At 62.9% G+C, this 50,453-nt stretch carries 48 protein-coding genes and 1 tRNA gene; 14 read left to right on the forward strand and 35 right to left on the reverse strand.

The genetic code is table 11. From position 1 onward, the window contains the following. The 4 genes from KHO41_RS33735 to KHO41_RS33750 form a co-directional block, all read left to right on the forward strand. A partial coding sequence (locus KHO41_RS33735) for a hypothetical protein (protein WP_211957573.1) occupies positions 1-192 on the forward strand: 192 nt, incomplete at its 5' end. A 375-nt stretch (positions 193-567) separates the two neighbouring features. Next, on the forward strand, positions 568-1,029 hold the full coding sequence (locus KHO41_RS33740; RefSeq protein ID WP_211957574.1) for a hypothetical protein: 462 nt from the start codon (positions 568-570) through the stop codon (positions 1,027-1,029). A gap of 50 nt (positions 1,030-1,079) precedes the next feature. After that, positions 1,080-1,409, forward strand: coding sequence for a hypothetical protein (locus KHO41_RS33745; protein ID WP_211957575.1), 330 nt, complete (start codon positions 1,080-1,082; stop codon positions 1,407-1,409). A 9-nt stretch (positions 1,410-1,418) separates the two neighbouring features. Continuing rightward, positions 1,419-1,619 carry a phage integrase central domain-containing protein gene (locus KHO41_RS33750; protein ID WP_211957576.1) on the forward strand — a complete coding sequence of 67 codons (201 nt, stop codon included), beginning with the start codon at positions 1,419-1,421 and terminating at the stop codon, positions 1,617-1,619. 279 nt (positions 1,620-1,898) lie between these two features. Here the strand turns inward: KHO41_RS33750 and KHO41_RS41810 are convergent, their stop codons facing one another. The 18 genes from KHO41_RS41810 to pepN all read right to left on the reverse strand — a co-directional run bounded on the left by KHO41_RS41810 (position 1,899) and on the right by pepN (position 20,626). Beyond that, positions 1,899-2,105: an Arm DNA-binding domain-containing protein gene (locus KHO41_RS41810; RefSeq protein WP_342344492.1), complete on the reverse strand. Its 207-nt coding sequence runs from the start codon at positions 2,103-2,105 to the stop codon at positions 1,899-1,901. Between the two features lie 421 nt (positions 2,106-2,526). Next, complete coding sequence (locus tag KHO41_RS33755; protein ID WP_211957577.1) at positions 2,527-3,474, reverse strand: hypothetical protein; 948 nt, start codon at positions 3,472-3,474, stop codon at positions 2,527-2,529. 1,079 nt (positions 3,475-4,553) lie between these two features. Next, positions 4,554-5,657, reverse strand: a complete 1,104-nt coding sequence (locus KHO41_RS33760; protein WP_211957578.1) for an AAA family ATPase — start codon at positions 5,655-5,657, stop codon at positions 4,554-4,556. Continuing rightward, positions 5,654-6,853, reverse strand: coding sequence for a DUF262 domain-containing protein (locus tag KHO41_RS33765; RefSeq protein WP_211957579.1), 1,200 nt, complete (start codon positions 6,851-6,853; stop codon positions 5,654-5,656). The genes KHO41_RS33760 and KHO41_RS33765 overlap by 4 nt, the downstream gene beginning before the upstream one ends. Before the next feature lie 638 nt (positions 6,854-7,491). Further along, on the reverse strand, positions 7,492-10,296 hold the full coding sequence (locus tag KHO41_RS33770) for a toprim domain-containing protein (RefSeq protein ID WP_211957580.1): 2,805 nt from the start codon (positions 10,294-10,296) through the stop codon (positions 7,492-7,494). Between the two features lie 8 nt (positions 10,297-10,304). Further along, on the reverse strand, positions 10,305-10,643 hold the full coding sequence (locus KHO41_RS33775; RefSeq protein ID WP_211957581.1) for a DUF1484 family protein: 339 nt from the start codon (positions 10,641-10,643) through the stop codon (positions 10,305-10,307). Further along, the gene (locus KHO41_RS33780; protein ID WP_211957582.1) at positions 10,636-10,812 is read right to left on the reverse strand and encodes a hypothetical protein; all 177 of its coding nucleotides are present in this window, start codon (positions 10,810-10,812) and stop codon (positions 10,636-10,638) included. The genes KHO41_RS33775 and KHO41_RS33780 overlap by 8 nt, the downstream gene beginning before the upstream one ends. Continuing rightward, complete coding sequence (locus KHO41_RS33785; RefSeq protein ID WP_209778007.1) at positions 10,805-11,023, reverse strand: hypothetical protein; 219 nt, start codon at positions 11,021-11,023, stop codon at positions 10,805-10,807. The genes KHO41_RS33780 and KHO41_RS33785 overlap by 8 nt, the downstream gene beginning before the upstream one ends. A gap of 274 nt (positions 11,024-11,297) precedes the next feature. Next, entirely contained in the window at positions 11,298-11,630 is a 333-nt protein-coding gene (locus KHO41_RS41445; RefSeq protein ID WP_342344491.1) for an ogr/Delta-like zinc finger family protein, read from the reverse strand. 25 nt (positions 11,631-11,655) lie between these two features. Beyond that, a complete protein-coding gene (locus tag KHO41_RS33795; protein WP_211957583.1) occupies positions 11,656-11,859 on the reverse strand; it encodes a hypothetical protein in 204 nt (67 codons plus the stop codon). 24 nt (positions 11,860-11,883) lie between these two features. Next, complete coding sequence (locus KHO41_RS33800; protein ID WP_209778011.1) at positions 11,884-12,615, reverse strand: hypothetical protein; 732 nt, start codon at positions 12,613-12,615, stop codon at positions 11,884-11,886. 13 nt (positions 12,616-12,628) lie between these two features. Continuing rightward, the gene (locus KHO41_RS33805; RefSeq protein WP_244874157.1) at positions 12,629-12,802 is read right to left on the reverse strand and encodes an AlpA family phage regulatory protein; all 174 of its coding nucleotides are present in this window, start codon (positions 12,800-12,802) and stop codon (positions 12,629-12,631) included. 536 nt (positions 12,803-13,338) lie between these two features. Then, complete coding sequence (locus KHO41_RS33810; RefSeq protein ID WP_211957584.1) at positions 13,339-13,719, reverse strand: hypothetical protein; 381 nt, start codon at positions 13,717-13,719, stop codon at positions 13,339-13,341. Between the two features lie 664 nt (positions 13,720-14,383). Beyond that, the gene (locus tag KHO41_RS33815) at positions 14,384-15,151 is read right to left on the reverse strand and encodes a hypothetical protein (protein WP_211957585.1); all 768 of its coding nucleotides are present in this window, start codon (positions 15,149-15,151) and stop codon (positions 14,384-14,386) included. A 51-nt stretch (positions 15,152-15,202) separates the two neighbouring features. Then, complete coding sequence (locus KHO41_RS33820) at positions 15,203-16,441, reverse strand: tyrosine-type recombinase/integrase (protein ID WP_244874158.1); 1,239 nt, start codon at positions 16,439-16,441, stop codon at positions 15,203-15,205. 195 nt (positions 16,442-16,636) lie between these two features. After that, positions 16,637-16,712, reverse strand: a tRNA-Thr gene (locus KHO41_RS33825). A gap of 117 nt (positions 16,713-16,829) precedes the next feature. After that, complete coding sequence (locus tag KHO41_RS33830) at positions 16,830-17,849, reverse strand: class 1 fructose-bisphosphatase (RefSeq protein ID WP_211957586.1); 1,020 nt, start codon at positions 17,847-17,849, stop codon at positions 16,830-16,832. A 77-nt stretch (positions 17,850-17,926) separates the two neighbouring features. Then, positions 17,927-20,626: an aminopeptidase N gene (pepN, locus tag KHO41_RS33835; protein WP_211957587.1), complete on the reverse strand. Its 2,700-nt coding sequence runs from the start codon at positions 20,624-20,626 to the stop codon at positions 17,927-17,929. 236 nt (positions 20,627-20,862) lie between these two features. Here pepN and KHO41_RS33840 point away from each other — a divergent pair, with 236 nt between their 5' ends. Both KHO41_RS33840 and KHO41_RS33845 read left to right on the forward strand, forming a co-directional pair. After that, entirely contained in the window at positions 20,863-21,534 is a 672-nt protein-coding gene (locus KHO41_RS33840) for a DUF4136 domain-containing protein (protein ID WP_211957588.1), read from the forward strand. Positions 21,535-21,802: 268 nt separating this feature from the next. Further along, positions 21,803-24,142, forward strand: a complete 2,340-nt coding sequence (locus tag KHO41_RS33845) for an NADP-dependent malic enzyme (protein WP_211957589.1) — start codon at positions 21,803-21,805, stop codon at positions 24,140-24,142. Positions 24,143-24,235: 93 nt separating this feature from the next. Here KHO41_RS33845 and KHO41_RS33850 read toward each other — a convergent pair whose 3' ends face one another. The 6 genes from KHO41_RS33850 to KHO41_RS33875 form a co-directional block, all read right to left on the reverse strand. Further along, the gene (locus KHO41_RS33850; protein WP_011298591.1) at positions 24,236-24,481 is read right to left on the reverse strand and encodes a hypothetical protein; all 246 of its coding nucleotides are present in this window, start codon (positions 24,479-24,481) and stop codon (positions 24,236-24,238) included. Between the two features lie 246 nt (positions 24,482-24,727). Continuing rightward, positions 24,728-25,807: a porin gene (locus KHO41_RS33855; protein WP_211957590.1), complete on the reverse strand. Its 1,080-nt coding sequence runs from the start codon at positions 25,805-25,807 to the stop codon at positions 24,728-24,730. 198 nt (positions 25,808-26,005) lie between these two features. Continuing rightward, positions 26,006-26,524 carry a 2-oxo-4-hydroxy-4-carboxy-5-ureidoimidazoline decarboxylase gene (gene uraD, locus KHO41_RS33860; RefSeq protein WP_211957591.1) on the reverse strand — a complete coding sequence of 173 codons (519 nt, stop codon included), beginning with the start codon at positions 26,522-26,524 and terminating at the stop codon, positions 26,006-26,008. Then, entirely contained in the window at positions 26,521-27,471 is a 951-nt protein-coding gene (gene puuE, locus KHO41_RS33865; protein WP_211957592.1) for an allantoinase PuuE, read from the reverse strand. Before puuE ends, uraD begins: the two co-directional genes overlap by 4 nt. A gap of 63 nt (positions 27,472-27,534) precedes the next feature. Then, positions 27,535-28,941 (reverse strand): nucleobase:cation symporter-2 family protein, encoded by a 1,407-nt coding sequence (locus KHO41_RS33870; RefSeq protein ID WP_211957593.1) that lies wholly within the window; start codon positions 28,939-28,941, stop codon positions 27,535-27,537. A gap of 146 nt (positions 28,942-29,087) precedes the next feature. Then, positions 29,088-29,846 (reverse strand): GntR family transcriptional regulator, encoded by a 759-nt coding sequence (locus tag KHO41_RS33875; RefSeq protein ID WP_211957594.1) that lies wholly within the window; start codon positions 29,844-29,846, stop codon positions 29,088-29,090. 339 nt (positions 29,847-30,185) lie between these two features. Between KHO41_RS33875 and uraH the strand changes: the two genes are divergently transcribed. Both uraH and KHO41_RS33885 read left to right on the forward strand, forming a co-directional pair. Further along, complete coding sequence (gene uraH, locus KHO41_RS33880; protein WP_211957595.1) at positions 30,186-30,539, forward strand: hydroxyisourate hydrolase; 354 nt, start codon at positions 30,186-30,188, stop codon at positions 30,537-30,539. A 31-nt stretch (positions 30,540-30,570) separates the two neighbouring features. After that, positions 30,571-31,773 carry a urate hydroxylase PuuD gene (locus tag KHO41_RS33885; RefSeq protein ID WP_211957596.1) on the forward strand — a complete coding sequence of 401 codons (1,203 nt, stop codon included), beginning with the start codon at positions 30,571-30,573 and terminating at the stop codon, positions 31,771-31,773. Between the two features lie 916 nt (positions 31,774-32,689). On the opposite strand, the gene KHO41_RS33890 is transcribed toward KHO41_RS33885, so the two are convergent. The 7 genes from KHO41_RS33890 to KHO41_RS33920 all read right to left on the reverse strand — a co-directional run bounded on the left by KHO41_RS33890 (position 32,690) and on the right by KHO41_RS33920 (position 38,346). Continuing rightward, positions 32,690-33,709 (reverse strand): Bug family tripartite tricarboxylate transporter substrate binding protein, encoded by a 1,020-nt coding sequence (locus tag KHO41_RS33890; RefSeq protein ID WP_211957597.1) that lies wholly within the window; start codon positions 33,707-33,709, stop codon positions 32,690-32,692. A gap of 93 nt (positions 33,710-33,802) precedes the next feature. Continuing rightward, positions 33,803-34,405, reverse strand: coding sequence for a malonic semialdehyde reductase (locus tag KHO41_RS33895; protein WP_211957598.1), 603 nt, complete (start codon positions 34,403-34,405; stop codon positions 33,803-33,805). After that, on the reverse strand, positions 34,402-34,854 hold the full coding sequence (locus KHO41_RS33900) for a RidA family protein (protein ID WP_211957599.1): 453 nt from the start codon (positions 34,852-34,854) through the stop codon (positions 34,402-34,404). Before KHO41_RS33900 ends, KHO41_RS33895 begins: the two co-directional genes overlap by 4 nt. Continuing rightward, a complete protein-coding gene (locus KHO41_RS33905; RefSeq protein WP_211957600.1) occupies positions 34,851-35,753 on the reverse strand; it encodes a dihydrodipicolinate synthase family protein in 903 nt (300 codons plus the stop codon). Before KHO41_RS33905 ends, KHO41_RS33900 begins: the two co-directional genes overlap by 4 nt. Before the next feature lie 57 nt (positions 35,754-35,810). Further along, a complete protein-coding gene (locus KHO41_RS33910) occupies positions 35,811-36,758 on the reverse strand; it encodes an alpha/beta hydrolase (protein ID WP_211957601.1) in 948 nt (315 codons plus the stop codon). Beyond that, positions 36,755-37,348 (reverse strand): VOC family protein, encoded by a 594-nt coding sequence (locus KHO41_RS33915; protein WP_211957602.1) that lies wholly within the window; start codon positions 37,346-37,348, stop codon positions 36,755-36,757. The genes KHO41_RS33910 and KHO41_RS33915 overlap by 4 nt, the downstream gene beginning before the upstream one ends. Before the next feature lie 47 nt (positions 37,349-37,395). After that, positions 37,396-38,346 carry a fumarylacetoacetate hydrolase family protein gene (locus KHO41_RS33920; protein WP_211957603.1) on the reverse strand — a complete coding sequence of 317 codons (951 nt, stop codon included), beginning with the start codon at positions 38,344-38,346 and terminating at the stop codon, positions 37,396-37,398. Between the two features lie 185 nt (positions 38,347-38,531). Here KHO41_RS33920 and KHO41_RS33925 point away from each other — a divergent pair, with 185 nt between their 5' ends. Then, a complete protein-coding gene (locus KHO41_RS33925; RefSeq protein WP_211957604.1) occupies positions 38,532-39,473 on the forward strand; it encodes a 2-hydroxyacid dehydrogenase in 942 nt (313 codons plus the stop codon). Positions 39,474-39,618: 145 nt separating this feature from the next. After that, a complete protein-coding gene (locus tag KHO41_RS33930) occupies positions 39,619-40,287 on the forward strand; it encodes a GntR family transcriptional regulator (protein ID WP_211957605.1) in 669 nt (222 codons plus the stop codon). 29 nt (positions 40,288-40,316) lie between these two features. Here the strand turns inward: KHO41_RS33930 and KHO41_RS33935 are convergent, their stop codons facing one another. Then, positions 40,317-42,131 (reverse strand): LVIVD repeat-containing protein, encoded by a 1,815-nt coding sequence (locus KHO41_RS33935; protein WP_211957606.1) that lies wholly within the window; start codon positions 42,129-42,131, stop codon positions 40,317-40,319. A gap of 79 nt (positions 42,132-42,210) precedes the next feature. Next, on the reverse strand, positions 42,211-43,251 hold the full coding sequence (locus KHO41_RS33940; protein ID WP_211957607.1) for a porin: 1,041 nt from the start codon (positions 43,249-43,251) through the stop codon (positions 42,211-42,213). A gap of 369 nt (positions 43,252-43,620) precedes the next feature. Between KHO41_RS33940 and KHO41_RS33945 the strand changes: the two genes are divergently transcribed. The 3 genes from KHO41_RS33945 to KHO41_RS33955 all read left to right on the forward strand — a co-directional run bounded on the left by KHO41_RS33945 (position 43,621) and on the right by KHO41_RS33955 (position 47,508). After that, complete coding sequence (locus KHO41_RS33945; RefSeq protein ID WP_211957608.1) at positions 43,621-44,598, forward strand: LysR substrate-binding domain-containing protein; 978 nt, start codon at positions 43,621-43,623, stop codon at positions 44,596-44,598. Between the two features lie 219 nt (positions 44,599-44,817). After that, entirely contained in the window at positions 44,818-46,047 is a 1,230-nt protein-coding gene (gene kynU / locus KHO41_RS33950) for a kynureninase (protein ID WP_211957614.1), read from the forward strand. A 45-nt stretch (positions 46,048-46,092) separates the two neighbouring features. Next, positions 46,093-47,508, forward strand: coding sequence for an amino acid permease (locus tag KHO41_RS33955; RefSeq protein ID WP_211957609.1), 1,416 nt, complete (start codon positions 46,093-46,095; stop codon positions 47,506-47,508). Between the two features lie 142 nt (positions 47,509-47,650). On the opposite strand, the gene KHO41_RS33960 is transcribed toward KHO41_RS33955, so the two are convergent. After that, positions 47,651-48,124, reverse strand: a complete 474-nt coding sequence (locus KHO41_RS33960) for a VOC family protein (RefSeq protein ID WP_211957610.1) — start codon at positions 48,122-48,124, stop codon at positions 47,651-47,653. A 206-nt stretch (positions 48,125-48,330) separates the two neighbouring features. Between KHO41_RS33960 and KHO41_RS33965 the strand changes: the two genes are divergently transcribed. Further along, complete coding sequence (locus KHO41_RS33965; RefSeq protein WP_211957611.1) at positions 48,331-48,996, forward strand: GntR family transcriptional regulator; 666 nt, start codon at positions 48,331-48,333, stop codon at positions 48,994-48,996. Positions 48,997-49,110: 114 nt separating this feature from the next. Here KHO41_RS33965 and KHO41_RS33970 read toward each other — a convergent pair whose 3' ends face one another. Next, on the reverse strand, positions 49,111-50,226 hold the full coding sequence (locus tag KHO41_RS33970; protein WP_211957612.1) for a porin: 1,116 nt from the start codon (positions 50,224-50,226) through the stop codon (positions 49,111-49,113). Positions 50,227-50,453: the final 227 nt, after the last annotated feature.

Genomic DNA, 50,453 nt, shown 5'->3' on the forward strand with positions numbered 1-50,453 from the left:
CCGGACAGCCGGAAAATCGGTCACGTTCGCCCGGAATCGTCGGTCACGATGAACCGGAATGCTCGGTCACGTTCGTCCGGAATCGTCGGTCACGATGGGCCGGAATACCCAGCGAACGGTGTCGTAGCAGCGCGCGGCAGTCCTGACAAAGAGCAATACCGAGGACAAACGCATTTCGAGCACACGACATAACTCAGTTCGCGCCAGCAAGCACGGCGCGCCTTTCTCTTGGAGCTGACCAGGCGGCTCGAGCGTTATCACACCCGAGATAGGTTCTACGGCGCCTGGCATCGCGCACCATCGATCCCGCGGTACTTACGGTCAGAAGAGGCCGAGGCGCTGACGATGGTCGACCTGGATTTAGTGCTGTTCACCGAGGACGAAGACCGTGGGAAGCTGCCGCTGGCAAGTTGCCCGAGACATCGGCCAGGAGAAGCCGGTCAGCGTGCTCCAAGGCTTGGCGAGGCTTGCTGATGTACCGGTGTATGTCGCGCTCTACACTTCGTCGCGATTTGGCGAATGCGACGCTGCCAACGGCTCGCGCTTCTAAGCAACTGGAGAACTCACATGAGCATAGTTCAAGGAACACTTCCCATCCATGACAGGCGCTGGTTCGGCTTCCCGTTGGAGGCTCGCTATGCGTCCATTTTGGCGAACCAGTCCGGACTTGATGTCTCGCTTGAATTGGTGTCAATCGAATGTCGCGATGAGCCAGAGGAATGCATAGTGTGGCGGGGCAGCGAGGAGGAGTTTCGTGCGTCAGGGTACTTCGACGCGTTGCGCGTCTTTCCGGCACGTCGTCGATGGTGCTATCCCAATGGACTGCGTGGGCACCTTGAAAGAGTAGGATCAAACAGTTTTCGTTTCGTTATCGAATGGGTTTACATCAGAAAGACTCCGAAGATTAGTCGCAGGCAATCCGCGCGCGCATTGAGCAGCCCGGAATATCGCAAGTTTCGCGAGATACTGCTTGCCGGCACAACGATGAGCAATATGGACAAGCCGGCCGGTCCAAAGGCCGCAAAATAGTGGCCGCCGCGCCTAGATCGGCCAATCGAAAACCGGGCAGGCGCTGTGCTGTGGCATTTCTGCTGACCGGGCCGCGCACAGGAACCATTCCAGGGATATTTCGAGCCGGCCGCGCCGCACTTGCAGAGGAACTCGACTGGTCCCCGGAAGCCTGTGACGAAGCCTTCGGGGAAGCCTTTCAGCAAGGCATGGTGAAAGCCGACTGGAAAGGCAAGATTGTGTGGAATCTGAGCGCCATCAAGTGCAACAAGTCGGTGTCCCTGCATGGGGTCAACTCCTGGCCGGTCGAGTGGTCTCCGATCCCCGAATGCACCCTCGCGACGGATCTGTTCCGAAGCAGTAAAAGACCTCCAAGGCAGCCCCTTGACCGAAGAGATTGAGGCCGTTCTATGAACACCTTCGAAGCCATCGCCAAGGACTGGCTCGGCACCAAGCGCAAAGGCTGGAGCGCCGGCCGCAACAAGCGCGTGACGGCCAGCCTCAAGAACGACATCTACCGACAGATCGGGAAGCGCCTCTTCCCCGAGATCAGCGGCCCGCTCATCTTGGCCGTGCTGCGCAAGAGCGAGCAACGAGGGCGCACCACATAGCTCTAAAGGCACTCGATGCCTGCGGGGGTATCTGCAGTCGGGCAAGCGCAATCGGCGCGGCCGACCGCGACGCCAGCGTAGACTGCGCGAACACCCATCCCCGAAGCTGCCAACAAAGAACTATTCGCGCGTCACGGAAGCTGAACTCCCTCACCTCTTTGAGTTGATCGGCGGCTACGAAGGGGCGCCGGAAACGCGCTTGGCCATCAAGCTGATGATCCTGACCTTCTGTGCACCGGCGAATTCCGGTAGGAGCAATGGGAAGAAATCAATTGGAGACTAGCGAATGGCATAACCCGGCGACACCGGTGCTGGTGTTTTCGGCTTACTGCCCGGGCGGTCATAGCCTAGGCGCCAGCGCTTGGAGCTAGAGGGGAGGACTTCTAGGTGCAACCCCCCGCGGTCACGAATCCGGTTTCCAGCCTTCTCGCCGTAGCGCAATTGCTTGCACTCGGCATCAGTCAGGGGAGGGGTTCGCCCAACCATACCGCCAAAAACTGTTGTTGCTTTGGGGCGATGATTGGCAACGCTGGGCAACAAAAAACCCGCAGAGCTTTACGCTGTGCGGGCTTCTGGGCAATGCTGGTCAAACTTTGGAATGCTTGTGGAAGAGAGGAATCGGAAAATCTGTCAAAAGCAGCCTGCGATAAGGCATCTTCATGTATTTGGATTCGTTTATACCCTTTTGCGTACCCCAAAAAATCGAGGCGCACCACAAAAAGGTGCTCGAATCATTCCTCACGACTCGAGCCGCCGCTTAGTTGCCTGCTGGGTCACCCCGCTTCGGTTTGTGGCCGGCGCCAGAGCCCCCCTGTAGCGCCTCTTCGAATCCATGAGCCGGCTTCATCAAAACCAGTGTCCAGGCAGGCCGTCTACTAAACCGGCCTTATAGCGGCTGCCTAGCTGTTTAGACGTCTTGGACCTTCGTAAGGAAGAGCTTCATGATTTCTTCGAGCACGGCTCTATTGCTGATCGGCCGCCCCTTACCGCGCAGTAACCAGCCGGCCGTTCCGTCCTCTAAGAGATCTGGATCGAACTGGAGCGTCGCTAATTTGATAGGCTTCTCAAAGGTCATAGAACCTGGCCACGGTGGATGACCTCGCCACAGGGCGGCTTCTAGGGTGGAGCCCGTAAGCGTGTTCGCATACTGCAAATTCCACGTGACGGACATTGCTGCGGGGTTCGAGAGGAGCAGGATGGCTCCGCTGGGACTTCCGTTGACCTTCGTTTGTAGATTGATGCTTTGCAACGTGCCCTTTAGCTTTTCCGCTGAGTCAAGTAGGTCAGCCTTTAGCGCCTCGTAGGCGCTCCTTTGAGCTATGACACCTTCATATGAGTTCAGATACGCTTTTCGCTTCTCCTTGAGCGCCAGAACACGTGCCGTTTTAGCTGCGACGTCATCGATGGTTTCTTCATGGACATCGCCGCCGAGTTCTGTGAAACGCGCCTCAATGACAGCTGCCGCAGCCTCAATGCCCCAGCGGTGAAGGCCAATGTAGAGCCTATTCTTGGGTAGCCATGCCGGCACCTTTTGCGTTTCTGCTTCATCCATCGGAATGAAGACAGTGAAGTCATAGCCTTCATTAAACGCACGATTCCGAATGGCAGTTTCTTCGAAACGCGTGAAGGGCGTTTTTCCCCACGCCTCGCGGAACAATACCACGACTAGTCTGGCTTTCGCTCCGAACACTTCGTTGAACGTCCTTTCCCCGTCAGTTCCCGCCAATTTTTCTTGTTTTTTTGAGTACAAAAAAACACTAAGGCGCCCCTCGAGAAGGGCGGCCAGCCGATTAGCCATGTCTTCATCCTTCCACCCGAAGGAGATGGCGACGTCGTATTCGAATGTATTATTCATGCGAGACCTCTAGGAAAACCTATCACTTCGATGATATTAGCCTCTTTGAGTTGTATCTCTCAATAATTTTTAGTGTCCGGGTATTGGCAAATGAGCGTCAAATATCGCTATGACGACTTTGTTGTTCGACTCCGGGATGGGGGCATGTATGTGGAGCCTGTTCTGGTGGCGCTCCAGTTTTCCGTGCCACTCACAATAAATAGTTCTTTGGCCTATCGTGATCTGGCGAGCTCTTCTACAGTAGGCGTCCTGGTACACGTTAGGGTTCTCAGGGGCTATGTCCAATGCCATCCCATGAAATCTTCGCTCGACGATCTGGTTGGACGGTTGTGCGGTGGGGTCTACCACAAGCGCGACCTCATCAGGTCTTAGCGCAGGAGGAGGGTGCATGAATGCCCAGCAACCGTGATCGTCTAGAGCTGCGAGGTATGCGCGAAGCCGAAGTCGAACCGCGTTGTAACCACCGGCGAAATTGTGGATCTGCCTCCAGACAGGTGGGTGAAAATGGAGGTCAGGAAACGCATGTGGTGCAAGCCTTTCTAACGTTTCTTCCGTGTCGCGCTCGACGTCTATGGCGTCGCGCCAGAATTCCCTGTGACTTTGCTCTGTTCGCACCCAATGAACTACTGAGTTGCCAAGGTCAGACTGCGTGTTATGTGGCCCATCGCTCCGGATGGACATACAAGCAACAGCTCGAGAAGCGCGAACGTGATGATGCGCCCACGCGACATCGGGGTTGTCTACGTGTGGCGCGTTGCCCACCCTAATGCGGGTGGTTTCAACCATGCCGTCAGGCCAGATATTTTGATCGGCGTAGCGGGGAGCGCTCCCTAGCCACGCAGCGAGCTCGTGTTGAAGCTCTATAGGCAACGTAATAGGGGCGTCAGGAGCGCATAAACTCCAAATGTCCATGTTTGGGAGTACGTGCCTAGATTGCAGATCATCTCCAATCCAGACGACTTCCCCCCGTTCGCGTGCCGACCACACTCGCTCCAAAAGCCCTTCAAGCGCGGTACATACCTCTTGCACCGTCCAGGTATCGAAAGACCACTCTGACCCATCAATGACGAATGCCATCGTCAACCCCGGCGTCGAACTCGACCCAAAGACGCTACGTCGATTTGGTATTGGTCGAAGAATCCCTTAGGCCAATGAGAAATGCCACCAATCGAGGTGAAAGTGAGCTTGTGGATCAACAGATCGTCGCCATCGCTAGAATCAAAGTAGTGCGCCAGCGCAGCATCAGAGGCAAGGTAGTGGTGCTCTCCGATGGCGCGCCGAACACCGTTTAGCACATGATCGGAATGCGTTTCCACAATGACCTGCACACCGCGGCCTGCTAACCAGGCCAAGAACACTCCCATACGAGATTGGCCTGCTGGATGTAGATGGGCCTCCGGATTCTCGACAACTAAGATCCCGCCGCGAATACAAGTAAGACCGGCCAGCACCACAGGGAGAGCGTACGACACTCCGAATCCCATATTGGGAGCGCGAACCCAATCACCTCCGGGTGATCGGAACTGCAGCGCAGTGACCGCAGAGCTTTGGTACCGCGTTGCATCTATTTCGATTGGTCTAGCGATTTCACTAAGCCAACGTTCGACCTCATATTTTAGTAGAGAGGGCCCACTTTCACTTCTATCCGGATGCAAGCGACTCTCGTCTGCTAGTGGCTTGCTGCCTAGCGTTTCAAGAATTTGTGCGCAGTACTCTCCGCGCACGCCAACTTCGAGTTCATCATCAGGGTGAGGGGATGCTCCTAATACGCTGCGTGGGCCTAGGCGTTCGGCGCTCAGATAGCAAAAGGCACGTGGGTGCCCTGCAAAGGCCGCTGGTGTGTGATCCGGTCTCTGCTCTACCGTTAGATACAGAGCATCGTCTGCCGGCAGCCCAAGTCGCCACGTCGATGCGTCGCCCTCATCGGACGTTATCTGCAGTTGCGTTACGTCAGCGGAATGCCAGTTCCTCACGTCCTCGGCGGTGCCGAGTTCCATGCCGAACGGGCCATTAAGGCGAACAGTGTTTGTCAGTTCAGACGAGACCTCCCAAGCAAGCAGCAATGCATGAATCAATGAAGTCTTGCCAACCCCATTTCGGCCCGTGAGAAGTGTTAGTGGGGCGAGATCAAACTGCTTGCTCTCGAAGCGCTTGAAGCCTTGGATCTCAATTCCTGTGATCACTTAAGAATCTCCGCGAGGATCGCTTGAGTTCTGGCCAGTCTCCTTTCCACCGCTTTGGGGTCCCCAGTGCCAACTGTGACGGATCGGGCGTAATCCAGCTCATCGAAAGCACCTCTAAAGGCGGTAACGATTTCCGCCTTTTTGGGCATGAGACGTTCGAGTGGGTAGTCGGCTAATGCGATGGATTGGGACTCAAAAACGGCCCGGTTTATCGGGCCCCTCCTGCTCTGGGTCGGTGGCCAACGTCTGAAGGCCGCCTTCCCTAGTACGTGGTGAGCATTCTCCATTGCACGGTCAAAATCGGCGCTGAGCTGTGCAATTTCATCATCATCAATTGCGACCCCGCTCTCAGAGTTGGAATCAAGACGTCGCGTATATTCAACAAGGAATGCATCTAAGCTGGAGTGCTGGCGGTACTCTTCGTCGGTATAGTTCCGGAACGCACAGAAGCGGAGTGCGAGCTCGCGATTCGTCATGCGCCCACTGTCGCGAATTCTGCCGCCCTTTACATCCGGGTCTCGCCTCCAGTATTGCCAGCCCGTAGCTAGGTCGAAGGAAGGCATTTCCGCCAGGTGTTTGAGGAATTCTCGCGACCTCGCCTTGCTCATTGCGTGTCGAATCTCTTGGGCAGAGAGCGGGCTGCCAAGTGTGTTCACGCGCCCAAAAATGTCGTACTTCACCTCATCGGGAGTTTGTGGCTCGATCACGTGCACGATAATCTGCGCGCTTCTGAATCTACGGAGAGAAGCGGGATCCAGCTGCGAATACTTCAATCCATCCAGATTGGTAAGGTACTCGAGATCGGCCTTTTCTAAGATGTGGCCGTCCCCCATGAACAGGGCTATCGTGGACAGCCGCTGAACGCCGTCAACGACTTGATATGTGCCCTCATGGTCTTGGTTGAAGTAGAACGCTGGCAAGGGGATGCCAAGTAGAACCGATTCCACCAAGCGAGTGCGCTGACGCTTCTTCCATACGTAATCGCGCTGAAAATCCGGAGACAAGTCAATCTCCGCGTCGGTGATTTGGTCGACGACGTCCCGCAGGGAAAAATGCTTCGTTGTGATGCGGATCTTGCTTGGGTCCCAGGGCTTGAAATCGGAATCTCCTCGTCCCGTATCTTCATCGTCGACGATGTCGGGCGCCGATTGGTCTTCGTTTTCGTCGGGCAGGAGAAGAGTGGGCTGGCTAGACATCGAAGTGGCTCATTGCTTGCATGGAGGAGCAATAGATTAGCAGTTCGGCGACGCTCGTGATTGCCTTCGTTGGCAACGCATGACGGCGTTCATCCACCGGTTTGCTGCGTGGAGGCGCTGTTGCCGGGGCAGCGGGCAGAAAAAATGCCGTGGCATCGTGGCAAAGCCCTGCCATCGCATGTGAGTCCTTATAAATCAACGGGTTGGGTGGTCACGAGATGCCACGAAATCAGTTGTGGCACGCCTCCAATTCCGTGGCTCAAAAAATAGGCAGCGCTCCCAAACCGTGGCAGCCCGGCACTTGCTCTTTTCTCCGCTTTCTTTCTCTTTCTCTTTGATTTCAAAAGGAAAAAAGGAAATAAGAGGGGCAAGGCGCCGAAAGGGCGGCGTGGGAAACCAAGGGGAAGTCGTGGCAAAAACAACGAAAGTTGTGGCATCGGTTTCCTTATAAATCAATGGGTTAGCGGAAAAACTACACGGTGCCACAGGCTTTTTCAGATTCCGCGCTACCCGGCGGCACGGTGAAGTCCGGCCGGCGATGCCGGCCCTTCGTCGGTGGCTCGCTGCCGGGAATGCGCGGTATGGCCAAAAAGAAGGCCCGCACAAGGCGGGCCAAGGGTTAGGGCGGAAGCGCGCTGCTATGGCGGCATTCGGCCATCTTCGAGCTCAGGTATGGCCTGGAGGCCCAGCCGCTCCAGGCGCGGCACGCTGATGGCGGTCATATGGGCAAGGCGCCGCCCAAACTGGCGCCTTTCCACATCGTCCAGGGGCTTGCCCGCGTGCGTCGGCACAACGCCGGACTGGAGCAACTGCTGCTTGAAGATCCTGGCCGTCTTGATGGGCAGCGCATCGAATTTCGGACGCAGGTGCGGCGCTGTCGAGATATGGTCCATGATGTGGCTCGGTCGCACGAAGAGGGCCATTTCCTTGCCGCCGTCGTCGGTCTCGACGACGCCCCAGCACCGGGGGAATTCAAATCGCCGGGCGGCTAGCTCCGACAACAAGATTTCCATGATCCAGACCCAAGGCAGCCGGGTGCCGTCAGTGTCGGCAATGTGTGCGTTCATCTCGGCCAGCAGGTCCTCCACGAAGCCGCCTTGCTCCACGTCGATCTCCGCGAAGTCGGCCAGCAGTGCCCACGCTGTCATGACAGCGGCATAGTTCTCCATCATGCGCCGGGCAGTCGCATCGCTTGCTTCGGCGCGGCTGCGCTTCACGCACTCCGCAAGGAAGGCGGTGTGCAAATCCCGTATGCGTGCTGGCTCGATCGCGGCCAGAAACTGCAGCCACTCCCACACTGGAAACTGGGGCAAGCTGTGCGGGATGATGTCGCCTTGCTTAGCCACGGCCAGCGACGTACGGCAGATCTTCGATTGCAGGCTTTCCACGTCGACCTCTTCGCCGGCCAGCAGCACCGGCGCGCACATCAGGTACGGCGTGAGCGCCGCGCCCACGCGGGTGAACTCGAAACGGTAGGTTGACTGCAGCAGGCCGTCGATATCCGATAGCACTGCCTTTGGCAGCTTGGAAAATTCGTCCCAGCCGACGGGCTGCGTGGTCCATGACACAGAAGCGCGCCGGCGGTGGTCGGTCTTCAGCATCTGCCCGGACAGGACTTGAAACGCAAGGGTAGCTTGCAGGCTCTCCAAGAGCTTCGATTTGCCTGACCCTTTCTCGGCCTGCATCTGAAGATGAGGGTAGAACCCTAGAACCGTCTTGAGGTGGGCGCCAAGGGCCCATACGAGCCCGATAGCGGCCGCATTGTCCCGGAAGGTTGTCTGATAGGCTGCGATCACAGCGCGGGCGTTCTGGCGCGTTCCACGCGGGAATGTCATGTTGTAGTAGAGGCATTGCTTCTGCGGCTCCATGAAGTAGCAGTCGCTGCCTTCCAGCGCGGCCAGCTCGCCGCCGCGCCAAGCCAGCCCAACGAAGTTCACCACGTCTCGCGCGCCGAGATCTGCGGCGCGTTCGAGGACGGTGACCATCCGGGAAAACTGCGCTGGCATCCAGATATGCCCGAACTTGCCGCGCCACCATTCGTGGTTATAGAGCTTGTCGTTGCCAACAACTTCACGCTGCAGGACGGCACCGTGTCGCGGTACCTGGGCGCTGATGCCGAAGACGGTTTCCGGCTGGTTGTCGGGCGTGCCATTGATGGTGGCCAGATGGCTCTGGATGCGAAGACGGGAGAACCCAGCTACACGAAACGAGCACAGGTCCCCCAACTCCTCTGTTCGGCGCGGCTGGCTGTCGTCGCCCTCTCCCTCCTTGTACTTCTCCACGAATTGCGTGAAGTCCTCCTTCACGCGGAAGCGCCAATAGACCGCAAAGTCATGGCTCGGCAGGAAGACGCGGCGCGTGCCCTCCATGTGGTCGCCTCCGCCGGGCATGCCGGGAATGAGCCAGGACTCCAGGCGCTTTAGTCGCTTGGTGAGCTCATCAGCGCCGTGCTGCTGCAACACATCGTTGATGTCCTCATCTTCCTCCCAATCCTGCATGTCAACGAGCATGGATCCAATGTCCGCAGCGGTAAGCGCCTCGGAGAGCTTCCACGCGGCGGCAAGGCCGGGGCGTTTCCCGGTGCGTTCGTTGATGGCATCGGTGTGATCGAGGGCAATCAGGACGCGCTTTTCGCGCAAGAATGCCCAATCGATCCTGTCAACGTTGGCGGTTCCTCGGATGGCGAATGCCGCGCAGCCGTCGGGTAGGTGGCAGGACTCCACAGATAGCGCATTGATGGGGCTCTCTACGATGAACACCGTATGTGCGCGGCGCAGGCGCATAGCATCGGAAGTCCAGCCGTACCCGATTTTTTCGCCTTGGCATTGCGTCTTGACGTTGCCATTGGCTGCGGGATCCGCATAGCGCAGGTCAACCGCGACGACGCGGCCGGTGCCCGACTCCCGGACAATGAAGGCGGCAGCTGGGCCGCCGTGCCCAACCTCACCAACAGGAATCTTCTGGCTCTGCCAGGTGTTCCACCCAACCGTGCCCGCTTTGATGGCGCGACGCGTGACGGTCTCGTCTATGCCGCGGCTGGCCAAGTAGGCTACCGCCGGGACCGGATCAATCCGAACCCGGTCTGCGATGTATTCCTCGGTGCTCTTCTTCGTCGGCAGCGCGCGCAGCTCGGGCGCAGGCATCGGCATGCCGTACCACTCGCCGAGCAGCTTTGCGGCATCCAATGGGCCAGCGACATCCGGGAGGCAATGTCGCACCAGGTCAATGCACGAGCCGCCGGCCTCGGTAGACCAATCTTTCCACGCGCGTCCGTTGTCAAAGATGGAAAGGGAGGGACTCGAATCCGTGTGAAGTGGGCTGTGATAGTTGCCCTTGGCGCCGCTCCTGCGGAGCTCAAGGCGCTCCGCCAGGTCGTGCAGATCGATGTCGCGCTTGAGCTGGTCGAACCACGAGCGCAGTGCAGGGCTTTGGTGTGTCTGCATGGCGCCCCTCACAGCATGTCGTGGACTTGGCTCAGCGCCGAATCCAGCTGTTGTTTCAAGGGGCTGAGCAAGCAATGCAGGCTGTGGTGTGCCGGCGATTTGTCGCTCTGCAAATCGAGGAAGCTCAGGATGCCATCGAGGCCGGCGCTGACGCGCAGCAGCTCATAACAGCTATCTTGGGTGGTTTCACGAATACAGTCTGCCAGTGCATTGATCTGAGCGACGGCGGACGAAAGCTGCGTCTTTGCTCGCGGGTTGGCAGGGCGAACCTGAGATACAAGCTGGGCAATCAAGTCGCGCTGACGGAAAAAGGCGAGATTGCCATTTGGGGGGTTCTGTTCAGGCATGGGCCACCTCCGACTTGGCGATGGCAGCGACGGCAACGAGCGCGTCGCCTACCACATCAAGCGATGCACGATCCGTGGGGGCGTTGATGGCATCGCGCAGCGCGCTGCGCACGATGGTGAGGATCTCTGTGAGCGCAGCCGGCTCGCGCATGCTGACCACATTAGCCATGATTCACCTCCGTGCCATTTGCCCGCTGCAATTCAACGGTCAGCCGCTGGAAGGCATCTTGCAATTCGCGCTGGCACTGCATCGAGAGGCCGGCGAAGGCTTCCCGTCCATCGGCATGCATGAAATTGGCCAGGGCACTGAGTTCCCTTAGCACTGTGGCGAAGTAATGGGGATTGGGTTGCTCAGGACGAGCGAGGGCGTTAGCGCGCATGGCGAGCTCCTTGGGTAGGTTGGAGGCCCGCCGCTCATTCTCACGTGAGGGGTGGCGGGCCCGACAGCGGGGGTGAGAAACCGGTACCCAAGGTGACCGGCCAGCCCGAAGGCTGCCCCGCCCGGCCCGCCATAGAAAGGATAGGCGCGCGCGTGCGCTACGGACGAAAAAAATGCCGCGTGGGCGGCTGTCCGCCTTGGGTTGTTTCGGGTTCTCACGCCCGGTCACCGTTGTCTCGGTGACGGCTGAATTCTTCATCATCTCGAAAAAGGTGTCAAGCCGTCCATGCCGTTGCGGAATGGGGTGTCGACGGCGCATTTGGAGCGGTTTGGCCTGCAGCCAGATAGGTTGCCTCGGCCCCGCCTGAGCGTGCCGCCAACTGCTTAGCTATCTCCGGATCTGGATTGCTGCTGGGCGAGAGGGTGCGCACCACTTCCACCAGACCGACGAACGTATGCCCGCAGGTCAGATTCGTGCATTGGCAATAGAGCTCCCGAGTCATACGCGAAACAGTGCGGCTCGACCGAATATGAGCCACGGCGCCGCAATGCGGGCAGTTCATCTTCATTGGTGTCCTCCAGAGGGGAGGGCGGCGGTCAGGTGCCATTGAGTAGCCGCCCTGGCGTCGCTGCTTAGCAGTCGGTTTCGATGACGGTGTTCTTGCTGGTCGCGTAGAGCTCAGCGTGCCCGTTGTTCGTGCGGTACTGGCGGGAGAACGCGTGTTCGCAAGCCTGGTTCCCGCAGCGATACAGCAGTTCCTTCTTGCCATCGGCGTTGGTGACAAATCCCTCGGGTCCGTTGAGGGTGCGGCATTTCGGGCATTTCTCGATTTGCATGTCCATCTCCATGTGGAAGAGCTATCAGGCGTTGCTTACGGCGGTGCGCAGGGCTTCTGCCCTTCTTGCAAACTCGGCCAGCTTCTTTTGCTTCGTGGCGGGGGAAGCCACTTTGAAGTCCGCTAGGCCATTGGGCCTCTCAGCCCGGGAAAGCACCGGATCGCAGGAAGCATCAAACGCCGCTGCTTTGACGCCGTGGGCGATTACGCTGTGAGCGCGTGCAAGCGCCGCATCGATGGCTGACCGGTAGCCACGCTGTTCCCAGGGTGCGCCGCCGGGACCCGCCTGGCGTTGGTAAGCATGGGCGAGCGCATGAACTGCGTGATGTAGCGGCGAAAGGGCGTCACCCAAGGCTTCGAAAAGCCCTTCCGCATAGGCAGTGGCTACGCTGCTGTAGGCATCCGATTCAGCGCCCTTAGCGAGGCCCGCTTCGAGCTCGGCTTCTTCCAGTGCAAGCTGAACTTCAGCAATGATGGCGCGGTAGTCCTCGGCCAGCGTGTAGGCGGCGCGCTCCTTGCCTTTGAGGTCACGGATTTGCTTCATGGAGGCGCCGGTATCACGCATCAAGGCTGCCGCTTCGTTCCGAGCGCTCAGTGCCTCGGCATCGGCTGCCTCGGCAGCCTTCGTGTGCTTCTGCAGGTCGCCTCGAAGGCGCGCTGCCTTGTCGCGGGCTGATTCGAAGGCGGCGCGGTCGCGCCGGTATGTTTCCAGGGCGTCGCGGACGCGTTGGGGGAGGGTGGTAGTGTCGGTGTTCATGAGAGTCCTTGCCTTATGTGCGACGCGCCGCAATGCGGGATTCCATCCATTGCCGGATCTCGCTTGAGAGCCAGGCAACGCTCTTGCCAGCCAGCGGCACCGGCTTCGGAAAGTCGCCTCGGCGCATGCCGTCGTAGATCGACGACGCGGGCAAGGCGCAAACGGCCATGACTTCCCGCAAGCGCATGAACCGCTCGGGCTCCGATGCGCCAGCGCCGTGGAGGGCAAGGCCATGAGCGCTGCATGCTGTGGACGTTCCAGCGTGCGAACTAATCATCTGCGTTCCTCATCAGAGGGGGTTAATGGAAGCGAGCAACGCTGCTCGGATTTGCTCGGTACTGCTCGGAGCAACGACAGTGTCCAGAGTGCGGCGGCGGCTCGGCAACGGGTTAGTGTTGTGTTGCCGTCCCTCACAACGAACGAGTGGCATCAGAGGGGTTGCTGAGGCATCCCGCCGACCTGGGCCAGCGGCGCAACCGTCCCCACATTGGCAGCAGTGACCGCGAGGCGCTGTCATGCGACGCCTGGTGGGCCAGTGCGGGGGGCATGGGCGTTATCCCGCCGCGCGCCGTGGAGACCCCGCCTCACCCGCCCGCTTCATCGAGTGCTATTTATGCAGTTGCAAAACGGTCGCCTCCCCGCGCCAGCATTGGGGAGGAAGGGCGCCACAGCGTTGCAAAAAACTATGCAAATTTATGCACCTATCGCACAGATTTATGCCGTCTATGGCGGCGGCGATGATGAGGGTGCGAGCTCGCCAACACAGCCGCCGATTTGCTCTATCAGGACGGCTCGCGTCGCCTTGTGCCACACGTCACGGGCGGGCAATCCGCAAGTCCCGGACAAAGCCAGGGTGACAAGATCGATTACGGCGTCGCGCAATACATCCGCAAGGGTGTAGTTGCCCCACGAGTCGTCCCACAGGTCCAAGTACTTCTTAAGGGTGGCTGTGATGGCCGCCGCGTCGATCTGCGATGGCTGCCGTGGCGCCGGGCCGGCGATCACGAGCTGGAGGTTGTCCTGCAGGTGCTGCAGGAATGCGCGGGCCTCAGGTCGATGGAATCCCAACGAGACAATCTGCCTGTGCAATTCGCCATGGGGCATGCAAGCGCCATGGACGGCGCAGGCTTCGACTCGCGCCAGGAAGTGAGCTGCAGCGTGTTCGCCTGCTTGTGCAGACCGGCTGGGGCATTGAGGCGTTCTCATTGATCTCCTCCGGCGCGGTAGTCCACCGGATTTGCAATCCAAGTGTGCACAGCGGCGAAGTCGTAGAGGGTGCAGCGTTCGGTGATGCGAAGCGGGGCAGGTGCTTTCCCCGCATTTACCATCTGCCGCCAGGTTTCGCGGGAGACGCCAACAAAGGGCGCTATGTCATTCCATCGGCCGCGGCCGGACGTTGGCAGAGAGGGCGGGGTGTCGCTCTCCGTTCGCTTGCACTGCGTTGGGCCCGCAGTTGGGCGCGTACTCAGATTGTTGGGATTTTTTGCCATCGATTGCCATATCTAGCCCAGTACGGGCAAAACGTTGCGATGGCGAGAGGATAGGGAGCGGGGCTACCTTAGAGAATGTCCGCTGCTTAACAGGGAGCGGATTCAGCTTGGTCGAGCGCAGCGTCTACTTAGCAGAAGGCGGCGTCTGCTCAGCAGCGTACAGATTTGTCGAGTGGCAGCGCGGCGGGAATGCCGCGCAGGAGTCAATTGGGGCGCGAGCGCCCCCAAAACTACTGCAGGCGTCGTGAAGCGCCGCTATGTGGGGGTCCTGGGCTGCATCACGTTGCGGGCCCTTTCTCCGCCTTCTTAAGGGTGCTAATGAGGCGCGTCAGGCTGCTAGGGTTGTAGTTGACGCCCATGTTGTTGTACATCCTGTTCGCAATCTGCGCGGCGGAGAGTTCCTTGCCCGCGAAGTGGGTGCGATACAAATCAGCAGCCTTGCGCTTCTCGGCTTGCTTTTGCTCGTGCCGCTTCTGGCCGGCTTTACTTGCCTTGCTTCGACCTTGATCGCGCCAGGTCAGAAGGGTTTTGGCTTGTCCGAGTTCATAGTTGGCACTCATCAGGAAATGCAGGGCGCTGAAAACATCATCGTCCTGGAGGGTGCCTTGTACCGTGCCGAGACACATCCAGCAGGAGGCAATGCAGGCCAGAATATCTTCGTTGTAAATGCTGGCGGGGACGCGGCCTAAGAAAACCTGCACAGCATCGATCCCCATCTGAATCGGTGTGCCGGTCAAGTCGGATATGACGTTCCCATGCTCGTCGTAATGCTCTACGTCCTCCATGTGGGAAATCCCCTGAAGCACGAGGAGGTGACCGCTGACTTCGACGCCAAAAGCGTCCTCAAATTGCTCCTCGACCTCGGCGAATCTGTCATTGAGGGCGACACCGAAGGCGGCCTTGAAGTGCTCATCCATACTCTCCCAAGTCCTGATGTAGAGCTTCTCGATGTCCTCAAAAGTAAGGTTGATTGGCGTTGTCATGATGCCGTGTGTGTTGTCGATGGTCGGGGCAAGGAATGGCGCGGCGGAGGGGCCTTGACGCAATTGATGGGCCAATTTCCTGCCGGCCAGCGCGGCGCGTGCTGCCCGGAGCGCTCAGGCTGATTGCCGAAGTGGGTAGACGTTGGCTCCAAGCTTTTGGTCTATGAAGTCGCCCCACCATTGCATCAGGGCGTGGCGTTCCTCTAACCGCTGGGAATGGTCGTAGGCACGACTCACCTTATTGCCGATGGTGTGCGCGAGCTGGAGCTCAATGGCGTCGCGGCCGAAGCCGCTGCGCTCGTTCAGTAGCGTCGATGCAAGTCCTCGGAATCCGTGCCCGGTCTGTTTGCCTTCGAAGCCGAGGCTCTTCAGTGCCTTGTTGATCGTCTCTGCCGAGATGGCCTGGTTACGTGGGTCCTTGGTGCCCGGGAAGAGAAGGGGATACCGACCGGTTATTGGCTGCAATTCGTTGAGCAGCGCAATAGCCTGGCGGCAAAGAGGAACGATGTGCGGCTTCCCTGACGCCTTTTGCGCTTGTGTCCCCTTCATGCGTTCTGCGGGGATGCGCCATTCACAGGCGTTCCAGTCGATTTCTTCCCACCGTCCCCACCGAAACTCATTGGTCCGCAAGAAGGTGAGCGTGAGCAGCTTGATTGCGATCCTTGTTTCCGGTGCTCCTCTGTAGCTGTCGATCTTGGACAGGAGCACGGGCAGCTCGTCCTCAGTAACACGGGGATAGTTTTGTGTAGGGGGCTTGGGGCTAAGGTGTTCGCGGAGGCCGGCGGTTGGGTCTCGGTTGGAGGCGCCGATCGCACAGGCATGCCGGCATATGCCGCCGCAGGCCTCCAGCGCCTTCATGGCAATCTGGTGCGCCCCGCGTTGCTCGATCTTTCGCAGTACGGCAAGGACTGTCGGGCCGTTCAGGTCGGCGATGGGCCGCTTCCCAATCTGCGGGAAGACATCGTTGTTGAGGATTGCCGTGACGCGCTTGTCATGGCTCGCGCTCCATCCTTTGCGCTTGATGGAGAGCCAATCCTCGGCGAGGGCTTCGAAGGTATTTGCGGCGGCCGCGGCGACCGTTTGCCGGTCAATTTCACGCTGCAGGGCCGGGTCGATGTCATCGGCCAGCAGGCGCTTGGCTTCGGTGCGCTTGTCCCTGGCATTGGCCAGGGTGACCTGAGGGTAGTCCCCAAACGTGAGCAGGTTTTCCGACTTGGTGCCTGGACGTTGATACTTCATTCGCCACTTCCTGGCGCCACTGGGTAGCACTTCAAGGTAGAGGCCGCCGCCATCGCGTAGGCGGTTGCCGCCGTCGGCGCTGTACTTGGCCTGGCGGCATTGGGCGTCCGTCAAGGGGAGGATTCGCTTGGGCACTTCGATACCCCAAAAAGTCCATACCCCAAAAACTATACCTCATACCCCAAAGGCTACCCCCAAAAAGTGCTGTAGTAGTTGGGCAACCTTGGGCAACGCTGGGCAACAAAAAACCCGCAGAGCTATGCGCTGTGCGGGTTTCTGGGCAATGCTGGTCAAACTTTGGAATGCTTGTGGTGCCGAAGAGAGGAATCGAACCCCCGACCTTCTCATTACGAATGAGCTGCTCTACCGACTGAGCTACTTCGGCAACAAGTTCCGGTGAACTGGAACAGCCCGCAATCATAGCAGCGCTATTGCGGCACTGCAATCCTTTTTTCGCCGGGCCGGTCGTCCTTGCGGATCAGAACGGAACCGCCCCTTGGCCTCAGCCCTGCTGCCCCGCCGCTTCGTGGTGGTACCGCGTCACGCGCTCCACCTCATTCTTCGACCCCAGGATCACCGACACGCGTTGGTGCAGCTTTTCCGGTTGCACGTCGAGAATGCGGATGTGCCCGTTGGTTGCTGCGCCACCGGCCTGTTCGACCAGCATCGCCATCGGGTTGGCCTCGTACATCAGGCGCAGCTTGCCGGCCTTTTCGGGCTCGCGCTTGTCCCACGGGTACATGAAGACGCCGCCGCGCGTGAGGATGCGGTGCACGTCGGCGACCATCGAGGCGATCCAGCGCATGTTGAAGTTCTTGCCGCGCGGACCTTCGTCGCCGGCCAGGCATTCGTCGATGTACTTGCGCACGGGCGGGGCCCAGTGGCGCATGTTGGACATGTTGATGGCGAATTCCTTGGTGTCTTCGGGAATCTGCACATCGGACTGGGTCAGCACGAAGCTGCCTGCCTCGCGGTCCAGCGTGAAGACGTGCACGCCGTTGCCGACGGTCAGTACCAGCGTGGTCTGCGGGCCGTACACGGCGTAGCCGGCGGCGACCTGGTGCGTGCCGGGCTGCAGGAAGTCGGCCTCGGTCACGGTCTGGCCGGGCTTGGGCATGTGCAGCACCGAGAAGATCGTGCCGATCGAGACGTTGACGTCGATGTTGGACGAACCATCGAGCGGATCGAACATCAGCAGGTATTCGCCCTTCGGATAGCGGTTGGGAATCTCGTAGAACGATTCCATTTCTTCCGAAGCCATGGCGGCGAGGTGGCCGCCCCATTCGTTGGCGTCGAGCAGCACTTCGTTGGCGATCACGTCCAGCTTCTGCTGGGTTTCGCCCTGCACGTTGCCGGTGCCGGCCGAGCCGAGCACGCCGGCCAGTGCGCCCTTGTTGACGGAATTGGAAATGGCCTTGCAGGCGCGCGCCACCACTTCGATCAGCAGCCGCAGTTCGGGCTGGATCGTGTTGTGCTTGCGCTGCTCCTCGACCAGATAGCGGGTCAGGCTGATGCGAGTCATGATGGTTCTCCTTGGATGGCCGCAATTCTACATGTGCCGCGAGGGCCGGCGCCGCGCGGGCGCCGGCTGCCCTGGCGTCAGGCGGCCAGCGCCTTGCCGATGATCTCGCGCACGTCGCGCGACAGCGAAGCCGATGCCGAGACCCGCTCCAGTTCCGCGCGCATGCGGTCGCGCAGGGCCGGCTCGTACTTCTGCCAGCGGTCCATCACGCGTGCCAGACGTGCCGCGACCTGCGGGTTGATCGCATCGAGCGCGAGCACCTGGTCGGCCCAGAAGCGGTAGCCCGAACCATCGGCGGCGTGGAACTGCGCGGGGTTGCCCGAGCAGAAGCTGAAGATCAGCGAACGCGCGCGGTTGGGGTTGCGCAGGTTGAAGGCGGGGTGTTCCATCAGCGCGCGTACCGTGTCGATGGTGCGCTTGCCGGCGTGCGGGCCGACCTCGCCGCGCTGCATGCCCTGCAGCGAGAACCATTTGTCGATGACGAGGGCGTCGTCCTCGAAGCGTTCGTAGAAGTCGGCCAGTGCGGCCTCGCGGCCCGGGGCGAAGCTGTTGACCAGCGCCGACAGCGCGGCGAAGCGGTCGGTCATGTTGTCGGCCTTCTGGTACTGCTCGCCGGCGAGCTGCAGCATCGCGTCGCTGCCGCTTTCGACGAGATAGCCCAGCGCCAGGTTGCGCAGCGCGCGGCGCGAAGCGGAGTCCGCGTCGGGGCTGTAGGCACCCGGCGTCGCGTTCGATTCGTAGGCCGCGAGCCAGTCGGCCTGCAGCGCATGCGCCAGGCCCGCGCGCATGAACTGGCGTGCCTGGTGGATGGCGGCCGGATCGGCCACGCCCATGCGTTCGGCCAGGTACGCTTCGGCCGGCAGCACCAGTGCCTGTTCGCGGAATGCAGGGCTCAGGCGATCGTCATTGAGCACCGTGCGCATGGCGCTGATCAGCGCGTGGTCGAGCGTCAGATCGCGACCCGCCTGGACATCGGCCACGAGCTGCAGCAGCGCGCGCGTGGCCAGGCGCTGGCCGGCTTCCCAGCGGTTGAACGCGTCGCTGTCGTGGGCCAGCAGGAACGTGAGTTGCGCATCGGTGTACTCGGCATCGACGATCACCGGGGCCGAGAAATTGCGCAGCAGCGAGGGCAGGGGGGCAGCAACGCCGCGCGGCAGGTTGATGAAGCGGAAGGTTTGCTCGGCCTGCGTGAAGTCCAGCACGCGCGTGGTGCCATCGGCTGCGGCTTCGCCTTCCAGTTGCAACGGCAGGTCGTGGCCGTCGGCGCCGAGCAGGCCGATCGCGAACGGGATGTGGAACGGCTTCTTGTCGGGCGTGCCGGCGCGCGTCTCGATGCCGACCTTGGGGCAGCGCTGCGACAGCGTCAGCGTGAGGCTGCCATCGTCTGGATTCCACGTCGTGCGCGCGGTGACCACGGGCGTGCCGGCCTGGCTATACCAGAGCCCGAACTGCGTGAGGTCGCGGCCGTTGGCATCCGCCATCGCAGCACGGAAATCGTCGCAGGCCACGGCTTGCCCGTCGTGCCGCTTGAAATACAGGTCCATGCCCTTGCGGAAGCCGTCGCGGCCGAGCAGGGTCTGATACATGCGCACGACTTCGGCGCCTTTCTCGTACACCGTGACGGTGTAGAAGTTGTTGATCTCTTCATAGCTGTCCGGACGTACCGGATGCGCCATGGGACCGGCGTCTTCGGGGAACTGCACCTGCCGCAGCACGCGCACGTCCTCGATGCGCTTGACCGCGCGGCCCGATTCCGAGCCCATCATGTCGGCCGAGAACTCCTGGTCGCGGAACACGGTCAGGCCTTCCTTGAGCGAGAGCTGGAACCAGTCGCGGCAGGTCACGCGGTTGCCGGTCCAGTTGTGGAAATACTCGTGGCCGACCACGGCTTCGATATTGGAGAAGTCGACATCGGTCGCGGTCTGCGCATTGGCCAGCACGTACTTCGTGTTAAAGATGTTCAGGCCCTTGTTCTCCATCGCGCCCATATTGAAGTCGCTGACGGCGACGATCATGAAGCGGTCCAGGTCGAGTTCCAGCCCGAAGCGCCGCTCGTCCCAACGGATCGCGTGGATCAGCGAGTCCATCGCGTAGCGGGTCTTGTCGAGGTCGCGCGCTTCGACCCAGACCTGCAGGAGCTTGTCCTTGCCGGACGCGGACTGGATGCGTTCCTCGACGCACTCGAGCTTGCCCGCCACGAGCGCGAACAGGTACGACGGCTTGCGGAACGGGTCTTCCCATACCGCTTCATGGCGGCCGCCAGGCAGTTCGCTTTCGCTGACCAGGTTGCCGTTGGACAGCAGCACCGGGCAGGCCGCGCGGTCGGCGCGCAGCGTGACGCGGTAGGTGGCCATCACGTCCGGGCGGTCGAGGAAATAGGTGATGCGGCGGAAGCCCTCGGCCTCGCATTGCGTGAAGAAGTTGCCGTTCGAGACGTAGAGCCCCGACAGCGAGGTATTGGCCGCCGGCTGGCAGGCCGCGGTGATTTCCAGCGTGCCTTGCGCGGGCAGGCCAGGCAGCGTCAGGGTGCCCGCCTCCTGCGTGGCGTTGGCAACGGGTTTGCCATCGACGCTCACGCCGACCAGTTCGAGATCTTCGCCGACCAGCACCAGCGGAGCATCGGCGGCCGCGGACGCATGGCGCGCGAAGCGCAGCGTGCTGGTCACGACGGTGCGTTGCGGGTCCAGGTCCAGCACCAGTTCGACGTGGTCGATGGTGAAAGCCGGCGGGGTATAGTCCTTGCGATAGACGGTAACGGGCGTATCGGTGCGCAGCATAGGGAGTCCTGTCTTCGGAAGACCGTGGAAAAGGGTCGTGCGGGTCGTGCCGGCCCGTATGCAGGGCACGGCGCTGAAGTATTCATTGTAGCCAAGGGGTAGCCGGCCCGGCTGGCGGGGAATTCCGGCCCGGCCGCGTGGTCTCAGAGACACGTCAGATCAACAACAAGAGAGGCATCTATATGTGGCAATGGGCGGGCCGTGGCACAGGCGGCCACCGCAATGACGGGAACGGGATGTGGCGCAGGCTGGCCGCGTGGGCGGCGCTGGCGGGCGCCATGCTGCTGACTGGCTGCGCGAGTACCGTGGTGACGGATGTCACCGCATTCCGGCAGCCGGGCTGGCAGAACGAGGCGCCGCGCACCTACAGCTTCGAGCGCACGCGCGAGCAGGCCGCGCAGCTGGAACGCCAGACCTATGAGCAGTGGCTGGCCGACGCGCTGGCCACGGTCGGCTTCGAGCAGGTGCCCGAGAAGCAGGCACGCTACCGGATCAGCATGGAGTACAACGCGGCGCCCGGCATGGTACGGGTGGCCGAAACGGTCTATCCGGATCCCTGGTATGGCCCGTGGGGACCGTACTGGGGCCCGTACGGCTTCTACCGGCCCTGGGGTCCGTGGGGCTGGCCGGGCTACTGGCCGCCGCAGACCGTGGTCCGCGACGTGCCGGTGACCTTGGCCAGCCTGCGCGTCTATTTCAAGGACGCCGCAAGCGGGCAGCGCGTCTACCAGGTCAGCGCGCAGAACCAGACCGAGGACGGCAACCCGGCGGCGATGATGCCCTACCTGATCCGCAGCGCCTTCACCGAGTTTCCCGGCGAGAGCGGAAGGCCCCGGCGCGTGACCTTGCCGGTCGACAAGGGCACCGCGCCAGCGGCCCCGGCGGAGGCAAAACCGGCCGCAAAGTAACGTCCGCGGAGCATATACATTCGCGTGCCATTGCATACGCATTGGTAAAAGCTGTTTTGCTGCGATATTCGGCCGAAAACGCGACTTAACGGACGAAACGGGTGGGTTCTGTGCCGTAACCGTGGGCTAGAATAGGCGCTCGATTTTCCGGCCCACAACCACCGGAGCCCGTCAGGATGCTGCCCCTCGCTGCCGGCCGTCGTGCCTGCTGCGTCGTTGGCGGGATGCGCGCGGGCGCCGGCAAGAAGGCCATTTTCCGGACGAGCCAATGAGCAGCAAGACCAGCGGTGACGCACCGCAACACGCCCCGAACAGTCCTGAAGCGCAATTGCGCCTCGCTGCGCTGGAATACCACCGCAGTCCCACCAAGGGGAAGATCCAGGTCACCGCCACGAAGGCGCTGTCCAACCAGCGCGACCTGTCGCTGGCGTACTCGCCGGGCGTGGCCTATGCCTGCGAGGAGATTGCCAAGGATCCGTCGACGGCTGCCGAATACACCTCTCGCGCCAACCTGGTGGCCGTGATCACCAACGGTACCGCGGTGCTGGGCCTGGGCGACATTGGTCCGCTGGCCGGCAAGCCGGTGATGGAAGGCAAGGGCTGCCTGTTCAAGAAGTTCGCCGGCATCGACGTGTTCGACATCGAGCTCGACGCGCGCGACCCGGACAAGATCGTTGAAATCGTTGCCGCGCTGGAACCCACGCTCGGCGGCGTGAACCTCGAAGACATCAAGGCGCCGGAATGCTTCTACATCGAGCAGAAGCTGCGCGAGCGCATGAACATCCCCGTCTTCCATGACGACCAGCACGGTACGGCCATCATCTCGACCGCGGCGCTGCTCAATGGCCTGAAGGTGGTCGGCAAGGACATCGCCAAGGTCAAGCTGGCGGTGTCGGGCGCCGGCGCCGCGGCCATCGCCTGCCTGGACACCATGGTGAGCCTGGGCGTGAAGCGCGAGAACATCTCGGTGGTGGACTCGAAGGGCGTGATCTATGTCGGCCGCGACGCCAACATGGAAGCCAACAAGGCCCGCTACGCGCAGGACACTTCGGCCCGCACGCTGGCCGACATCGTCAAGGACGCGGACGTGTTCCTGGGCTGCTCCACCGCCGGCGTGCTGACCGCCGAAATGGTGAAGACCATGGCCGACAAGCCCATCATCCTGGCGCTGGCCAACCCCGAGCCGGAAATCCGCCCGGAAGTGGCCAAGGCCGCGCGCCCGGACTGCATCATTGCCACGGGCCGTTCGGACTACCCGAACCAGGTCAACAATGTGCTGTGCTTCCCGTACATCTTCCGCGGCGCGCTCGACTGCGGCGCGACGAAGATCACGGAAGCGATGAAGCTGGCCTGCGTGAAGGCGATCGCCGAGCTGGCCGAAGCCGAGCTCAACGACGCCGTTGCCGCTGCCTACGGTGGCCGTGAGCTGAAGTTCGGCCCGGACTACATCATCCCGACGCCGTTCGACCAGCGCCTGATCGAGAAGATCGCGCCGGCCGTGGCCAAGGCCGCGGAAGAGTCCGGCGTGGCCACGCGTCCGATCCAGGACCTGGACGCCTATCGCCAGCAGCTGTCGACCTACGTCTACCACACCGGCATGATCATGAAGCCGGTGTTCTCGGCCGCGAAGGCTTCGCCCAAGCGCGTCGCCTACGCCGAGGGCGAAGAAGAGCGCGTGCTGCGCGCGGTACAAAGCGTGGTCGATGAAGGCCTCGCACGTCCGATCCTGATCGGCCGTCCGCACGTGATCCAAATGCGTATCGAAAAGGCCGGCCTGCGTCTCAAGGCCGGCGTCGATTTCGAGCTGATCAACCCGGAAGACGATCCGCGCTACCGCGCCTACCACGAGGCCTACCACGCGCTGCGCGGCCGCGACGGCGTGACGCCCGACATGGCCAAGGTGGCGCTGCGCCGCTCCAACACGCTGATCGGCACCATGCTCATGCACATGGGCGATGCCGACGCGCTGCTGTGCGGCACGGTGGGCCGCTTCGAGGCGCACCTCGAACACGTGAGCGACGTAATCGGCCTGGCGCCCGGCGCGAAGGTCTTCGCCGCACTGAATGCGCTGATGCTCGAGAAGCACACGCTGTTCATCACGGATGCCTTCGTCAATGACGATCCGAACGCGGAAGAACTGGCCGCCATCACGCAGCTCGCCGCGGAAGAAATCCGCCGCTTCGGCCTGCACCCGAAGGTCGCGCTGATGTCGCATTCGATGTTTGGCTCGTCGACGCGTCCGTCGGCGCGCAAGATGCGCGAAGCGGCCGAGATCCTGGCCCGCGTGGCGCCGCATCTGGAAGTCGAAGGCGAGATGCAGGGCGATGCCGCGCTCGACGAGGACGTGCGCCGTCACTTCCTGCCGTCGACCAAGCTGGCCGGCAGCGCGAACCTGCTGGTGATGCCGACGCTGGATGCCGCCAACATCGCGTTCAACCTGCTCAAGATGACGGGCGGGCAGGGCGTGACGGTGGGCCCGATCCTGCTCGGCGCCGCCAAGCCCGTGCACATCCTGAACCCGCAGGCCACGACGCGCCGTATCGTCAATATGACGGCAGTCGCGGTGGCCGAGGCCAACGCCAGCGCCAGCGCCAGCGCCCAGCAGTAAGCGTCGGCGTCACACGCGCATGAAAAAGGCCGGGTCAATGACCCGGCCTTATTTTTTTGCTGTGGCGCGTCAAAGGTGCGCCACACCCGGTTGTTATTGCAGCACGTTGTACTGCTCGCGCATGACCACGATGATCGACCGGGCGGCCGCAAGCTGAGTATCCAGATGCTCGACATACTCCTGCGGGAAATTCACTTCAGCGCTCCAGTTGCAGCCGGTATGGTCCGGCTGATGCATTCGCACCGCGTGAAGCTCACATTCCCCACACTCGGGGTTGTTATCCAGGCACTGGTTCAGGATGGCCATCAGTTCGGAACGGGTCTTCGCATTTCGCCGCATGAGTCACCTGTCTCGCTGTGGTTTTCGTAGTCCGGAGAACCAATCTAGGCACCGTGCCGGCCGTGTTCCAATTGAATCAGCCTATGGATTGATGTCCGCCGATCCGCAGGTGGCGTGGCAGATTATGTGGCGCCGCAACATTCGGGCGGCAAGACCGTGCCAGATGTGATCCCGGCGCGGCAACAAAAAAGCCCGCCAAGGGGCGGGCTCAGGGCTGCATGCGGTACTTCCGCGACCTACAGTGCGTCAGAACTTGTGACGCATACCGACGCCAAACGTGTCACCGTGCTCGGCGTCGTTGCGCTTGTCGTAGTAGTACGCGGCGTAGACGTCGGTCCGCTTGGACAGGTTGTAGTCGTAGGCGATGGCGGCCGTGTTGCGCTTGAAGTCGGTCACGTCGTTCTTGGTCTTGTCGTACGAGTACGAGACCAGCACGTTGCCTGCGCCAACCGGAACCGACGCGCCGATCTGGCCGTTGGTGTGCTTCAGGTCGCCGCCGTTAGCCGCGCCGTTGATGCGGGTCTTGATGTACTGCGCTTGCGCGAACAGCTTGACGACCTTGAAGTCGTACGTGATGCCGCCCTGGACGGCGTCCTGGCGATCGAAGCCGGTCGGCACGCCGAGGTCGCCGACCGGCTGGATGTTGAACTTGACCTGCTGGTAGGCCAGCGTTGCCGCGAACGGGCCGCTGAAATACATCAGGTTGCCGCCCCACTTGTTCTCGCTGGTCTTGCCCGGCTGCTCGCCGAACGAGTAGATCACGTTCGCGGTGAGGCCGCCGAAGTTCGGCGTGCTGTACAGCACCGAGTTGTTCCAGCCCGAATCGCCGATGATGCCCGGGTCATTGAGCTTGCCCGGCACTGCCGACACCAGGTAGGTGTGGAAGATGGCCGGCGAGAACACGTACGAGTCGACCAGCGGGTTGAACAGGATGGTCGAGATGAAGTAGGGCGTGGTGTTGCGGCCCAGCTTGACGGTACCGTACTTGTCGTTCTGCAGGCCGACATAGGCGTTGCGGCTGAACATCGAGTCGCCATTGAAGCGGCCCATGCTGCCGCTGTCGGTGCGGAAGAAGCCGTTCAGGTCGAAGATGGCCTTGTTGCCGCTGCCCAGGTCTTCCGTACCCTTGATCCCCCAGTACGACGTCTGCATGCCGCCCGAGTTGGCGACCCATGCGCGGTCCGCACCGCCCACGTCCTTGAAGCCGCCGACAAACATATCGGCCTGGCCGTAGAGCGTCACGCTCGACTGTGCCATGGCCGCGCCGGAAAGAAGGGTAGCTGCTACGGCTGCCAGCTTCAGTGCCGGCTTGTACTGCTTCTGCATTTTTAGACCTCCGTGGTTTGATCCTGCTTGGAACGTTGTGTACTGGGTCCCTGTCGGGTTCTTGTTCTGGTCTTCGCGCTTCTGTTCGTGCCGCCTGGCGGGGCTCGGTTGACGGGCCCGCGTTCTCGACGATCGCGGGCCGGGGTGCCGGCAGCATCGGGTACAGCGTTTTTGTTATACAGGTGTTGCTTTTTTGGCTCAGCCGGATACTAAGTCGTCAAGCCGGAACTGCGCAATGCGGTGGATCTGGTTGATGCAAGTTTGCAACTCCGCTTCCGGGGTGTTGTCGACGCGGCGTGCGAACTCGTTGATGATCCCGGCGCGGTCATATCCACGCACGGCCAGGATGAACGGGAAGCCGAACTTCTGGTTGTAGTTGGCATTGAGCGACTGCAGGCGGTCGAATTCTTCGGGCGTGCACAGGTTCAGGCCCGCGCCGCTCTGCTCGCGCGTCGACTCGGCGGTCAGTTCGCCGCGCACGGCGGCCTTGCCGGCAAGCTCCGGGTGGGCGCGCACGAGCTTGACTTGCGCTTCGGTGCCGGCTTTATCGACGGCGGCGCGCAGTGCGCCAGCCAGTTCCGCCACGTTCGCGAACGGGCGCTGCGCCGCGGCGGCTTCGGCGAACCACGGCGAGTGTTCATACAGCCCACCCAGCACCTGCACGAATTCGGCGGTGGGCATGGCGTTGAGTTGGGCGATGGTGTAGGTCTGGCTCATGCTTGGTTTCGCGGAGTGTAGGGGTGGGTCTCGATCCAGTGGCGGGCGATATCGACACGGCGGCTGATCCATACCTTGTCGTGGCCCTGCACGTAGTCGAGGAAGCGCTGCAGCGCGCGGAAGCGCCCCGGGCGGCCCAGCAGGCGGCAATGCATGCCGATCGACAGCATCTTGGGCTGGTCCAGTCCGCTGGGGTCGCCTTCTTCGTACAGCACGTCGAATGCGTCCTTCAGGTACTGGAAGAACTGCTCGCCCGTGTTGAAGCCTTGGGGCGTGGCAAAGCGCATGTCGTTGGAGTCGAGCGTGTACGGCACCACCAGGTGCGGCTTCTTCTCGCCGCCGGTGACTTCGACCTCGGTCCAGAAGGGCAGGTCGTCGCCGTAGTAGTCCGAGTCGTACAGCAAGCCGCCGTGCTCGACCACGAGGCGGCGCGTGTTCGGGCTGTCGCGGCCGGTGTACCAGCCGAGCGGCATCGAGCCCGTCAGCTCCTTGATGATGTCCATGCCGATGCGCATGTGCTCGCGCTCGGTGGCTTCGTCGATGTTCTGGTAGTGGATCCAGCGCCAGCCGTGGCACGCGATCTCATGGCCCAGCTCGACGAACGCGCGCGTGAGTTCCGGATGGCGCTGCAGCGCCATCGACACGCCGAAGATGGTCAGCGGCAGGCCACGCTTCTCGAACTCGCGCAGGATGCGCCAGACGCCGGCGCGCGAGCCGTATTCGTAGATGCCCTCCATGCTCATGTGGCGGTCGGGATAAGCCGCCGCGCCGACGATTTCGGAGAGGAACTGCTCGGACGCGGCATCGCCGTGCAGGACGCAGTTCTCGCCGCCTTCTTCGTAGTTGAGGACGAACTGCAGTGCAACGCGTGCGCCGCCGGGCCAGCGTGCGTGCGGCAGCTGGGCACCATAGCCGATGAGATCGCGTGGATAGTTCTTGTCTGTCATGGGTCGTTTCTGCTTCAGGGAACCGGCAGCGCCGTCTTGCGAGGAGGCTGCCGGGGACCGCGGTTACTCCGTGCCGTGCGTGTTCGCGGCGGCGTTGCGCATGGCCTCTTCGCGCGACTGGATGCCGTTGTAGAAGAGGTTCAGCGCCACGGCCACGATGGTGCCGAGCACGATCCCGCTATGGGTGAACGGGACCGTCCACTTCGGCAGGTACTGGAAGAACGTCGGCGCCAGCGTCGGGATCATGCCGAAGCCGATCGAGATGGCGACGATGAACAGGTTGTGGCGGTTGCGGTTGAAATCGCAGCTGCCGAGGATACGGATGCCCGTGGCGGCCACCATGCCGAACATCACGATGCCGGCACCGCCGAGCACGAACTGCGGCACCGAGGCGACCACGTGGGCCATCTTCGGGAACAGGCCGAACGCGATCAGGATGATGCCGCCGGCCGCCGCCACATAGCGCGAACGCACGCCGGTCACCGTCACCAGGCCCACGTTCTGCGAGAACGAGGTGTACGGGAAGGTGTTGAACACACCGCCGATCACCGTGCCCAGGCCGTCTGCGCGCAGGCCGCGGGTCAGGTCTTCGTTGCTGAGTTTCTTGCCGGTGATGTCCGACAGCGCCAGGAACATGCCGGTGGATTCCACCAGCGTGATCAGCATGACGATGCACATCGACAGGATTGCACTGAGCTCAAAGGTCGGGATGCCGAAATGCAGCGGCGTGATGACGGCGACGAAGCTGGCTTCATTCAGGCCTTCGAACGAGACCTTGCCCATGCCCATGGCCACCACCGTGCCGGCGATGATGCCGAGCAGCACCGCGCAGTTGGCGACCAGGCCGCGGCCGTACTTCGTCAGCAACAGGATGATCAGCAGCGTGAGACCGGCGATGCCGAGATTGGTCAGGTCGCCATAGGCGAGGTTGGGCACTTCCTTGGCCACGCCGTCGATCACGGCGCGCGTGGTGGGCTGGCCGCCGGCTGCCCAGTTGATGCCCACGCGCATCAGCGACACGCCGATCAGCGTGATCACCGTGCCCGTCACCACGGGTGGGAACAGCCCGAGCATCCGGCCCATCATCGGCGCAATCAGTATGCCGAATACCCCTGACGCGATCACCGCGCCGTAGATGCCGAGCAGGCCGACGTTGGGATCGGTGCCGATGGCGATCATCGGCGCTACCGAGGCGAAGGTCACGCCCATCATCACGGGCATGCGGATGCCGAACTTCCAGAAGCCGAACGCCTGGATCAGCGTGGCGAGGCCCGCGGCGAACAGGTCGGCGTTGATCAGGAACGCCAGTTGGTCCTTAGGTAGCTTCAGGGCGCCACCGACAATCAGGGGGACTGCCACGGTGCCGGCATACATCACCAGCACGTGCTGCAGCCCGAGCGCGAGCAGACGCCCGGAAGGCAGACGCTCGTTAGTCAGGTCCGTGGGGACCGTGGTGCTTGCGGAAGTCATTGGTGCGTCTCCTCTCCTTTGGTTTGATGGGAACACTGGCATCCGTGGCCTCCTTTTGGGACAGCACCGCCGCCGCGTCCTTCAGGACGCTGTCATGGGCAGTGCAGCCAGGCCTCGTTCGGTGTGATGCCGGCGGGAACACCGTGCTAGGTGGAGCGGCCCAGCACGCTGCGAAGATCGAAGGCGCCCGGATCGTCGGGCTGTACGCGGTCGGCGCACGCGCCAAGGTGGTGCGCCATGCGCGACTGCGCCAGCGCGGCATTGCCCTGTTCGAGGGCGTCGAGGATTTCCTCGTGTTCGTCGAACGAGCACGCGTTGTTGCCGGGGGCTTCCACGCTGGCGATCATCAGCGTGGTGCGCGAGACCAGGCGGCGCATCATGTTGACCAGCAGCGCGTTGCCGGACAGCTCGGCCAGCGCGGTGTGGAATTCGGCCGACAGGCGGATCCACGTGGGCCGGTCGTGCGTGAGAAAGGCCTTGCGCTCGCTGGCCACCATCTTGCGCAGCGGGGCAATCACGGTCTTCACGTCAGGCATGGCGGCGAGCTTGTCGAGCACCGCGCGTTCCAGCATCTGGCGCAGTTCGAACATGTCGTGCGCCTCGTCGGTGGACGGGCTGGCGATAAAGGCGCCGCGGTTGGGTTCCAGATCGACCATGCCGTCGGCGGCCAGGTGCGACAGCACCTTGCGCACCGTGTGCCGTGCGGTGGCATAGATTTCGCAAAGCGAATGCTCGGTCAGCTTGGTGCGCGGGGGCAGCCGGTGCTCCATGATCGCGTCATAGATCTCGTGATACATGCGATCCTCGACCGAGCCCTTGCGAGCGGGGCGCTCGCTCTTCTCGGACTTCTGTTCGGTCAGTACGGCGTCGGCGACACCGGCAATCAGCTTCAGGCTCTTGGACATCTTGGCACCAAGCGGTAGGACGGAAACAGCGGCCTGCGGCCCCTGTGGGACCACCGTCTGCGGCGCCGGAAATGCCGGCTATCAGCAAGCGGTGATCCGAAAATTGTTGACAATTATTTGGTTACGCCTTCAATATTGTCAACAAAACCGAATCAGGTTTTCGACAACTAAGGGTTATCCCCCAGTTGTCAACCGGGTGGGTGCAGGCGCATTGTCGCCACGCACCAACCCAGCGCCGGGATGCGTTACATGACGTACCGAGCGGGCACCATATCCCAGATATGGTGCTAGTGAAGGCAGCGGCGCCCCTCACAACCCAATCGCAAAAGGACAAATACGATGGGACGCTTGACCACCCACGTTCTCGACACCGCTGCCGGCACCCCGGGTCAGGGAATGTCGATTACTCTCCATAAAATTGTCGACAATCGCCGCGAAACGCTGAAAACCGTGGTCACCAACCACGACGGCCGCTGCGACCAGCCGCTGCTGGAGGGCGCCGACCTGGCCGCCGGCGTGTACGAACTGGAATTCGCCGCGGGCGACTACTTCCGCGCGCAAGGCGTGAAGCTGCCGGAACCGGCCTTCCTCGACGTCGTGCCGCTGCGTTTCGGCATTGCCAACACCGACGCGCACTACCACGTGCCGCTCCTGGTCTCGCCCTGGTCGTACTCGACCTACCGCGGCAGCTGAATTCGTGGTCTAGGGAAACAGGAGACAAGACATGGAAGGCTATATCCTCGACTGGGCCAATATGCTGCTGCGGTGGGTGCACGTCATCACCGCCATTGCATGGATCGGTTCCTCGTTCTATTTCGTCTGGCTGGACAACAGCCTGACCAAGCCCATCGCCCCCGACCTGAAGGACAAGGGTGTGGATGGCGAGCTGTGGGCCGTGCACGGCGGCGGCTTCTACAATCCGCAGAAGTACCTGACCGCGCCGAAGTCCCTTCCCGAGAACCTGCACTGGTTCTACTGGGAGTCGTATTCGACATGGATGAGCGGCTTCGCGCTGCTCGTGGTGCTGTACCTGTTCAACGCCAGCACGTTCCTGATCGACAAGAATGTGTTCGATATGTCGCCCGGCGCGGCGGTCGGCTTCGCGGTCTCGTATCTGCTGATCGGCTGGATCGTCTATGACAGCATCTGCCGCCTGTTCAACAAGAACGACCGTCTTGTCGGCATCCTGGTGGCGCTCTATGTCATGGTCGCGGCATTCGTTGCCTGCCACATCTTCTCGGGCCGCGCGGCATTCCTGCTGACCGGCGCGATGGTGGCGACGATCATGAGCGCCAACGTGCTGGTGTGGATCATCCCTGGCCAGCGCAAGGTCGTGGCCGCACTGAAGGCGGGCCAGCCGGTGGACCCGAGCCACGGCAAGCGCGCCAAGCAGCGCAGCGTGCACAACACCTACTTCACGCTGCCGGTGCTGTTCGCGATGCTGTCGAACCACTACAGCATGACCTACGCCGCCAAGAACAACTGGCTGGTGCTGATCCTGATCATGCTGGCTGGCGTGCTGATCCGTCAGTTCTTCATCCTGAAGCACAAGGGCAAGATCAATGTGCTGTGGCCGGCAGCCGGCGTTGCCGCGCTGGGTGTGGTCGCCGTGCTGATCGCGCCGCAACCGCGCCCGACGGTCGCCAAGGCCGAGGGCGAGCCCGCCACCGTCAGCTTCGCCAAGGTGCAGGAAGTGGTGAACGCCCGTTGCGTGCAGTGCCACGCTGCGCAACCGAAGATGATGCCCACCGCTGCCAAGGGCATCAAGCTCGACACCGCGGACGACATCAAATCCCACGCCCAGCTGATTTACCAGCAGGCCGTGCAGCAGAAGGCCATGCCGCTGGGCAATGTCACGCAGATCACGGACGATGAACGTGCCTTGTTGGGCCAGTGGTTTGAAGGCGGCGCCAAGACGACTAACTGAATGTTGTAGTACTCGGACCCGCTCGCTGGCGAGCGGGTCCGTGAAAACCGAGCATCGGTGATCGACGGTCCGGAGGCTGTGCAGTTGGCAGTCGGTTGTACCGGGCCGGCGAGGGTTTGGACGGGGCTTCGGCTCCGTTTTTTTTTTATGGTTTTTGGGGTTTTTGTTTGGGTGGGGGTTGTCGTTCTTGGCTAGCGCTGCTGTTTCGCCGGCGTAGCCGGCGAGTCACTTTTTGTCCGAGCGACAAAAAGTAACCAAAAAACGCGTCGTTGCCGCTGGCCATCAATTCCACGGTGGCAGTAGTTCAAACGGCTTTGGACGCCAGCGATGGTGGTCGGCCGTTCGACCCTGCTACGCCATGTGAGTCAGAACCTGTGCCTTGCGCGGCACGACTTTTGGACGATCCCCAAGACGGACTCGGGTACAGCGTTCCAACCAGGTCAGTGGTGGGACGCCTTCGGCTGCGCTGCGCGCACGTCGTCGTCTGGACGCAAGCTCATCAACGTGGCTGGCGCACGAGTCCCCGTTCCAGTTCCAGTTCCAGTTCCTGATGTCCTGCGTCTACGCGCATGCAATGCGCCCAAGGCATCGTCACCGAGGCGAGGCTCGGGTCAGACCTTCGCGGTCTTACTCTAAGCCGCGCGTAGCGCAGCCGTAGGCGTCCCCGCGAGGGCGTCGTTAGAAGGGACCACTCCGTAATCCGGGTTCGCTCGTACGCGCTGTCCCATCCTAATCATCTACGCGGCAGGCAGTCCAGCGGTCCTCTGATGCCCCAATGGCATTGAGCCTTGGATTGACCACGTAAACGCGCTTTTGCCTCCTTTTGTCGCTCGGACAAAAGGAGGTCGCCGGCTACGCCGGCGAAACAGCCGCGCCTGCCAAGAACGACACCGCGGCCTCGGACCCGACCCCCCCTCTATTCCACCTGAATCCCCGCCCCCTCAATCACCGGCTTCCACTTACCCCGATCCTGCCGAATCCGCTTCGCAAACGCATCCCGGGTCTCATTCAGCGGAACAATGCCGACCTTCTCAAGCCGCGCCCGGAAATCCGGATCAGCGATGATCTTGCTGGATTCCGCCGCGATGCGCGCAACGATATCCGCAGGCATCGCGGCCGGCCCGACGAGGCCGTTCCACGTATCCACTTCATGCCCCGGAAAGGTCTCGGCAATGGCCGGCACATTCGGCAGCATCGGCATGCGCTTTTCGCTCGACACGGCGAGCAGCGATACCTTGCCGGTGCCCACATAGGGCATGACTTCCGACACGCTGGCGCTGTACAGGTCGATCTGGCCCGCGAGGACATCGGCCAGCGCGGGAGCGCCGCCACGGTAGGGCACCATCGTGGCCTGGATGCCCGCGCGGTTCAGGAACAGCAACGCCGACAACTGGGTCAGGCCGCCGTTGCCCGCGTGCCCAACGTTGAGCTTGCCGGGATTGGCCTTGCCGTAGCGCACCAGGTCGTCGAGCGACTTGAAGTTGTTGCGCGTGCTGGCGGTCAGCACGAACGGGTTGCCACCGATGTTGACGATCGGCACGAAATCGCGAGCGGGGTCGTAGCGGATCTTGTTGGTCATCGGCGCGGTCACGATCTGGGTCATCGTGGACATGAACAGCACGTAGCCGTCAGCCGGTGCGCGCGCGACATACTCTGCAGCGATGAGTCCGGCAGCACCACCTCGATTGTCGACCACGAACGGCTTGCCGAAGGCTTTGGCCAGGCGCTCGGCCATCAGGCGCGCAATCATGTCGGTGTTTCCGCCGGGCGCGAACGGCACGACGATGGTGACGGGCCGTGACGGCCAGGGTTCCTGCGCGTAGCCGGGAGCGGTGGCCAGAGCGCCCAGTGCAAGCGCTGCGGCGGCCCGGCGCGCGGCGCGGCCCGAAAGACAGCGGAAAGCGCGCAGCCCTGCGCGCAACATCTTGATAGTCATAGTCTCCTCCGGTTCTTTCTGGTGCCGGCGACTGCCGGCGTGACGCGGATCTTGTGATGGGGTGACGAAAGCTCGGGTGCGCGGTCTCTATCTCTATTCGATACGGCACGCCTGTCCGAACGGCAGGCGCGGCAAGCGTGCGAACAACCGTTGCGGATCACCGCGGCCAAGGTTGCACAGGAAGTTCACACGCCAGGGGCCATCGGCGAAGAACGTCCGGTTCACGGCTTCGGCATCGAAGCCCGACAAGGGGCCGCAATCAAGACCAAGCGCGCGCGCCGCCAGGATCAGGTAGCCGCCTTGCATCGAACTGTTGCGCATCGCAGTTTCCTGCGCGAGCGCCGGGTCATTCGCGAACGTGTCGTACATGGCGGGCCGGTGCGGGAACAGCGTCTCACCCAATGCGTGGAAATGCGTATCGTAGGCGACGATGGCCGTGACAGGGGCCTGCCGGACTTTCTCCACGTTGGCCGGAGCGAGCGCCGGCAGCAATCTGGCTTTTGCCTCGGCGGACCGCACGAATACGATCCGCATCGGGCTGCAGTTCGCGCTCGTGGGACCATGCTTGACGATGTCGTAGAGTTGGACCAGCGCGGCATCGGAGACCCCGCCGTCGAGCCAGCCATTGTGGCTGCGCGCCTGCAGGAACAAGGTGTCCAATGCATCGGGCGTCAACGGTGTGGCGCAGAGCGTCATGCGTCGCCTCCATCTGCAGCGTGCCACGCCGTGGCGGTAATCTCCACGCGCATATCGGGATGCGGCAGCGCGGCCACGGCGACGCACGTGCGTGCGGGCAGCGGACGTCCTGCCTCAGCGAATCGATGCTTGCAGATCGCGTCGTAAGCCGCATTGAACGCCGCATAGTCCTGCATGTCGACCAGATAGCACGTCATGGTCACGCAGTCCGCCAGGCAGAGCCCTTCGCCGTGCAGCGCGCGATCGATCTTGTCGAGGACGCACGCGGTCTGCGCCGCGAGGTCATAGGTGCGGCCGCCATCGGTGCCCACCGTGACGCCGGTGCAGCCGTCGTGCGTGCGCGGGCTCATGCCGGCCACGTGGACATGGCGGCCTGCGCGGCGCGCAGCGGAGTAGGCGGCCAATGGCGGCGGATCGCCCGTTGCCGCCGAGGTCTGGGAGGGGATCATGCGCGGGCCTCCGCGGCCCGGACGCCAGCAAGCGCGTGCTTCAACTGCGTGGCCGCTTCGGCCGCCAGCGGCATCAGGGGAGGGCGCACGTGGTGCCAGCCGGCATCGCCAGTCTGCTGCGATAGCGTGTGCTTGACGGCGGCCACCATCGGGAAACCCTCCAGCGTCTTGCGCACGGCGGTGATGCCGTCCTGCAGGCGCGCCGCTTCGGTCACCGACGAATAGGCGCTGGCGATGGCGCGTGCATTGATGTTGCTGGTGGCCGAGATGCAGCCCGCGGCGCCGAGCGGCAGACTGCGCAGCATCAGCACTTCGGAGGCAGGAAAGATCGACAGTGACGGGAAGCGTTCGAGCATGGCGGCGAGGTTGTCCCAATCGCCGCTGCTGTCCTTGACGCCGGCGATGGCATCGGGGAACGCCTGGACGAGCCGTTCGATCAACGACAGCGAGATGGGCACGCCCGACAATGCGGGGATGTGATACAGCACGATGCGCAGCGCGGGGTCGTCCACACGCTCGATCAGTTCGCGGTAGTAAGCGAAGACACCGTCCTCGCTCACGTTCTTGAAGAAGAACGGCGGCAGCACGAGCACACCTGCACAGCCGCGGTCGATGGCGTGGCGCGTCAGCGCCACAGCGTCGTCGATCGCGCAGCAGCCGGTGCCCACGAGCACGCGCTGGCCGGGGACGCCGGCGTCGATCACGGCGTCGACCAGCGCAATGCGTTCCTCGAAGGTCTCCGAGCACGCTTCGCTGTTGGTGCCGGCGATCGCGATGCCGGCGCCATCGGCGATCAGTTGCCGGCAGTGCGCGATGAAGGCCGGCACGTTGATCGAAAGATCGTCGTAGAACGGCGTGACGACGGGCGCGAATACGCCCTGCAGCTTGTCTGTGGACACGGTCTTGTCTCCTGGTTTTGTTCGCTTCTTGTTCTGGCGATGCGGGCCCGCTCGGGTTCAGGCCTTCGCGTGGTGATGTGCGAGGGGTTGCGTGGCGGATTCCAGGAACTCGCCCAGAATCTGGCTGAACGCGGTGTCGTCGGTGCCCAGGTGGGCGACGATCGACGTATGGTTGTGATGCGCGACCTGGACCACGCGCGGGCTGCGTCCCTGCGTCTCTCGCACGCGCGCCGCGTACTGCAGCGCGTACAGGTCCAGGTAGGGATTTTCGAACTCCGCGAATGCCACCATCAGCGGTACGTTCAGGCGTTCCGCAAATGGCATCGGTGCGCGCGCTGCCTGCAGTGCGGGATCCATGCCGTAGTAAGCCGTCACGCCGCGGGCGTTCGGGTTGTCGGGCAAGGTGTCCGCCTGAAGACGGGCGCTGATAAGCACCGCACCCGCCACGCCGGCATGGTTGTCGCCGCACGCAGGATCGCTCAGGCAGCTTGCCACGTGACTGCCGCCGGCCGAGTGCCCGACCAGCACGACGCGAGCCGGATCGCCGCCATAGGCGCCGATTTCCGCGCGTAGCCAGGCGAGGGCTGCCGCAACGTCTTCGGCGCCCGCGGGATAGGGGGCTTCCGGTGCGAGCCGGTATTCGACGTTGACGCCGATGTAGCCCCGCCGCGCGAACCAGCGCGGCACATTGGCGTAGATATGCGGGCTGGAATCCTTGTCGCCGCGCACAAAGGCGCCGCCGTGAACGAAGACGACCACCGGGCGCGCATCCTCTGGCGAGAGGTTCTCCGGCAAGTACAGGTCCAGCCGCTGGCGGGCGTGCGCGCCATAGGGCAGGTCGGCGTGGCGGCGGATGCCATCCTCAGGCAGCGCGGCATGCACGCTGTCGTAGATCGCACAGACTTCGCGCCGGTTGGCCTGGATGTCGTCGGCCCACCGGCGGCCAAGCGCCTGCATGGCGTCGGCCTGCTGCGGCGAGAGCCCGGCGAACGCCGGCGCGGTCATGCCTGCTCTCCGCCGCCGCCTTCCTGGTCCTTGTCGGGATCGGCCGGCGCCTGCTCGCGCTGCTTGGCCGCGAGCAGGCCCGGTGGCGGCGGGACGACGAAGTGCTCGAGGCGGTGACGGTCGAACGATTCAAGGTTCCGGTCCCACGTCTGCGCGGCCCGGTCGCTGCCTGCGGGAATCTGCTCCATCTCCGTGTAGATCTCGACGTTGTTGCCGTCGGGGTCCTTGAACACCAGGAACCAGTTTCCGCCCGGGCCGTGCTGGCCGATGCCGCGTTCGATGGTGACACCGTGGCTGCGCGCCACTTCTACCGCGCGCCGCATTTCTTCGACGGACTCCACGTAGTAGGAGAAGTGCTCGAGACCGGGGCGCGTGTAGCGCGGGAGTTCGTTGCGTTCGGGCGCATCGGCCGGCAGCCGCGACAGCGCCAGGTCGTGGTGGTCTTCGCCGGCACGCAGGAACACCATCTGGTCGGCGATGCGGTCGGAGACCGTGAGGCCCATGACCTCGGTGTAGAAGCGCGTCGAGGCTTCAAGATCGCGGACCATCAGGACGAGATGGCCGAGCTTGCGGGTTCGGATGGGGGTCATGTGCTTGTCTCCTGCGTATCCCTCGTCGATGCGGGCGGCGATGCCGCTTACCGTGCCCCGTAATGTGCCGGGTCGGGTTCCAGTTCGACGCGATTTTCGATCGAACCGATATGCTCGACCCATGCGGTCATGCTGTCACCCGGTTTCAGGAAAACACCGCGTCCCATGCCGACGCCGTCCGGCGTGCCGGTCGCAATCAGGTCCCCGGGCTGCAACGTGAGGATGCGCGACAGGTAGGCGATCTGCTCGGCGACCGAGAAGATCATCTGCGACGTGTTGCCGTTCTGCATGGTCTCGCCATTCACGTGCAGGGTCATGCGCAGATTCTGCGGATCGGGAATACATGTGGCGGGCACCACCCACGGGCCCATCGGGCCGAACGTGTCGAAGCTCTTGCCGCGGAACCAGTCGTGGGTGAACGGGTAGTCGGTGCGGCGGTTGAGATCGCGCGCGCTGATGTCGTTGAAGACGGTATAGCCGGCGATCACCGACAGCGCATCTTCGACGCGCACGTGGCGGCAGGTCTGGCCGATCACCACGCCGAGTTCGACTTCCCAGTCCAGCTTGGCAGTTTCCGGCGGCATCAGGACGGTCGTGCCGGTGGCCACGACGCTGGTCTCCGCCTTCATGAAGATATAGGGCTGGCTTTCGCTGCGCGCGGCCAGCTTGGTGCCCATCTCGTCAGCGTGCTCGTAGAAGTTGGAAGCGGTGCCGAAAATCCGGCGCGGCTGGTAGGGCGCGGCATAGACGGCCGCTGCATCGACCGGAGCCAGCTTGCCGGCGGCGCGCAGCGCGGGGATGCGCGCGGCCAGATCGTCCAGCAGCAGCGCATGGCCCAGCCAGTTGGCGAAGACTGCATTCAGGTCCTGCGGCAGACGCAATGCGTCAATGCCGCAGGCGCGGCCCGCGTCGGCCAGGTCGTAGAGCGCGTTGTCCACGACCAGCCCGGCATGCTTGCGGTCGGCCAGCTCGTAAGTGGCGAGGCTATACCAGTTCACCTTATCTCCTTGTTGATGTTGTTCGGCGCAGGCGACGCACACGATGTGCGGTGTCTGTTTTATGCAAATTCGTTGCTGTGAATACTTTATTGTCTATGTGTATACACGTCAAGGTGTTCGTGATAATTTTCTGCCGGTGCTGCGCATGGGCGCTGCAGAGCAATGAACAAGCCAAGGAGGAGACGATGTCGCGCGAAAACAGGGAAGACGATGAGGCCGTGGTCGTACTGAGCCGTCTGCCACTGGATCAGGAATGGCTGCGCACGCATGCGCCCGGCTATTGCTTCCTGTCGTGGCAGGGGGTATCGGAAGCACAGCGCGTGAAGGCGCGCGCGGTGCTGACCAATGGGTCCACAGGCATGACGGCTGCCGAGATGGCGGCGTTGCCGGCATTGGAGCTGGTGGCGAGCTTCGGCGCGGGCTACGAGAACATTGACCGCGACGCCGCGCGTGCACGCGGCGTGCAGGTCTGCCATGCCCCCGATACCAACGCCCAGGTGGTGGCGGACCATGCGCTCGCGCTGATGCTGGCGTGGTCGCGTGGTATCGCCGCGCTTGACCGCCGCGTGAAGGCGGGCGACTGGGAGACGTTGCGCGCGCCGCGGCCGGGCTTGCGCGGCAAGACGCTGGGCGTCGTGGGACTCGGCAATATCGGCGGCCGCTTTGCGGACCTGGCCGAAGCCGTGGGCATGCGCGTTGCCTATCTGCGGCGCAGCGGGCCCGTGCAGCCTGGCCGCACTCCATACGGCGAAGTGCGTTCGCTGGCCAGCGCCAGCGACGTGCTGGCGCTGACTTGTCCCGGCGGCCCGGCCACGCGGCATCTGGTCGATGCCGACGTCTTGCGCGCGCTTGGGCCTGACGGCCTGCTCGTCAACGTCGCGCGCGGCAGCGTTGTCGATACCGAAGCGCTGGTGCAGGCGCTGCGGTGCGGTGAGGTCGGCGGCGCCGCGCTCGATGTGCTCGACACCGAGCCGCTGGTACCGGAAGCCTTGCGCGCGATGGACCAGGTCGTCCTGACCCCGCATATGGCAGGCCGCTCGCCCGAGACACGCGTGGCCCAGCACGAAGCGCTGGTTCGCAACCTGGAAGGCTGGTTCCGTCACGGCGCGTCGGAGCATCCGGTCTGACGTGACGTATCTGGCAGCCTTGGTACGCACGTCATGCCGGGGCTGATGCATACACGCACACGGCTGGCGGACGCGCCGGCGGGCATGGTGTTTGCCTCGTCCTATAATGGCGGCACCGCAGCATATCCGCCCGCCCAGGACCACCGTGACCACGATCGCCGCCCAAATCAGCCAGCAACTCGCCGAAGAAATCATTTCGGGCACACTGCCGCCCGGCACGAAGCTTGAAGAACCGGCACTGGCCGAGCGTTTTGAAGTCTCGCGCACACCCGTGCGCGAGGCGCTGCGGCTGCTTGATGCGCGCGGGCTGATCGAACTGGTGCCGCGCCGCGGCGGGGTGGTGGTCAACACGAGCCCGGAACAGCTCGCCGACATGCTTGAAGCGCTGTGCGAACTGGAGTCGCTGTGCTGCCGTATCGCCACGCAACGCATGAGCGCGATGCAGCGGCGGCAGCTCGAACTGCTGCATGAAGAGGCCATCGCGGCGGCAGAGAAACACGATACCGACGCGTATCTCGAACTGAACCGCCGTTTCCACCAGTTGATCTGCCAGGGCACGCAGAACGCGACGCTGGTTGCATCGGTGGAAAGCCTGCGCGAGCGGCTCGCGCCGTTCCGTGCCGCGCAGTCGGGTGTCGAGCGCCGCCTGGAGGTTTCGCATCGCGAGCACGAGAAGATCGTGGAAGCGGTGTTGGGCGGACAGCCCGAGCAGGCTTATCTGGCGATGCGCAGCCATACCACGCGGCTGACGCTGCATGTGATGGAGCGGATCGAAGCACAGCGCACCGCGCGCGGCGGCAAGACGCAAAGGTAGCCGTCGGCGCGAGTGCGCTGTCTCATGCTTTAGCGCAGCGGCCAGGGCTTTGCCGGGGCGCCTAGTACCGGCTCCCCGAGCAGCGGCGTCGACAATGCATAGGCGCCGTCTTCGGTAAAGGCCCAGATGATGTTGCGGTCGTACTCCGTATAGATCGCGAACACCCCCTTGCCCAGCGTGTACGACGGCAATTGCGTTTCATCGGCCAGCGGCGGGATGAAGTAGCCTGCGATGGTCGGCTTGGCCGGGTCCTTCACGTCATAGATCTGCACGCCCGCGTTGTAGAACGAGTAAGGCACGACGCCTTGCTTCCACCCGCCGGGCTGGCCGATCGCGTTCGCACGCTTGGGCCCATAGTTGCCGCCGCGCTGGCAGAAGCTGGTGAACGGCGCGCCTTGCGGTACCTCGGGCTCCGGCAGCTTTGCCGCCACCTTGAGCTGCGCCGGATTGCGGGCATCGACCACGAAGATGTCCTTGTACGGCTCGTAGCAATCCCGGTTCATCGGATAGCCGTTGGTGAGCACGTAGCCGGTGCGCGCGTACTGGCTCACGTCGGCATTGTCGAACTCCGTGCCCGCGAAGCTCGGCGACGTGTTGACGTTGCCGAGCATCTTCGGACGGGCGGGGTCGGACAGGTCGAACGCGTAGAAGCCCAGGCCGCCCATGGCACCGAAGCCGATCTTGCCGCCTTTTTCCAGCGGCTTGGGCAGGAAGATCGGGTTGCGTGCGCCCATCCATGACGTCCGGTTGCCGGCGCGCGGGTTCATCAGGTACGTCTGCTCGTGCTCCTTGTTGCCGAGGATCTGTCCCGGCACGGCCACCTGCGAGACGAAGGTCGGATTGGTAGGGTCCGACATGTCCCAGACCTGATAGCCCGGCGAGTAGAGATAGTTTGGATACTCGGTCAGCGCGTAGCTGTCGTCGGGCGCCGCGGCGAGGATCATGTACTTGCCGCCGTGGTATTCCGGCGCATCGAGCGAACCGGAACCCTGTTGCTGCCCGATGAGGGCATCAGGATGCCGGATGTCGGTCGTGCGCGTGGCCAGCAGCGTCCACTGGCTTGGCAACGGACCGTCCATGGCGAACACCTTGAAGCCCTTGAGCGAGTTGTAGTGGCGTTGCGCGGCGACCTTCTCCGGCTGCTCCATCTTCTCGGTCATCAGCCCATAGCGGCCGATTTCGTACGAGGCGACCAGCACCGGCTTGCCGAGCTTCTTGCTCCAGGCAATGGTCGCGCCACCGAGGTAGTTCTGCACGGTGTTCGGATCGTACTTCTCGCTCGATCCCTTCGGGCCCCACACGCCGCCTTGCGAATACACCACCTTGGCGTGCGCGGGGTCGGTCACGTCCATGATGCGCAGGTAATCGCGGTCATGGATGTACAGATAACGGCGCCCTTCGAAGTCGACGATGTTGTTCCAGGCATGGAAGGGCGAACCCACACCCGGGTAGAACGCGAGCATCTTGACGTTCCTGGCGTAGGTGTTCTTGTCCCAGGTGGTCATCTCGCCGGGGAAGCGCTGGCCCTTGTGGATCTCGGGCGTGGCCTTGGGCCAGATGAACTTGCCGGTGGACGGGTCCATGCCGTAGTCGACGCCGGGCTTGAGTTCGGCCGGCCGGCGATCCGGGGTCAGGCGAAGCCAGTCGGCCAGGTAAGGGTCGCTGACATTGGGCGTGCCGGGCGTGCCCTGCGCGGCGGCGGGGGCCGCAGCAGGAGCGGGCGCGGATTCGCCGCCCGCTGCCGCCGCGGCGTGCGGCAGCAGCGCGGCGGACATCAGCGCAAGTACCAGCGAGCAGCCTCTGGCCAGGGGCGGTTGGCGGTGCGGGAAATGGGGTCGATGCATGACGTCTTCCTTGTTCTTCAGTCTGCGGGATACGGAATGCGCGGGCGCCGCGCTGGCGGCAGCGCACGCGACTAGCGGGTCAGAACGCGTGGCGGATACCGAGCTGGAAGCCCGACGGATTCTGTCCGGGACTGGGGTTCGACGACCAGGTCACGGGATAGGCGATCGGTACCGTGTTCTTGTTCTGGATATGCGCATACGTGGCGTAAAGGTCGGTGCGCTTGGACATGCCGTACAAATAGCCGACCACGAAGCCCGTGGCGCTTGTAATGCTCTTGTTGTTGTCGTCATGGCGGTGGACCACGCTGCCGTACACGCGGTTGCGGCCGTCGATATTCCAGCGCGCGCCGATCTGCGCATCCCAGCCGCTTGAACTGAACGCGACATAGGGCGGATACGCGTAATAGCCGTTATAGGTATGGAACAGCACGGTCGGCTCGAAGCCGCCGATGCGGTAGGCCGCGGAGAAATAGTTGTCGCGCGACGACGGGATCTGCGTGGCCTGGTAGATGTTGCGCGTGTACTGCAGTTCGCTGACGGCACCCAGGAACAGCGGGCCGTTGCGGTAATCCACGCTCACACTGAGGAAGCGCCCGGCGCGCGTCGTGTCCTCCAGGCCGAACGCGTACATGACGCGCCCGGTGAAGCCATACAGGGTAGGGGTCTTGTACTGGATGGCGTTGTCCACGCGGTACGAGGCGTAGAAGAATTCCATGTTGTTGACCATGGAGTACGCCGCGGCCCAGCTCGGGTCTGCGTAACCGGCGATCCAGTACGACGGCGTGAACTGCCGGCCCAGCGTGACTTCGCCGAAGCTGGCGCTCTTGAGCCCGACGAACGACTGGCGGAACTGCGCGGCCTGCACGCCGTTGTCGGCGGAAAACGTTGGCTCGATCGTGAATACGGCCTTGTTGCCGCCGCCCAGGTCCTCGACCCCACTGAGGTTGAAGCGCGAATTGTTCAGGCCGCCGCTGGTCATGCGCGTGACGCTGGCCGGGCCGGAAGAAATCAGGTGCTCGATATTGAGGTCGACGAACCCCGACAGCGTGACGGTACTGTCGGCGTGGGCACCGGCGCATGCGAACAGCAGTGCGCCCGGCACGAGTAGCTTCCTTTTCATTGTGTCTCCGAATCTTGCCGTTTCTTGTGTCGCGGTAACGGTAACGGCCAGCCCCCACTTCGGCCGAGACTCGCGCGGTGCGCCTGCCGTGGCCGGATGGACCCTCCCGTGGGCCATCGTGCGGGCCGCGTTGACCGCGGCGTGTTCCTCCAACCAGCGCACATCACGACATGTGTATACTCTGGCTGTGAAAATTATACGTACGTCAGTTATTGTATTTGGAGGTTTATTTTCTTATACACAGAGGGGGTTTGGTTATAGCGGGTAGACCCGGATTGGCGGAGGGCTTTGGCGACGCTAGCGCTTCCCGGTCCGCTGGTTTCACCCGTTCCCAGCCAGCGCAATGCCTTCTGTGATCCCGAGGACGACATGACCATCAACCCACTCAGCGAGATTTCGCTGATCCGCCGGCTGAAGCTGAACCAGCTGATGATTTTCGAGCGCGTGCTGGAGACGGGCTCGGTCATGCGCGCGGCCAATGACATGCGCCTGAGCCAGCCCGCGGTGACCAAGGTGATCCACGAATTGGAATCGTGCTTCGATGGCGCGCTGTTCGTGCGCTCCAACCGCGGCGTGGTGCCGACCGATCTCGGCTTGCTGCTGGGGCGACGCGTCAAGTCGCTGATGGCGGAGTTGCGCTATATGACGGACGAGCTGAACGATTTCCGGCTCGGCACGAGCGGGCATGTCATTGTCGGGACGCTGATCTCGGCGTCGGCGCGGCTGCTGCCGCTGGCCATCTCCATGCTCAAGGCGCGCACGCCGGACGTCTGCGTCACGGTACGCGAAGGGACTACCGCGCACCTGTTTCCGGCGCTGGCCACCGGAGACATCGATATCGTCGTGGGCCGGCTGCCCGAGCGCGAGTTGCCGATCGCCAGCGCATTTCCGCTGGCGCACGAAGTGCTGTTCGACGAGTCGCTGTGCGCGGTGGTCGGCAAGGGCTATGGTGCGGTGCCGGAGCGCGTCGCGCATCTGTCCGAGCTGGCTGCTTCACCATGGATCCTGCCGACGCCGGATTCACCGGCGCGGTTGGCGGCCGAGCTGCTGTTCCGTGCGGCCGGGCTGCCGCTGCCTACCGATATTGTCGAATCGCTGTCGCTGCTCACCAATATCGGGCTGCTGCTGGAAACGCCTCGCATTGCGCTGATGCCGCGTGTGGCGGCGAGGCAGTTTGCCGATGCCGGGCTGCTGCGCATTCTCGATCTGCCGGAGATCGGCGCGTTCGGCACGATCGGCTTTTCCGTACGCATGCACAAGGAGCAGAGCGCCGCCTGCCGCGCCTTCATTGCGTGCCTGCGCGAGGCGGCGCAGGCTGCTGCGCCGGACGCGCCGGTTCTGTCCTGAAACCAGCCTCGGATATCAGCAAGGCAAGGTCACGTGCTGGCTGGTATTCCCGTTTGGGATAGCCAGCATCGGATGTTTGATTATCGCGGCGCACGGCGCTGCCATAGACTCGCGCCGATTACTCCAGGCAGCGGGCAGCATGCAGCCCGCGCTGGTGCCATATCGGGGCCGCTCGGGCCCACACACCTGGTTTCACACACGCCATCCTCCATGCATCAGATGATTACTCGGGAAGACTGTGCCGCACTCGATGCGGCCGACAAGCTGGCTCACTGCCGCGCACGCTTCAACCTGCCGGCGGAAACGATCTACCTCGACGGCAACTCGCTCGGCGCGATGCCGGCCAATGTGCCTGCGCGCATGAACCGGGCGATGGAGCAGGAATGGGCGCAGGGCCTGATCCGCTCGTGGAACGATGCCGACTGGTATCCGGCGCCACAGCGCACCGGCAATCGCATCGCGCAACTCGTCGGCGCGGGGCAGGACGAGGTGATCGTCGCCGACTCGACGTCCGTCAACCTGTTCAAGGTTCTCGTCGCGGCGACCCGCATGCGGCCAGGCCGCGGCGTGATCCTGGCGGAGCGCACCAATTTCCCGACCGACGTCTACATTGCCGGGAGCGCTGCCGAAATGACGGGCTGCGAGCTGCGCTGCGTCGACCCCGATGCAGTGCTCGACGCGATCGACGACAACGTGGCCATCGTGTCGCTGACCCATGTGAACTACAAGACGGGCCAGCGCTACGACATAGAAGCGGTCACGCGCCGCGCGCATGAGGCTGGCGCACTGGTGGTCTGGGATCTGTGCCACACGGCCGGTGCCATGCCCGTGCACCTGAACCGTTGCGAAGTCGACTTCGCAGTTGGCTGCGGCTACAAGTACCTGAACGGTGGCCCCGGCGCGCCGGCCTTCGTGTTCGTCGCATCGCGCCATCAGGACGAGGTTCGCCAGCCGCTGACGGGCTGGCATGGCCACGCGCGCCCGTTCGCGTTCACGCACGAGTACGAGCCCCATGCGGGCATCGACCGGATGCTGACGGGCACCGCGCCGCAGCTTGGGTTGATCGCATTGGAAAGCGCGCTCGAGGCTTTCGATGGTGTCGACCTGGAAGACCTGCGCGACAAGAGCGTGGAACTGGGTGACCTGTTCATCCGCCTGTCCGATCAGGAACTGTCGGGGCTTGGCTTTTCGCTGGCGTCTCCGCGCGACGCCGAACAGCGCGGCAGCCAGGTCTCGCTCCGGCACGCGGAGGGTTACGCGATCATGCAGGCGCTGATCGATCGCAACATCATCGGCGACTTCCGTGCGCCGGACATTCTGCGCTTCGGCTTTGCGGCGCTCTATGTGCGCCATGTCGACATCTGGGACACCATCGCGGCGTTGAAGGAGATCGTCGTCAGCGGCGCCTGGAACACCGATGCGTTCCGCACGCGCAAGTCGGTGACCTGATCCGCGCATCGCGACGCGATTCCAAAGAAGAAGAGGAGACACACGGTGAGGCAAGGACAAGGGTTTGACGCCATCGTCGAACGGGAGCAGGGGCTGCAGCGGGGCTTGTCCTCGGCGCAGCTTTCGATGATCGCCATTGGCGGCGCCATTGGCACGGGTCTGTTCCTCGGCAGCGGCTTTGCGATCGGCTTTGCCGGCCCGAGCGTGCTGGTGAGTTACGCCATTGGCGCGCTGATCGCGCTGCTGCTGATGGGCTGCCTGGCCGAGATGACTGCGGCGCATCCGACTTCGGGTTCGTTCGGCGCGTACGCCGAGCACTACATCGGGCCGTTGGCCGGCTTCCTGGTGCGCTATGCCTACTGGTCGTCGATCGTGTTCGCGGTCGGCACGGAGGTCACCGCCATCGCCGTCTATATGAAGTACTGGTTCCCGGCAGTGCCGGGCTGGTACTGGATCGTGGGATTCTCGGCGGCGCTGATCGGCATCAACACGGCCAGCGTGAAGGTGTTCGGCACGGTCGAGTATGTGTTCTCGATGCTGAAGATCGCCGCCATCGTGGCCTTTATCCTGCTCGGTGCGTACATGGTGTTCGGCGCGCCGCGCGGCTCGGACATCGGGTTGCACAACTACACCGCGCACGGTGGCTTTTTCCCCAAGGGCATGTGGGGCACGTGGGTGGCGGTGATCGTATCGATCTTCAGCTACCTGAGCATCGAGATGATCGCCGTCGCTGCCGGCGAGGCGCGCGATCCGCAGACCGCCGTCACGCGTGCGTTCCGCGCGACCATGGTGCGCCTGGTGTTCTTCTACCTGCTGACGCTCGCGCTGATGCTGGCCATCGTGCCGTGGACGGCGGCAGGCTCGGACGAAAGTCCCTTCGTCAAGGTGATGGCCGCCACCCATGTGTCCGGTGCGGCGGCAGTGTTCAATTTCGTGATCCTGATTGCTGCGCTTTCGGCCATGAACAGCCAGCTCTACATCACCACGCGCATGCTGTTCAGCCTATCCCGTGCCGGCTATGCGCCCAAGGCACTGGGCCGCATCAACGCGCATGGCGTGCCGGCCGGCGCGCTGCTGCTGTCCACGATCGGCATTGCGTTCGCCGCCGTGCTGAATGCGGTGTATCCGGACGCCTCATTCGCGCTGATGATGGCGATCTCCATGTTTGGCGCCATGTTCACGTGGCTGATGATCTTCGTGACCCATCTGTTCTTCCGGCGCAGTTATCGCGGCGCGCTGGTGTTCCGGATGTGGGGCTTCCCCGTGACGTCCGTGCTCGGCGCCGCGCTGATGGCTGCCACGCTGGTGACGACATGGTTCACGCAGGAATTCCGGATGACGCTGCTGATTGGCGTGCCATTCATGCTGGCGCTGTCGGCGGCGTACTGGCTGTGGTACCGCGAACCGTCGAAAAATACGCGTGGTGAGCACGAACGGCCGTCCGAAGCGCACGGCGGCTAGAAGACCGGGCAACGGGGATATTGGGTGGCGATGCCACCCTTTTTTCGTTGGCGACTGCCCGAACGGCTTGTCGGAAGAGGAAAGAAAAGGGCGCCCCGCATTGCCGGGCGCCCTTCGCGAGATGGCTCGAGAGAGGGTCCGATCAGAGGCCGGTACGGTCCGCCTTCAGGTCGGGATTGCGCAGTGCCGGTCCCTGGTCGCCGCCGTTGGCTTCCTTCGACGCACCGCCCCACCCATGGTCGGTCAGGTCGATGATGACGTCGTTCGGATCACGGTACTTCACCTCGTAGAAGATGTTGCCCTTGACCGGCACTTCGCCCATGTAATAGCGGCCGCCCGCGGCTTCCACGGTCTTGCGAGCCTCGACGATGTCGTCGACCCACACACCGATATGGTGAAGGCCGACGAAGTCCTTGCCGCGATCCTCGCCCGCGGCGTGGTCGCTCTTGTAGTTCAGCAACGCGATGCTGATGGTGCCGTCCGTCAGGTAGACGCCGCGTGCGAGCGAGGAATCGGTCTCGCCGACTTTACGGAAGCCGAACGCCTGCTGGTAGAACTCGGCCGTGGCCCAGGGATCGGGAACGGACAGGGCGATGTGGCGCAGTTTGCTGCTCATTGTGGTGGTGCTCCTCGGTAGTCAGGTTGGTTTGTGAGGACCCTGATTCGCGGTCCCATGCGGAAGTGCCGCACAGGCTAATGTATACACGCAACTAAAAATGTATTCAATAAATTGTTTTGGTATTTGTAATATTGGATTGAGAGTGGATTGATCACCCACGCGTATAATTGCGCTGTTCAGCGCGTACCCGACAGAAGGACACCGTGACGACCATTGCTTCCCACATCAGCCAACGCCTCGCCGACGAGATCATCTCGGGAGCGCTGCCGCCCGGCACGAAGCTCGAAGAGCCCGCGCTGGCCGAGCGTTTCGAGGTATCGCGCACGCCGGTGCGCGAGGCGCTGCGGCTGCTCGACGCGCGCGGGTTGATCGAGCTGGTACCGCGACGCGGTGGGGTGGTGGTCAATACCAGTCCTGAGCAGCTGTCCGACATGCTCGAAGCGCTGTGCGAGCTGGAGTCGCTGTGCTGCCGCATCGCGACGCAGCGCATGAGCGCGATGCAACGGCGGCAACTCGAACTGCTGCACGAGGAAGCGATTGCCGCGGCCGAGAAGCACGACGCCGACGCGTACCTTGAGCTCAACCACCGCTTCCACCAACTGATCTGCCAGGGCACGCAGAACGCCACGCTGGTGGCTGCGGTGGAGAGCCTGCGCGATCGGCTCGCGCCGTTCCGCGCCGCGCAATCGGGTGTCGAACGGCGCTTTGAAACCTCGCACCGCGAGCACCTGAAGATCGTCGAGGCCGTGCTTGGCGGCCAGCCCGAGCAGGCTTACCTGGCGATGCGCAGCCACACGACGCGGCTGACGATCCATGTCATGGAGCTGATCCAGGCGCAGCGCGCCAATGCGCTGGCGAAGGTGGATTGAGCGCTGGCGCTAGAACCGCGGCGCGCACGGCCTGGTATCGCCGCGCAAATGACAACGGGGACGCACTGGCGTCCCCGTTTCGTTTTCGTCGTTTTTTCGTCGTTCTGTTGCGCGTCAGAACTTGTGCGTGATGCCGAGTCCGACGCCGCTCACGGCGTCGCCGGCCTTCAGGCCCGGCACGCTGTTGCCCGACAGGTTGTAGCTCGCGGTCCTGTCATTGACCAGGCGCGTGTACGCGGCCCACAACTCGGTGCGCTTCGAAAGGGTGTAGCCGTAGCCGAGCGAGACCTGCCAGGCGCCCGAAGCCGTTCCGGGCAGGCCGATGCCGCCCACCGCCTGCGCGGCATTGCCGTGCGCATCGCCGCCGCGCGTGTAGGAAGCGCGGAACTCATGCGGGCCGATCGCATGGGTGGCGGCGACCTGCCAGGCATCGCGTCGCACCGATTGCCCGGGAGCGGGTTCATAGCTCAGCCGCTCGTAGGCAGCGCGTAGCCTGGTGCCACCGAAACTGTAGACAAGTCCGAGGCGATCAGCGTGATCGCGCGAGCCGCTGTAGTAATAGTCACCGTGATACTCGTGGCCCCATGCCACATACCACTGGCCGCTCTCATAGCTGGCCAGGCCCGACCACGCGATCGGATCGGTCGTGGCCGTCCGGTTCTCGGGCATGGACAGTGCGATGCGCGCAGACAGCCCGTTCCAGGACGGCGTGCGGTACTGGACGAGGTTCGGCTGGCGGCGATCGAACGACTGCGGCGACACCCCGTTTGCCGCCGTCACGAAGCCATTGCCCATGATCGAGTTCGACGCAAAGATGCCGGCCGTGAATGGATCCACCTTGTAGACCGACACATAGCGCAGCGGCATCTCCCACTGGCCCATCAGGAATTCCCCCCACGGGCCGGACAAGCCCACCGCCGTGTTGCGGTCGCCGATCTGCGAGGTGCCGGTACCGTCCATACGAAGGTTTGTTTCGATCTGGAAAAAGGCCTTGTTGCCGCCGCCGAGCGACTCATTGCCGCGGAAGCCGAGGACTGACAGGTCGTTGGACAGCCGTCCAGTGGACTGACTACGGCCATTGCCCGACAGCCGTACCGATTCGACGTTTTCCTTGATGAAGCCGTAGATCTCGACACTGTCGGCTTGCGCGACGGCGGGAAGGAGGGTGCAGGCTGGGAAGAGGGCGGCTGCGGTTAGCCGGGATCGGCGGTGGTGGGATGGTTTGTTCAAGTTTGTCTCCGTATTTTTTACGGATACAATGATAGTTATGTGGATACGGTTTTTAATTCGTGTATACACTAACGGGGCATGGAATGCGGAGGGGGCTTCTGGTTGGGGGTGGGTTGTCGCTCTTGGCAGGCGCGGCTGTTTCGCCGGCGTAGCCGGCGAGTCACTTTTGTCCGAGCGACAAAAGTAACCAAAAACGCGTTTTGGTTGCCCCAAAGGGGCGAATTTTT

The organism is Cupriavidus numazuensis, from assembly GCF_905397435.1.
Lineage (GTDB): Bacteria > Pseudomonadota > Gammaproteobacteria > Burkholderiales > Burkholderiaceae > Cupriavidus > Cupriavidus numazuensis.

Bases quoted from the DNA above. Each gene is read 5' to 3' on its own strand.
- KHO41_RS33740 (WP_211957574.1), top strand. From the start codon at position 568: ATGAGCATAGTTCAAGGAACACTTCCCATCCATGACAGGCGCTGGTTC.
- KHO41_RS33750 (WP_211957576.1), top strand. From the start codon at position 1,419: ATGAACACCTTCGAAGCCATCGCCAAGGACTGGCTCGGCACCAAGCGC.
- KHO41_RS41810 (WP_342344492.1), bottom strand. From the start codon at position 2,105: ATGGTTGGGCGAACCCCTCCCCTGACTGATGCCGAGTGCAAGCAATTG.
- KHO41_RS33755 (WP_211957577.1), bottom strand. From the start codon at position 3,474: ATGAATAATACATTCGAATACGACGTCGCCATCTCCTTCGGGTGGAAG.
- KHO41_RS33765 (WP_211957579.1), bottom strand. From the start codon at position 6,853: ATGTCTAGCCAGCCCACTCTTCTCCTGCCCGACGAAAACGAAGACCAA.
- KHO41_RS33770 (WP_211957580.1), bottom strand. From the start codon at position 10,296: ATGCAGACACACCAAAGCCCTGCACTGCGCTCGTGGTTCGACCAGCTC.
- KHO41_RS33775 (WP_211957581.1), bottom strand. From the start codon at position 10,643: ATGCCTGAACAGAACCCCCCAAATGGCAATCTCGCCTTTTTCCGTCAG.
- KHO41_RS33780 (WP_211957582.1), bottom strand. From the start codon at position 10,812: ATGGCTAATGTGGTCAGCATGCGCGAGCCGGCTGCGCTCACAGAGATC.
- KHO41_RS33785 (WP_209778007.1), bottom strand. From the start codon at position 11,023: ATGCGCGCTAACGCCCTCGCTCGTCCTGAGCAACCCAATCCCCATTAC.
- KHO41_RS41445 (WP_342344491.1), bottom strand. From the start codon at position 11,630: ATGGCACCTGACCGCCGCCCTCCCCTCTGGAGGACACCAATGAAGATG.
- KHO41_RS33795 (WP_211957583.1), bottom strand. From the start codon at position 11,859: ATGCAAATCGAGAAATGCCCGAAATGCCGCACCCTCAACGGACCCGAG.
- KHO41_RS33800 (WP_209778011.1), bottom strand. From the start codon at position 12,615: ATGAACACCGACACTACCACCCTCCCCCAACGCGTCCGCGACGCCCTG.
- KHO41_RS33805 (WP_244874157.1), bottom strand. From the start codon at position 12,802: ATGCGCTTGCGGGAAGTCATGGCCGTTTGCGCCTTGCCCGCGTCGTCG.
- KHO41_RS33810 (WP_211957584.1), bottom strand. From the start codon at position 13,719: ATGCCCCATGGCGAATTGCACAGGCAGATTGTCTCGTTGGGATTCCAT.
- KHO41_RS33830 (WP_211957586.1), bottom strand. From the start codon at position 17,849: ATGACTCGCATCAGCCTGACCCGCTATCTGGTCGAGGAGCAGCGCAAG.
- pepN (WP_211957587.1), bottom strand. From the start codon at position 20,626: ATGCTGCGCACCGATACGCCCGTTACCGTCTATCGCAAGGACTATACC.
- KHO41_RS33840 (WP_211957588.1), top strand. From the start codon at position 20,863: ATGTGGCGCAGGCTGGCCGCGTGGGCGGCGCTGGCGGGCGCCATGCTG.
- KHO41_RS33845 (WP_211957589.1), top strand. From the start codon at position 21,803: ATGAGCAGCAAGACCAGCGGTGACGCACCGCAACACGCCCCGAACAGT.
- KHO41_RS33850 (WP_011298591.1), bottom strand. From the start codon at position 24,481: ATGCGGCGAAATGCGAAGACCCGTTCCGAACTGATGGCCATCCTGAAC.
- KHO41_RS33855 (WP_211957590.1), bottom strand. From the start codon at position 25,807: ATGCAGAAGCAGTACAAGCCGGCACTGAAGCTGGCAGCCGTAGCAGCT.
- uraD (WP_211957591.1), bottom strand. From the start codon at position 26,524: ATGAGCCAGACCTACACCATCGCCCAACTCAACGCCATGCCCACCGCC.
- puuE (WP_211957592.1), bottom strand. From the start codon at position 27,471: ATGACAGACAAGAACTATCCACGCGATCTCATCGGCTATGGTGCCCAG.
- KHO41_RS33870 (WP_211957593.1), bottom strand. From the start codon at position 28,941: ATGACTTCCGCAAGCACCACGGTCCCCACGGACCTGACTAACGAGCGT.
- KHO41_RS33875 (WP_211957594.1), bottom strand. From the start codon at position 29,846: ATGTCCAAGAGCCTGAAGCTGATTGCCGGTGTCGCCGACGCCGTACTG.
- uraH (WP_211957595.1), top strand. From the start codon at position 30,186: ATGGGACGCTTGACCACCCACGTTCTCGACACCGCTGCCGGCACCCCG.
- KHO41_RS33885 (WP_211957596.1), top strand. From the start codon at position 30,571: ATGGAAGGCTATATCCTCGACTGGGCCAATATGCTGCTGCGGTGGGTG.
- KHO41_RS33890 (WP_211957597.1), bottom strand. From the start codon at position 33,709: ATGACTATCAAGATGTTGCGCGCAGGGCTGCGCGCTTTCCGCTGTCTT.
- KHO41_RS33895 (WP_211957598.1), bottom strand. From the start codon at position 34,405: ATGACGCTCTGCGCCACACCGTTGACGCCCGATGCATTGGACACCTTG.
- KHO41_RS33900 (WP_211957599.1), bottom strand. From the start codon at position 34,854: ATGATCCCCTCCCAGACCTCGGCGGCAACGGGCGATCCGCCGCCATTG.
- KHO41_RS33910 (WP_211957601.1), bottom strand. From the start codon at position 36,758: ATGACCGCGCCGGCGTTCGCCGGGCTCTCGCCGCAGCAGGCCGACGCC.
- KHO41_RS33915 (WP_211957602.1), bottom strand. From the start codon at position 37,348: ATGACCCCCATCCGAACCCGCAAGCTCGGCCATCTCGTCCTGATGGTC.
- KHO41_RS33925 (WP_211957604.1), top strand. From the start codon at position 38,532: ATGTCGCGCGAAAACAGGGAAGACGATGAGGCCGTGGTCGTACTGAGC.
- KHO41_RS33935 (WP_211957606.1), bottom strand. From the start codon at position 42,131: ATGCATCGACCCCATTTCCCGCACCGCCAACCGCCCCTGGCCAGAGGC.
- KHO41_RS33940 (WP_211957607.1), bottom strand. From the start codon at position 43,251: ATGAAAAGGAAGCTACTCGTGCCGGGCGCACTGCTGTTCGCATGCGCC.
- KHO41_RS33945 (WP_211957608.1), top strand. From the start codon at position 43,621: ATGACCATCAACCCACTCAGCGAGATTTCGCTGATCCGCCGGCTGAAG.
- kynU (WP_211957614.1), top strand. From the start codon at position 44,818: ATGATTACTCGGGAAGACTGTGCCGCACTCGATGCGGCCGACAAGCTG.
- KHO41_RS33960 (WP_211957610.1), bottom strand. From the start codon at position 48,124: ATGAGCAGCAAACTGCGCCACATCGCCCTGTCCGTTCCCGATCCCTGG.